55 protein-coding genes and 5 tRNA genes (1 of these 60 cut by a window edge) are annotated in these 53,619 nt (G+C 71.6%); 25 read left to right on the top strand and 35 right to left on the bottom strand.

Translation table 11 applies throughout. The features are described from left to right. Positions 1-136 precede the first annotated feature (136 nt). On the top strand, positions 137-697 hold the full coding sequence (locus tag ACZ7L4_RS33980; protein WP_472108619.1) for a CGNR zinc finger domain-containing protein: 561 nt from the start codon (positions 137-139) through the stop codon (positions 695-697). A gap of 18 nt (positions 698-715) precedes the next feature. Here the strand turns inward: ACZ7L4_RS33980 and ACZ7L4_RS33975 are convergent, their stop codons facing one another. Both ACZ7L4_RS33975 and ACZ7L4_RS33970 read right to left on the bottom strand, forming a co-directional pair. Next, positions 716-961 (bottom strand): hypothetical protein, encoded by a 246-nt coding sequence (locus ACZ7L4_RS33975; RefSeq protein ID WP_472108618.1) that lies wholly within the window; start codon positions 959-961, stop codon positions 716-718. Positions 962-1,068: 107 nt separating this feature from the next. Next, positions 1,069-1,494, bottom strand: coding sequence for a hypothetical protein (locus tag ACZ7L4_RS33970; protein WP_472108616.1), 426 nt, complete (start codon positions 1,492-1,494; stop codon positions 1,069-1,071). Between the two features lie 188 nt (positions 1,495-1,682). Here ACZ7L4_RS33970 and ACZ7L4_RS33965 point away from each other — a divergent pair, with 188 nt between their 5' ends. After that, positions 1,683-2,192, top strand: coding sequence for a DsbA family protein (locus ACZ7L4_RS33965; RefSeq protein ID WP_472108614.1), 510 nt, complete (start codon positions 1,683-1,685; stop codon positions 2,190-2,192). A gap of 3 nt (positions 2,193-2,195) precedes the next feature. Here ACZ7L4_RS33965 and ACZ7L4_RS33960 read toward each other — a convergent pair whose 3' ends face one another. Genes ACZ7L4_RS33960 through ACZ7L4_RS33950 form a run of 3 tightly spaced genes read right to left on the bottom strand, consistent with a single transcriptional unit; the run spans position 2,196 to position 4,936 of the window. Beyond that, the gene (locus ACZ7L4_RS33960; protein ID WP_472108612.1) at positions 2,196-3,020 is read right to left on the bottom strand and encodes a GNAT family N-acetyltransferase; all 825 of its coding nucleotides are present in this window, start codon (positions 3,018-3,020) and stop codon (positions 2,196-2,198) included. 43 nt (positions 3,021-3,063) lie between these two features. Next, the gene (locus ACZ7L4_RS33955) at positions 3,064-3,885 is read right to left on the bottom strand and encodes an aminotransferase class IV (protein ID WP_472108610.1); all 822 of its coding nucleotides are present in this window, start codon (positions 3,883-3,885) and stop codon (positions 3,064-3,066) included. Positions 3,886-3,898: 13 nt separating this feature from the next. Beyond that, on the bottom strand, positions 3,899-4,936 hold the full coding sequence (locus ACZ7L4_RS33950; protein ID WP_472108608.1) for a chorismate-binding protein: 1,038 nt from the start codon (positions 4,934-4,936) through the stop codon (positions 3,899-3,901). 155 nt (positions 4,937-5,091) lie between these two features. Here ACZ7L4_RS33950 and ACZ7L4_RS33945 point away from each other — a divergent pair. The 5 genes from ACZ7L4_RS33945 (at position 5,092) to ACZ7L4_RS33925 (ending at position 5,536) form a co-directional block, all read left to right on the top strand. Beyond that, positions 5,092-5,164: transfer RNA gene (locus ACZ7L4_RS33945), tRNA-Gly, on the top strand. A 37-nt stretch (positions 5,165-5,201) separates the two neighbouring features. Beyond that, positions 5,202-5,275 (top strand) — tRNA-Cys (locus ACZ7L4_RS33940). 1 nt (position 5,276) lies between these two features. Beyond that, positions 5,277-5,348: transfer RNA gene (locus ACZ7L4_RS33935), tRNA-Val, on the top strand. 24 nt (positions 5,349-5,372) lie between these two features. Next, a tRNA-Val gene (locus ACZ7L4_RS33930) sits at positions 5,373-5,444 on the top strand. Positions 5,445-5,464: 20 nt separating this feature from the next. After that, positions 5,465-5,536 (top strand) — tRNA-Val (locus ACZ7L4_RS33925). 98 nt (positions 5,537-5,634) lie between these two features. On the opposite strand, the gene ACZ7L4_RS33920 is transcribed toward ACZ7L4_RS33925, so the two are convergent. From ACZ7L4_RS33920 to ACZ7L4_RS33905, 4 genes are all read right to left on the bottom strand, one after another. After that, positions 5,635-5,919, bottom strand: a complete 285-nt coding sequence (locus tag ACZ7L4_RS33920) for a TFIIB-type zinc ribbon-containing protein (RefSeq protein WP_399231110.1) — start codon at positions 5,917-5,919, stop codon at positions 5,635-5,637. Between the two features lie 69 nt (positions 5,920-5,988). After that, on the bottom strand, positions 5,989-6,939 hold the full coding sequence (locus ACZ7L4_RS33915) for a phosphotransferase family protein (RefSeq protein WP_472108606.1): 951 nt from the start codon (positions 6,937-6,939) through the stop codon (positions 5,989-5,991). Between the two features lie 180 nt (positions 6,940-7,119). Further along, a complete protein-coding gene (locus ACZ7L4_RS33910; protein ID WP_385762950.1) occupies positions 7,120-7,326 on the bottom strand; it encodes a hypothetical protein in 207 nt (68 codons plus the stop codon). Between the two features lie 223 nt (positions 7,327-7,549). Continuing rightward, positions 7,550-7,825, bottom strand: a complete 276-nt coding sequence (locus tag ACZ7L4_RS33905) for a hypothetical protein (protein ID WP_327664265.1) — start codon at positions 7,823-7,825, stop codon at positions 7,550-7,552. Between the two features lie 199 nt (positions 7,826-8,024). On the opposite strand from ACZ7L4_RS33905, the gene ACZ7L4_RS33900 reads away from it, so the two are divergent. Beyond that, positions 8,025-9,221 (top strand): serine/threonine-protein kinase, encoded by a 1,197-nt coding sequence (locus tag ACZ7L4_RS33900; protein ID WP_450816532.1) that lies wholly within the window; start codon positions 8,025-8,027, stop codon positions 9,219-9,221. A gap of 46 nt (positions 9,222-9,267) precedes the next feature. Here the strand turns inward: ACZ7L4_RS33900 and ACZ7L4_RS33895 are convergent, their stop codons facing one another. The 3 genes from ACZ7L4_RS33895 to cobT all read right to left on the bottom strand — a co-directional run bounded on the left by ACZ7L4_RS33895 (position 9,268) and on the right by cobT (position 14,081). Then, positions 9,268-10,101, bottom strand: coding sequence for a TrmH family RNA methyltransferase (locus ACZ7L4_RS33895; protein WP_472108603.1), 834 nt, complete (start codon positions 10,099-10,101; stop codon positions 9,268-9,270). Between the two features lie 64 nt (positions 10,102-10,165). Beyond that, on the bottom strand, positions 10,166-11,401 hold the full coding sequence (gene cobA, locus ACZ7L4_RS33890) for a uroporphyrinogen-III C-methyltransferase (protein WP_472108601.1): 1,236 nt from the start codon (positions 11,399-11,401) through the stop codon (positions 10,166-10,168). Between the two features lie 199 nt (positions 11,402-11,600). Continuing rightward, positions 11,601-14,081 (bottom strand): nicotinate-nucleotide--dimethylbenzimidazole phosphoribosyltransferase, encoded by a 2,481-nt coding sequence (cobT, locus tag ACZ7L4_RS33885; protein ID WP_472108600.1) that lies wholly within the window; start codon positions 14,079-14,081, stop codon positions 11,601-11,603. On the opposite strand from cobT, the gene ACZ7L4_RS33880 reads away from it, so the two are divergent. Beyond that, positions 13,962-15,749 carry a hypothetical protein gene (locus tag ACZ7L4_RS33880; protein ID WP_472108599.1) on the top strand — a complete coding sequence of 596 codons (1,788 nt, stop codon included), beginning with the start codon at positions 13,962-13,964 and terminating at the stop codon, positions 15,747-15,749. The two genes, cobT and ACZ7L4_RS33880, sit on opposite strands and share 120 nt — an antisense overlap. Positions 15,750-16,099: 350 nt before the next feature. Here ACZ7L4_RS33880 and cbiE read toward each other — a convergent pair whose 3' ends face one another. The 7 genes from cbiE to ACZ7L4_RS33845 form a co-directional block, all read right to left on the bottom strand. Beyond that, complete coding sequence (gene cbiE, locus ACZ7L4_RS33875) at positions 16,100-17,314, bottom strand: precorrin-6y C5,15-methyltransferase (decarboxylating) subunit CbiE (RefSeq protein ID WP_472108597.1); 1,215 nt, start codon at positions 17,312-17,314, stop codon at positions 16,100-16,102. A 121-nt stretch (positions 17,315-17,435) separates the two neighbouring features. Beyond that, positions 17,436-18,074 carry a GNAT family N-acetyltransferase gene (locus tag ACZ7L4_RS33870; RefSeq protein WP_472108595.1) on the bottom strand — a complete coding sequence of 213 codons (639 nt, stop codon included), beginning with the start codon at positions 18,072-18,074 and terminating at the stop codon, positions 17,436-17,438. A gap of 148 nt (positions 18,075-18,222) precedes the next feature. Further along, entirely contained in the window at positions 18,223-19,041 is an 819-nt protein-coding gene (locus ACZ7L4_RS33865; RefSeq protein ID WP_472108594.1) for a MetQ/NlpA family ABC transporter substrate-binding protein, read from the bottom strand. Further along, positions 19,041-19,871: a MetQ/NlpA family ABC transporter substrate-binding protein gene (locus tag ACZ7L4_RS33860; protein WP_472108593.1), complete on the bottom strand. Its 831-nt coding sequence runs from the start codon at positions 19,869-19,871 to the stop codon at positions 19,041-19,043. Before ACZ7L4_RS33860 ends, ACZ7L4_RS33865 begins: the two co-directional genes overlap by 1 nt. Before the next feature lie 66 nt (positions 19,872-19,937). Then, positions 19,938-20,669, bottom strand: a complete 732-nt coding sequence (locus ACZ7L4_RS33855) for a methionine ABC transporter permease (RefSeq protein WP_472108591.1) — start codon at positions 20,667-20,669, stop codon at positions 19,938-19,940. Next, positions 20,666-21,706 (bottom strand): methionine ABC transporter ATP-binding protein, encoded by a 1,041-nt coding sequence (locus tag ACZ7L4_RS33850; protein WP_472108589.1) that lies wholly within the window; start codon positions 21,704-21,706, stop codon positions 20,666-20,668. The genes ACZ7L4_RS33855 and ACZ7L4_RS33850 overlap by 4 nt, the downstream gene beginning before the upstream one ends. A 418-nt stretch (positions 21,707-22,124) precedes the next feature. Beyond that, positions 22,125-22,775: an HAD-IA family hydrolase gene (locus ACZ7L4_RS33845; RefSeq protein ID WP_472108588.1), complete on the bottom strand. Its 651-nt coding sequence runs from the start codon at positions 22,773-22,775 to the stop codon at positions 22,125-22,127. A gap of 71 nt (positions 22,776-22,846) precedes the next feature. On the opposite strand from ACZ7L4_RS33845, the gene ACZ7L4_RS33840 reads away from it, so the two are divergent. Together ACZ7L4_RS33840 and ACZ7L4_RS33835 are read left to right on the top strand one after the other, a co-directional pair. Further along, entirely contained in the window at positions 22,847-23,206 is a 360-nt protein-coding gene (locus tag ACZ7L4_RS33840) for a hypothetical protein (RefSeq protein ID WP_266721663.1), read from the top strand. An 88-nt stretch (positions 23,207-23,294) separates the two neighbouring features. Next, on the top strand, positions 23,295-23,675 hold the full coding sequence (locus ACZ7L4_RS33835) for a hypothetical protein (protein ID WP_385759879.1): 381 nt from the start codon (positions 23,295-23,297) through the stop codon (positions 23,673-23,675). A gap of 13 nt (positions 23,676-23,688) precedes the next feature. Here the strand turns inward: ACZ7L4_RS33835 and ACZ7L4_RS33830 are convergent, their stop codons facing one another. The 3 genes from ACZ7L4_RS33830 to ACZ7L4_RS33820 form a co-directional block, all read right to left on the bottom strand. Next, positions 23,689-24,207, bottom strand: coding sequence for a GNAT family N-acetyltransferase (locus ACZ7L4_RS33830; RefSeq protein WP_472108586.1), 519 nt, complete (start codon positions 24,205-24,207; stop codon positions 23,689-23,691). Between the two features lie 39 nt (positions 24,208-24,246). Beyond that, the gene (locus ACZ7L4_RS33825) at positions 24,247-24,765 is read right to left on the bottom strand and encodes a sigma-70 family RNA polymerase sigma factor (protein ID WP_472108584.1); all 519 of its coding nucleotides are present in this window, start codon (positions 24,763-24,765) and stop codon (positions 24,247-24,249) included. 74 nt (positions 24,766-24,839) lie between these two features. Continuing rightward, positions 24,840-25,991 (bottom strand): glycerophosphodiester phosphodiesterase, encoded by a 1,152-nt coding sequence (locus ACZ7L4_RS33820; protein WP_472108826.1) that lies wholly within the window; start codon positions 25,989-25,991, stop codon positions 24,840-24,842. Between the two features lie 333 nt (positions 25,992-26,324). Here ACZ7L4_RS33820 and ACZ7L4_RS33815 point away from each other — a divergent pair, with 333 nt between their 5' ends. Continuing rightward, positions 26,325-27,014 (top strand): lysophospholipid acyltransferase family protein, encoded by a 690-nt coding sequence (locus ACZ7L4_RS33815; RefSeq protein ID WP_327664252.1) that lies wholly within the window; start codon positions 26,325-26,327, stop codon positions 27,012-27,014. Positions 27,015-27,237: 223 nt separating this feature from the next. Here ACZ7L4_RS33815 and ACZ7L4_RS33810 read toward each other — a convergent pair whose 3' ends face one another. Both ACZ7L4_RS33810 and ACZ7L4_RS33805 read right to left on the bottom strand, forming a co-directional pair. Continuing rightward, the gene (locus tag ACZ7L4_RS33810) at positions 27,238-28,770 is read right to left on the bottom strand and encodes an MFS transporter (protein ID WP_472108583.1); all 1,533 of its coding nucleotides are present in this window, start codon (positions 28,768-28,770) and stop codon (positions 27,238-27,240) included. Then, a complete protein-coding gene (locus ACZ7L4_RS33805; RefSeq protein ID WP_472108582.1) occupies positions 28,767-29,318 on the bottom strand; it encodes a TetR/AcrR family transcriptional regulator in 552 nt (183 codons plus the stop codon). The genes ACZ7L4_RS33810 and ACZ7L4_RS33805 overlap by 4 nt, the downstream gene beginning before the upstream one ends. 121 nt (positions 29,319-29,439) lie before the next feature. On the opposite strand from ACZ7L4_RS33805, the gene ACZ7L4_RS33800 reads away from it, so the two are divergent. Beyond that, positions 29,440-29,709, top strand: coding sequence for a hypothetical protein (locus ACZ7L4_RS33800; RefSeq protein ID WP_399231150.1), 270 nt, complete (start codon positions 29,440-29,442; stop codon positions 29,707-29,709). A gap of 86 nt (positions 29,710-29,795) precedes the next feature. Here the strand turns inward: ACZ7L4_RS33800 and argH are convergent, their stop codons facing one another. Next, positions 29,796-31,223 carry an argininosuccinate lyase gene (argH, locus tag ACZ7L4_RS33795; RefSeq protein ID WP_472108580.1) on the bottom strand — a complete coding sequence of 476 codons (1,428 nt, stop codon included), beginning with the start codon at positions 31,221-31,223 and terminating at the stop codon, positions 29,796-29,798. Between the two features lie 191 nt (positions 31,224-31,414). Here argH and ACZ7L4_RS33790 point away from each other — a divergent pair, with 191 nt between their 5' ends. The 8 genes from ACZ7L4_RS33790 to ACZ7L4_RS33755 all read left to right on the top strand — a co-directional run bounded on the left by ACZ7L4_RS33790 (position 31,415) and on the right by ACZ7L4_RS33755 (position 39,094). Further along, a complete protein-coding gene (locus ACZ7L4_RS33790; RefSeq protein ID WP_472108579.1) occupies positions 31,415-32,311 on the top strand; it encodes a DMT family transporter in 897 nt (298 codons plus the stop codon). 18 nt (positions 32,312-32,329) lie between these two features. After that, entirely contained in the window at positions 32,330-32,917 is a 588-nt protein-coding gene (locus ACZ7L4_RS33785; protein ID WP_450816010.1) for a pyridoxamine 5'-phosphate oxidase family protein, read from the top strand. Between the two features lie 3 nt (positions 32,918-32,920). Then, the gene (locus ACZ7L4_RS33780) at positions 32,921-33,631 is read left to right on the top strand and encodes a L,D-transpeptidase family protein (protein ID WP_472108577.1); all 711 of its coding nucleotides are present in this window, start codon (positions 32,921-32,923) and stop codon (positions 33,629-33,631) included. Positions 33,632-33,735: 104 nt separating this feature from the next. Beyond that, the gene (locus tag ACZ7L4_RS33775) at positions 33,736-34,767 is read left to right on the top strand and encodes a bile acid:sodium symporter family protein (protein WP_472108576.1); all 1,032 of its coding nucleotides are present in this window, start codon (positions 33,736-33,738) and stop codon (positions 34,765-34,767) included. 109 nt (positions 34,768-34,876) lie between these two features. Further along, the gene (locus tag ACZ7L4_RS33770) at positions 34,877-35,596 is read left to right on the top strand and encodes a GntR family transcriptional regulator (protein WP_472108575.1); all 720 of its coding nucleotides are present in this window, start codon (positions 34,877-34,879) and stop codon (positions 35,594-35,596) included. After that, positions 35,593-36,603 (top strand): ADP-ribosylglycohydrolase family protein, encoded by a 1,011-nt coding sequence (locus ACZ7L4_RS33765; RefSeq protein ID WP_472108574.1) that lies wholly within the window; start codon positions 35,593-35,595, stop codon positions 36,601-36,603. The genes ACZ7L4_RS33770 and ACZ7L4_RS33765 overlap by 4 nt, the downstream gene beginning before the upstream one ends. Before the next feature lie 35 nt (positions 36,604-36,638). After that, a complete protein-coding gene (locus ACZ7L4_RS33760; protein ID WP_472108572.1) occupies positions 36,639-38,135 on the top strand; it encodes a purine-cytosine permease family protein in 1,497 nt (498 codons plus the stop codon). Next, entirely contained in the window at positions 38,132-39,094 is a 963-nt protein-coding gene (locus ACZ7L4_RS33755) for a PfkB family carbohydrate kinase (protein WP_472108570.1), read from the top strand. The genes ACZ7L4_RS33760 and ACZ7L4_RS33755 overlap by 4 nt, the downstream gene beginning before the upstream one ends. A gap of 119 nt (positions 39,095-39,213) precedes the next feature. Here ACZ7L4_RS33755 and ACZ7L4_RS33750 read toward each other — a convergent pair whose 3' ends face one another. The 6 genes from ACZ7L4_RS33750 to ACZ7L4_RS33725 form a co-directional block, all read right to left on the bottom strand. Further along, positions 39,214-39,777, bottom strand: coding sequence for an arginine repressor (locus ACZ7L4_RS33750; protein ID WP_385759794.1), 564 nt, complete (start codon positions 39,775-39,777; stop codon positions 39,214-39,216). A 17-nt stretch (positions 39,778-39,794) separates the two neighbouring features. After that, entirely contained in the window at positions 39,795-40,991 is a 1,197-nt protein-coding gene (locus ACZ7L4_RS33745; RefSeq protein WP_472108568.1) for an acetylornithine transaminase, read from the bottom strand. Beyond that, positions 40,988-41,914, bottom strand: coding sequence for an acetylglutamate kinase (gene argB, locus ACZ7L4_RS33740; RefSeq protein ID WP_472108567.1), 927 nt, complete (start codon positions 41,912-41,914; stop codon positions 40,988-40,990). Before argB ends, ACZ7L4_RS33745 begins: the two co-directional genes overlap by 4 nt. Further along, positions 41,911-43,062 (bottom strand): bifunctional glutamate N-acetyltransferase/amino-acid acetyltransferase ArgJ, encoded by a 1,152-nt coding sequence (gene argJ / locus ACZ7L4_RS33735; RefSeq protein ID WP_472108565.1) that lies wholly within the window; start codon positions 43,060-43,062, stop codon positions 41,911-41,913. Before argJ ends, argB begins: the two co-directional genes overlap by 4 nt. After that, complete coding sequence (gene argC / locus ACZ7L4_RS33730) at positions 43,059-44,099, bottom strand: N-acetyl-gamma-glutamyl-phosphate reductase (RefSeq protein WP_472108563.1); 1,041 nt, start codon at positions 44,097-44,099, stop codon at positions 43,059-43,061. The genes argJ and argC overlap by 4 nt, the downstream gene beginning before the upstream one ends. A gap of 102 nt (positions 44,100-44,201) precedes the next feature. After that, a complete protein-coding gene (locus ACZ7L4_RS33725) occupies positions 44,202-45,407 on the bottom strand; it encodes a hypothetical protein (protein WP_472108561.1) in 1,206 nt (401 codons plus the stop codon). A gap of 142 nt (positions 45,408-45,549) precedes the next feature. On the opposite strand from ACZ7L4_RS33725, the gene ACZ7L4_RS33720 reads away from it, so the two are divergent. After that, the gene (locus ACZ7L4_RS33720) at positions 45,550-46,542 is read left to right on the top strand and encodes an aldo/keto reductase (protein WP_472108560.1); all 993 of its coding nucleotides are present in this window, start codon (positions 45,550-45,552) and stop codon (positions 46,540-46,542) included. 13 nt (positions 46,543-46,555) lie between these two features. On the opposite strand, the gene ACZ7L4_RS33715 is transcribed toward ACZ7L4_RS33720, so the two are convergent. Beyond that, positions 46,556-49,042 carry an alpha-L-arabinofuranosidase C-terminal domain-containing protein gene (locus ACZ7L4_RS33715; RefSeq protein ID WP_472108558.1) on the bottom strand — a complete coding sequence of 829 codons (2,487 nt, stop codon included), beginning with the start codon at positions 49,040-49,042 and terminating at the stop codon, positions 46,556-46,558. A 115-nt stretch (positions 49,043-49,157) separates the two neighbouring features. Between ACZ7L4_RS33715 and ACZ7L4_RS33710 the strand changes: the two genes are divergently transcribed. Beyond that, on the top strand, positions 49,158-49,604 hold the full coding sequence (locus ACZ7L4_RS33710; protein WP_472108557.1) for a DUF6314 family protein: 447 nt from the start codon (positions 49,158-49,160) through the stop codon (positions 49,602-49,604). A 12-nt stretch (positions 49,605-49,616) separates the two neighbouring features. On the opposite strand, the gene ACZ7L4_RS33705 is transcribed toward ACZ7L4_RS33710, so the two are convergent. Continuing rightward, positions 49,617-50,048, bottom strand: coding sequence for a GNAT family N-acetyltransferase (locus tag ACZ7L4_RS33705; protein WP_472108555.1), 432 nt, complete (start codon positions 50,046-50,048; stop codon positions 49,617-49,619). Between the two features lie 10 nt (positions 50,049-50,058). Continuing rightward, positions 50,059-51,528, bottom strand: a complete 1,470-nt coding sequence (locus ACZ7L4_RS33700) for an aminotransferase-like domain-containing protein (RefSeq protein ID WP_472108554.1) — start codon at positions 51,526-51,528, stop codon at positions 50,059-50,061. On the opposite strand from ACZ7L4_RS33700, the gene ACZ7L4_RS33695 reads away from it, so the two are divergent. Then, a complete protein-coding gene (locus ACZ7L4_RS33695; RefSeq protein WP_472108553.1) occupies positions 51,527-52,492 on the top strand; it encodes a DMT family transporter in 966 nt (321 codons plus the stop codon). The two genes, ACZ7L4_RS33700 and ACZ7L4_RS33695, sit on opposite strands and share 2 nt — an antisense overlap. A gap of 80 nt (positions 52,493-52,572) precedes the next feature. Beyond that, positions 52,573-52,770 (top strand): DUF1918 domain-containing protein, encoded by a 198-nt coding sequence (locus tag ACZ7L4_RS33690; RefSeq protein WP_472108551.1) that lies wholly within the window; start codon positions 52,573-52,575, stop codon positions 52,768-52,770. A gap of 9 nt (positions 52,771-52,779) precedes the next feature. Here the strand turns inward: ACZ7L4_RS33690 and ACZ7L4_RS33685 are convergent, their stop codons facing one another. Beyond that, positions 52,780-53,619, bottom strand: the 3' portion of a protein-coding gene (locus ACZ7L4_RS33685; RefSeq protein ID WP_472108824.1) for a glycoside hydrolase family 10-like protein. 360 nt of this gene lie beyond the right edge of the window; 840 of the gene's 1,200 nt are visible here — the last part of the coding sequence; its start codon lies beyond the right edge, outside the window; its stop codon occupies positions 52,780-52,782.

Genomic DNA, 53,619 nt, shown 5'->3' with positions numbered 1-53,619 from the left:
GCATACGGCATACACCGGCGCCGTCGCCGTGGGAGTTTCCACGGTGGCGGCGCAGGTGCGTGTCCGGAGGCCCGCAGGTACTAGGCTCGTGCGGCATCGGCGGGCGGGAGCCCTACCCCAGGCCAGGGAGCGAATCGTGCTGATCACCCACGACACCCGGTGCGCGCTCGACACCGTGGTCGATCTGGTGAACACGACACCGGACGGCGACTCGAAGGCGGACGGGCTCGAGAGTCTGGCCGCGCTGACGGATTTCGTACGAAGGAACGATGTCAGCGATGTCGGCGTGATCACCGAAGACGATCTCCACTCGGTGCGTACGGTGCGTGACCGCTTCGCGGCCGTGTTCGCGGCGAGTGACCAGCGGGCGGCGGCGACGGTGATCAACGAACTGGTCGCCGAGGCGGGCACCACTCCCCGCCTCACGGATCACGACGGCTACGACTGGCACATGCACTACTTCGCGCCCGGTGCCTCCGTCGCCGACCACCTGGCGGCCGACTGCGGGATGGCCCTCGCGTTCTTCGTCGTCGCCGGGGAGCAGGAGCGGCTGCGGCGCTGCGAGGCGCCCGACTGCCGGTTCGCGTTCGTCGATCTGTCCCGCAACCGTTCGCGCCGCTACTGCGACAGCCGTACGTGCGGGAACCGGCTGCACGTCGCGGCCTACCGGGCGCGGCGCAAGGAAGCCACCGGCTGAGCGACGGGCTGAATCCGTTCACAGCAGCAGGAGATCGTGCAGCGCCGCCATCAGGAGCAGGCCGCCGATCACCCCCAGGAAGATCATCAGCGGGGGTTGGGAGAGCGCGAAGAGGCAGCCGCGTGGACTCTGCTCGGTCCTTGGCTCGGTCCTGTGCTCGGTTCGCTTCTCGGTTCGTACGGGCACGGGCGGCGCGGGCTCGCTGAGGGGCGCCTGCCCCGGGTCGGCGTCCAGCTGCTCGGGCAGCTGCGGTGTGTCCAGCATCTCGCCGCGATGATGACGCACTTACCGGGCGACGGGGGCTCAACCCACCACTTTCGAGGGGTAGTTCGCACCGACCCGTGACAGCGGGCCAGGAGCGTCCGTTGACGTCAGATGCCGTGCTTCTTGAGGATCGCCTCGATGTCGCTGAAGTCCTCGGCGGGCTCAGGCTTCGACTGCTTCGGCTGCGCCGCGGGCGTGGGGCGCCGGCTCTCGCCGAGCGAGGGCGCCGAGGCCGCGGGGGCGACGGCGGCCTTGCCCTCCTTGGCGGGGCGGCCGGAGCGGCGCCGCTCGACGGCCCGCGTCCCCATGAACATCAGCCAGGCGACGCCGAGGACGCCGAAGCCGGCCCAGGCGGTCGGACTGAACGCCGTGTCCACGACCCACTCCACCGCGCCCGTCATCACCAGGCCCAGCGGCACGAGGGCGTAGGCGGCGGTGCGGGCGGCCTTCATGAAGCGCTTGCGGAAGGCGAGAACCCCGGCGATGCCCAGGCCCGCCACGGCAACGGCGGAACACACGGTCTCGGCAATCATCCGGTCCTCCCGAGTTCGGACATCAAAGGGCGATCAGGGGCGCTTCGCCCCTTCCATCCTGCACCGTCCGGGGGCCCGCGGGCCACGCCCAGGGCCCGCATCGGCCACATCTGGGGGACATCTCGGGGTCGCGGCTCCTCCGCAGGTCCAGGTTGGGGCCTGCCGTCGCTCCTGGGAGACTGGCCCCCATGAACGCCCCGAACCCGATCCTTGACGTGTGGTGCGAGCTGCAGTGCCCCGACTGCCGCTCGGCCCTGGACGACCTCCGCGCGCTGCGCGAGCGCTACGGCGACCGCGTCGAGCTGCGCCTGCGGCACTTCCCGCTCGAGAAGCACAAGCACTCCTTCGCCGGTGCGCAGGCCGCCGAGGAGGCGTTCGCGCAGGGCAAGGGGTGGCCGTACGTGGAGGCCGTGCTCGGCCGCGTCGAGGAGTTCGACCGCAAGGGCGAGCAGTTCCTCGTCCAGGTGGCGGGCGAACTCGGCCTGGACGCCGAGGAGTTCGACACCGCGCTCGTCGACGGCCGGCACATCCTGATCGTCGACGCCGACCAGGCCGAGGGCAAGGTCATCGGCGTGACCGGCACGCCCACGTACGAGATCGGCGGGGAGCTGCTGCACGGCGGCAAGAGCCAGGAGGGGCTGCGGGAGCGGATCGAGGAGATCGCCGACCGGCTGCTCGCCGAGGCCGGGCAGGACTGACGCTCAGAGCAGCTGTTTGTAGAGGTGGTACGTGGTCGGCTCGTAGCCGAGCGATGCGTACAGGCTCAGCGCGGCCGTGTTGTGCGCGAAGACGTTGAGGCCGATCCGGGTGGCGTCCGCCGCGATCGAGTCGGCCTCGGCCAGCAGCATCAGCGAGCGCCCGTGGCCGCGTCCCCGGTGCTCGGCCGCCACCTCGACGTCGAAGACGAACGCCCCTTCGGGCCGCTGGGCCAGCCAGAGCGTTCCGACCCGCTCCCCCGCGTGCTCCAGGACGCTGAGCAGGACGTCCGGGGTGGCGACGCCCTCCGGGAGCAGCGCGGCGTGATCGCGCTCCGCCTTGCGCCGCGCCTCGTCCTCGGTGGCGCCGCGCTCGACCCAGGTGCGCGCGTACGCGGCCTTGGTGTGCGCGAGCCACGGCCCGTACTCGGCCTCCGTCATGCGCCGCCCGACGCTGCCTTCGGGGAGGGCGGGCGGCTGTCCGGGCAGGGCCTTCGCCATGTTCCGGTTGCGTTCCACGTAGCCGAGGGCGCCCGCGAGGCGGAGCATGCCCTGCGCGTCGGCGGGGACGGCCACCTCGACGCGGCGGCAGTTCCAGGAGCGGGCGACCTCCTCGGCGGCGAGCGCCGCGACGGTGCCGCGGCCGCGCCCCCGGTCCTTCTCGTCGACGCTCAGTTCGCGTATCTGGGCGACGGAGGGGCCGAAGACCGGGTGCGTGGTGAGGTGCAGGGTGCCGACGGGGCGGCTGTTCACGCACACCGCGTAGTGACGCGAGCGCGAGCCGTCGGGGGTGCGCTGGAGCGGCTCGGTCGGCCGCAGGGTCGTGGTCATCACGGGAGTTGTACCCGCCCGCACCCCCGACGCGACAAGGGATTTACGGGTCGAGGCGGTCTGCTGCCCGCTCGTCCCAGACGCGCATCGCCTTCGCGGTGACGGGGCCCGGCGCGTCGTCGAGGTTCCGGTCGTCGACGCGGTGCACGGCCTGGATGTCGCGCAGCGTCGACGTCAGGAACACCTCGTCGGCCTCCGCGAGCACGGAGAGCGGCAGGTCGGTCTCCTTGGCGCCGGTCCACTCGACGGCGAGGGCGCGCGTGATACCGGCGAGCGGGCCCGCGGTCAGCGGCGGCGTGTGGATCTCGCCGTCGAGGACGACGAAGACGTTGGAGCCGGTGCCCTCGCACAGCTGCCCCACCGTGTTCGCGAACAGGGCCTCGGTCGCGCCGTGTTCGTGGGCGCGGGCCAGGGCGACGACGTTCTCCGCGTACGAGGTGGTCTTCAGGCCCGCGAGGGCGCCGCGCTCGTTGCGGGTCCAGGGGACGGTGATCGCGGCGGTGGTGTCGGGGCGCCGCTTGGTCTCACCGAGGGCGACGACGAGCGTGGCGCCGTGGTCGCCGCGGTCGGAGCCGAGCGGCGAGAGGCCGCCGGTGTAGGTGATGCGCAGGCGGCCGAGGGCCATCGGGTTCGCCTCGAGGACGGCGTCGCAGGCGCGGCGGACCTCGTCGAGGTCGGGCTCGGGCAGCCCGAGCCCGCGGGCCGAGCGGGCGAGCCGGTCGAGGTGACGGGTGAGCGCGAACGGCTTGCCCTCGACGGCCTTCACCGTCTCGAAGATGCCGTCTCCCACGGTGAGCCCGTGGTCGAAGACGGAGACGCGCGCCGCCTCGGTGTCCTGCAGCCGGCCATCCAGCCAGATCTTCACGGGTTCTTGCCTCTCACTGTTCGAGTGCGTACGTTCCCGACGCTACCTCCAGGAGCCGCGCCGCCTTCAGCTCGGTCTCCCGCCATTCCCGCTCCGGGTCCGAGCCCCAGGTGATGCCGGCGCCGGTGCCGAAGCGCAGGACGTCGCCGTGGGCGCCGCGGTCGATCCAGAAGGTACGGATCCCGACGGCCAGTTCCCCGCTCCCCCGGTCCGCGTCCACCCAGCCGATGCCGCCGCAGTAGGGGCCGCGCGGCGCGGTCTCGAGCTCGTCGATGATCCGCAGGGCGCTGGACTTCGGGGCGCCGGTGACGGAGCCGGGCGGGAACGCGGCGTCGAGCAGCTCGGGCCAGCCGGCCGCCTCGGGCAGCTCGCCGCGCACGGTGGAGACGAGGTGGACGAGGCCCGGGTGCTTCTCGACCACGCACAGTTCGGGGACGGTCACGCTGCCGGTGGCGCAGACGACGCCCAGGTCGTTGCGGACCAGGTCGACGATCATCACGTTCTCGGCGTGGTCCTTTTCGAGGAGGTCGTCCTCGGTGCGCCCGGTCCCCTTGATCGGCCCGGACTCGACGACCCGGCCGTCCCTGCGCAGGAACAGCTCGGGCGAGGCCGTGGCGACCTCCACGCCGTGCCGCGGCAGCCGGATCGTTCCTGCGTACGGCGCCGGGTTCCCGCGCGCGAGGAGGGCGGTGAGGGCGTCCACGTCGGCGTCGGCGGGGACCGGCGCGGAGAGCACGCGGCAGAGGTTCGCCTGGTAGACCTCGCCGGTCGCGATGCGCGCGCGAATGCTCCGCACGCCGTCCGTGTACGCGGTGTGGTCGAGCGACGACGTCCAGTCCGTCGGCGCGGGCCCGTGCCAGGCGCCGGGGCGCGGGGCGGGCACCGGTTCCTCGCGGACGTCGCCGAAGCGGGCGCAGGTCAGGCGGCCCTCGAAGTCGGCGCAGACGGCCCAGAAGCCGCTGGAGTCGAGGGCCGCGGGATCGCTGGTGACGTCGCGCAGATCGGTCGCGACGAGCCCGCCGAAGCGGGCCAGAGCAGGGAGGTCGTGCACGCCTTCGAGTCTATGGCCGATGACGATGGGCCCACCTGAGCAGGACCTTCGTCGGTCGCACCGCAGCACGCTGCGCAAACGCGTTTTGGACCTCCCCCAGGAATCCGCTAGAGTTCAACACGTCGCCGGGACGCGCAAGCGGACCGGAAAGACACGCGAACGTAGCTCAGTTGGTAGAGCGCAACCTTGCCAAGGTTGAGGTCGCCGGTTCGAACCCGGTCGTTCGCTCAGGATGTGGGGGATCTTCCCGAACCCCTACGCTCCTGGTGGAGTGGCCGAGAGGCGAGGCAACGGCCTGCAAAGCCGTCTACACGGGTTCAAATCCCGTCTCCACCTCCAAGCGCGATTAGCTCAGCGGGAGAGCGCTTCCCTGACACGGAAGAGGTCACTGGTTCAATCCCAGTATCGCGCACTGGAGCCGCAAGGCTTCCATCCCGGACGATTAGCTCAGCGGGAGAGCGCTTCCCTGACACGGAAGAGGTCACTGGTTCAATCCCAGTATCGTCCACTGGTCCGCAAGGATCCCCCGCGCGATTAGCTCAGCGGGAGAGCGCTTCCCTGACACGGAAGAGGTCACTGGTTCAATCCCAGTATCGCGCACAAGCAAGAAGCCCCCGGTCCTCGTGACCGGGGGCTTCTTCCGTTCCGGACGGCCCGGGGTGCCGGGCGGCTCTTCGGGAGAAGAGCCGCTCAGCGCCTCAGGAGGAGAACAGCATCCGGCCGAAGCCACGGTTGTGGTGACCGTGGTGGCCGTGATGACCGCCGTGGTGCGGGGCTCCCCAGGCCGGGGCCGCGGGGGCCGGGTAGCCCTGCGGGGCGGGCGGGGGCGGCGGGGCCTGCTGCTGCCACTGCGACTCCAGGCGGGTCAGCGACTCCAGCTCGCCGTAGTCCAGGAATATCCCGCGGCAACCGCTGCACTGCTCGATCTGGACGCCATTGCGGTTGTACGTGTGCATCGGTGCGTGACACTTCGGACACTGCATGCTCGGCTCAACTCCTCGCCGTTCGGTGCTGCTTCGCCGGAACACTTCCCGGCTTCCGTCCCCCGCACCCTACTTGGCCGGTTCGTCCTCGAACTGCGGTGGCGTCGATGCCATTCGGGCGCAGGCGTCGACGACCGCGTCCTCCACCTCGTCGAGCGCGCGGCCCGCGTCGGTGGCCTTCGCGACGGCGAGCGCGGCGGTCTGCACGGTCAGGGCGCGGGCCGGGGCGTCCAGGGCGGGCCAGGGGTCGGGGACGCTCAGCTCCTTGGCGCCACCTGTGCGTTGGTACGCGCCGAGGAAGCGGGTCCAGTCATCGGGCGACAGCAGTCCGCAGGCGAACCAGGCGGCGGGGCGGGCCAAGTCCCAGGCGGGGTCGCCGATTCCGAGGTCGTCGACGTCGATCAGCGTCCACGCGTCCGACCGCGCGGGGTGGCGGACCAGCTGGCCGAGGTGGAGATCGCCGTGGCACAGGGCGCTCGCGTGCGCGTACGGGGCTTCCGCGCGGGCCCAGGGCGGCAGGGTGCCCCAGGCGTCGAGGATCGGGCGCGCGGCCGGGTGGCCGGGGGCCGCGGCTCGGAGGCGGGCCACTGCGGCGGCCGCCTTGAGCGGGCCCCGCATGGGCGGAAGCGCGGGCGGGAGTTCGTGCGCCGGCGTGCAGTGCAGGCGGGCGAGGAGGGCGCCCACGGCCTCCCAGGGGGCGTGCTCCGGGTGGTCCGGGTCCACGGGAGTGCCGTGCGGCCAGAACGTGACGAGCCGGTCGTCCAGGGCCGCCGCCGTCGGACGCAGCGGGCGCAGCAGGACGCCGGCCAGGGACGGGTGGGTGGCCACGGCGAGGCGCAGGTTCAGCTCGGCGGGGTCGGTGCCGGGGGCGTGCGCCTTGGCGACGGTGTCGCCGTGCCGGACCACGGTGGCGTCGGGGCGGTCGGCGAGGGTCGTGGCGCCGCAGACGCAGACGATCCCCGACGGGTGGGCCGCGCCCCGGGCCTCGGCCCTGAGCGCGGGAACGATGAGCGTGGTCACGGCCGCAGCCTAGGGCCTGTCCGGCGGCAGGGGCCTACGGGGCCGAGGGCACAAAATAATGCTGCGCGCAGCTCCCCAGCTGCGCGCAGCATTTGTGCCGTCCGCCGCACCCCCGTCCCCACGGGGTTTCATGGCCGGATGTCCCCGCCCGGACCGCTCTTCCGGGCCTGGGAGCGCCGCTCAGCGCCCCAGCATCACGCCCACGGACGACGCCTGTGTGACCACCGCGTCCCAGCCGCCGAACACGACGACGAGAAGGGCCGCGAGAGGGAGAACCATGGCCGCGGCCACCAGCGGATGCCGGCGGTCGGTCGCGGGGCCACCGAAAAGGCCCGCCCTGCGGGCCACTGTGCGGAACGCTGTCGTCCGCGGTGCCGTGTCCGCCATGGTCCTCTCCCGGTCGAAATCTTGAGTTCTTGCGTCTTTGTGAGTTGTCGCGTCCTGGCAAGCGGCGGGTACCTGACCTCGGGGGACGAGTGCCGTACCCGCCGCTTGACCTCAAATCTATGAGTGGCGGGCGTCCGAGACGTCATGCCCTCGTACCGATTGCCGGGCCTCCCCGAGGATGACCACCTCCGCCCGATGTACTCCCCTGGGTGGAGACGAGGTCCTAGGCCTCGGGGTCATCCCCGAGGGGGCGCCCGACGCGGGCCTCCCGCTCGGCCGGCTCCTCGCGCGGGACGGGGTGCTCTACCAGCGCCAGGACCCTCGTGGCCATGAAGCGCGCGGTGCGCACCACGGATCCGGATCGGGTGACTTCGCTCACTTCCACCACCCCTCTGCGCACCGCCGTCTCCACCCTCCGGCCCGCCCGGCCCGCCGTCACCTCGTACGTACGCGTCGTGTCCCCGGCATCCACGACTATCTCGACCCGGTCACCCTTCATGGGTCCAAACCCCCTCCAAGGCCGCCCTGTTGGCCCGCGGGCGCCGGACAAGCCGCCCCGCTCCCGCGCTCCCTGACCACCCTTCAAGTTTCCCACCGGGCACTGACAATCGAATCGGCCGCGAGGGCGCGGCCTTTGCGCGCCGCCGTGCGCGAAAACGTAAGCTGTGGCTCGTCAGACGGACCGGGCAGCAGCGGGGATGAACATGGCGATGATGCGCCTGAGGCGCGAGGACCCGCGCGTCGTCGGCTCGTTCAGGCTTCACAGACGCCTCGGGGCCGGCGGGATGGGCGTGGTCTACCTCGGGTCCGACCGGCGCGGCCAGCGGGTCGCGCTCAAGGTGATCAGGCCTGATCTGGCGGAGGACCAGGAGTTCCGGTCGCGGTTCGCGCGCGAGGTGTCCGCCGCCCGGCGGATCAGGGGCGGCTGCACCGCCCGGCTCGTCGCCGCCGACCTGGAGGCGGAGCGGCCGTGGTTCGCGACGCAGTACGTGCCGGGTCCCTCGCTGCACGACAAGGTCGCCGAGGAGGGCCCGCTGGCCGCTTCGGACGTGGCGGCCGTGGGGGCCGCGCTGTCCGAGGGGCTCGTCGCCGTCCATGAGGCCGGGGTCGTGCACCGCGACCTCAAGCCGTCCAACATCCTGCTGTCCCCGAAGGGGCCGCGGATCATCGACTTCGGCATCGCGTGGGCGACCGGCGCCTCGACGCTGACCCATGTGGGCACCGCCGTCGGCTCCCCCGGCTTCCTCGCGCCCGAACAGGTGCGCGGCGCCGCCGTGACGCCCGCGACCGACGTGTTCGCCCTGGGGGCCACGCTCGCGTACTCCGCGATGGGCGACTCGCCGTTCGGGCACGGCAGTTCCGAGGTCATGCTCTACCGGGTCGTGCACGAGGAGGCCCAGCTGGCCGGGGTGCCGGACGCGCTCGCGCCGCTGCTGCGCGCGTGCCTGGCGAAGGACCCGGAGGAGCGGCCCAGCACGCTGCAACTGTCGCTGCGGCTCAAGGAGATCGCGGCCCGCGAGGCTCAGGGCATCGCCGCGGAGCCGCGCCCGCCCGCGCCGCGCACCGCCGAGCAGGACCGGCCGACCGGACGACTGGCCGACACCTACGAGGGGCAGCGCACCCAGCGGCGTACGCAGCCGGGAACTCCCACGTCGCGGCCCAGCAACGGCAGGAGCAACGGTTCGGCGCCCGCGCGGAACACGAACAGCCGTTCAAGCAACGGCCGGACCGGACCGCGCAGTGGTGCGGGGCGCCCGGCGCCGCGGACGAACGGCACGGGCAGCGGCAAGAAGCTGCGGCCCGCGAACCCGCGCCTGCTGCGCCAGCGGCTCTTCGTGTTCGTCGTCGTGACGCTGCTCGTGGCGCTCGCGATCGCGGCGGCGCAGAGCCTGTGACCGCGCCCGCGCTCCCCGCCCGCAGTGCGGGCGGGGTTCCGGAGCGTCAGAGTTCGGGTCGGCCCGTCGCCACCGCGTAGAACGCGACGGCGGCCGCCGCGCCCACGTTGAGCGAGTCGACTCCGTGGGCCATCGGGATGCGGACCCACTCGTCCGCCGCCATCAGGGCCTTGGTCGACAGCCCTTCGCCCTCCGCGCCGAGCATCAGCGCGACGCGGTCCATGCGGTGCGGCGCCACCTCGTCGAGGGACTTCGCCTGCTCGGCCGGGGTCAGCGCGAGGAGTTCGAAGCCGGCGTCGCGGACCGTCTCCAGGGACTTCGGCCAGGCCTCCAGACGCGCGTACGGCACGGAGAAGACCGCGCCCATCGAGACCTTCACTGAGCGGCGGTAGAGCGGGTCCGCGCAGTCGGGCGAGAGCAGGACCGCGTCCATGCCGAGCGCGGCGGCGCTGCGGAAGATCGCACCGATGTTCGTGTGGTCGTTGACCGACTCCATGACGACCACGCGGCGGGCCGTGGTGAGGAGTTCGTCCGCGGTCGGGAGCGGCTTGCGCTGCATGGAGGCGAGGGCGCCGCGGTGCACGTGGTAGCCGGTGACCTGTTCGGCCAGGTCGGGGGCGACCGCGTAGACCGGGGCGGGGACCTCGTCGATGACGTCGCGCATGACGTCGACCCACTTCGCGGACAGCAGCATCGAGCGCATCTCGTACCCGGCGAGCTTGGCCCGCCGGATGACCTTCTCGCCCTCGGCGATGAACAGGCCCTCGGCCGGTTCGCGTTTGCGACGCAGTTCTACGTCGGTCAGGCCCGTGTAGTCGGACAGGCGCGGGTCGTCGGGGTCATCGATGGTGATGATCCCTCGATGTTCAGCTTCAGCCACGGGTCGATACTGCCTTGTTCTGGGTGTGGTGCCAACGGCTCGGAACGAGTTGCGTTACCGCTGGTTACTTCTGGTGCTTGTGCGGGTTCTCGTTCACCACGTCGCCGATCACGATGACCGCCGGGGGCCTGACCCCTTCGGCGACGACCGTGGCGCCGACCGTCGCGAGGGTGGCGTCGACGCGGCGCTGGGCGGCCGTCGTGCCTTCCTGGACGAGGGCGACGGGGGTCTCGGGGGCCTTGCCGTGCGAGACGAGGGCCGCGGCGATCTTTGCGATCTTGTCGACTCCCATGAGGATCACGAGGGTGCCGGTCAGCTTCGCCATCGCCTCCCAGTCGACCAGGGAGCGCTCGTCGTCCGGCGCCACGTGGCCGCTGACGACGGTGAACTCGTGGGCGACGCCGCGGTGGGTGACCGGGATGCCGGCCGCGCCGGGCACGGAGATCGAGCTGGAGATGCCGGGGACGACCGTGACCGGGATGCCCTCGGCGGCGAGCGCCTGGGCCTCCTCCATGCCGCGGCCGAAGACGAACGGGTCGCCGCCCTTGAGGCGGACCACGGCCCTGCCCTGCTTGGCGTGGTCGATCAGGGCGTCGTTGATGGCCTCCTGGACCATCTGACGGCCGTACGGGATCTTCGCCGCGTCGATCACCTCGACGTGCGGCGGGAGCTCGTCGAGGAGGTCGCGCGGGCCGAGCCGGTCGGCGATCACGACGTCGGCCTCGGCGAGGAGGCGGCGGCCGCGCACGGTGATCAGGTCCGGGTCGCCGGGGCCGCCGCCGACGAGCGCGACGCCGGGCTTGTGGGTGCGCTGGACGGTGACCGTGCCGTCGTGGAGGGCCTCGACGATCGCGTCGCGGACGGCGGCTGTGCGGCGGGGGTCGCGGTCCGCGGCCGAGGTCGTCAGGACGGCGACGGTCACGCCGTCGGCGCGGCCCGTGGCCGGGGTCCAGGCGGTCGCCTCGTCGGCGTCGTCGGAGCGGACGCACCAGACGCGGCCCGCCTCGGCCTCGGCGGATGCCGCGTCGTTCGCCTGCGCGTCGCTGGTGGCGACGAGGGCGTACCAGGTCTCGGCGAGGTCGCCCGGCTCGTAGCGGCGCTTGGTCCAGGTCAGCTCGCCGGCCGTCGCCATCGCCTCGACGGAGGGGGTGGCGGAGGGGGAGATCAGCGTGATGTCCGCGCCCGCGGCGATCAGGGCGGGGAGCCTGCGCTGGGCTACCTGGCCGCCGCCCAGGACGACGACTCGGCGGCCGGTCAGGCGGAGCCCTACGGGGTAGGCGGGGTGGTCGGCGGCGGGCATGAGGTGTCCTCTGGCGTGCGGGTGCTTGTGGGTGGAGCGTACGTCGTGGGCGTGACGGGGAGGTTTCGAAGTCCCCCACCCCGCCCCTTCCCGAAACCGGGGCTCCGCCCCGGACCCCGCTCCTCAATCGCCGGAGGGGCTGGAAAACCAGCCCCTCCGGCGATTGAGGAGACTTTCGGGAAGGGGCGGGGTGGGGGGGTTACTTCTCTGTGACGCCCGCCGAGTCGAACGTGGCGACCTCGTGCATCGCCCGCGCCGCGCTCTGCACGATCGGCAAAGCCAGAAGCGCGCCCGTGCCCTCGCCGAGGCGGAGGTCCAGGTCGACGAGCGGGCGCAGGCCCAGCTTGTTGAGCGCGGCGACGTGGCCGGGCTCGGCGCTGCGGTGGCCCGCGATGCAGGCCGCGAGGACCTCGGGGGCGATGGCGCGGGCGACCAGGGCGGCCGCACCGGCGCTGACACCGTCGAGGATCACCGGCGTGCGCAGCGAGGCGCCGCCGAGGAGCAGGCCGACCATCGCCGCGTGCTCCAGGCCGCCGACCGCGGAGAGGACGCCGATCGGGTCGGCCGGGTCGGGCTTGTGCAGGTCGAGGGCGCGGCGCACGACCTCGACCTTGCGGGAGTGCGTCTCGTCGTTGATGCCCGTGCCGCGGCCGGTGACCTCGGCCGGGTCGACCTCGGTGTAGACCGAGATGAGGGCCGCGGACGCGGTGGTGTTCGCGATGCCCATCTCGCCCGTGAGCAGCGCCTTGTTGCCCGCCGCCACGAGGTCGCGGGCGGTCTCGATGCCGACCTCGATGGCCTCCTTGACCTCTTCGCGGGTCAGGGCGGGGCCCGTCGTCATGTCGGCGGTGCCGGCGCGGACCTTGCGGGGCAGCAGGCCGGGCGTGGCCGGGAGCTCGCCCGCCACACCGACGTCGACGACGCAGACCTCGGCGCCGACCTGGCTCGCGAACGCGTTGCAGACCGCGCCGCCGCCCAGGAAGTTGGCGACCATCTGGCCGGTGACCTCCTGCGGCCAGGGGGTGACGCCCTGGGCGTGCACACCGTGGTCACCGGCGAAGATCGCGACGGCCGCGGGCTCCGGGATCGGCGGCGGGCACACCCGGGACAGGCCGGACAGCTGGGCGGAGATGATCTCCAGCATGCCGAGCGCGCCCGCGGGCTTCGTCATCCGCTTCTGCCGCTCCCACGCCTCGCCGAGCGCCTTGGCGTCCAGCGGGCGGATGTTGGAGACGGTCTCCGCGAGCAGGTCGTGCGGGTCCTCGCCGGGCAGGGCGCGGCGGCCGTACGTCTCCTCGTGGACGACCCACGACAGCGGGCGGCGCTTGGACCAGCCGGCCTGCATCAGCTCCGGCTCCTCCGGGAACTCGTCGACGTAGCCGACGCAGAGGTACGCGACGACCTCCAGGTGCTCCGGGAGGCCGAGCGAGCGGACCATCTCGCGCTCGTCGAAGAAGCTGACCCAGCCGACGCCGAGGCCCTCGGCGCGGGCCGCGAGCCACAGGTTCTCGACCGCGAGGGCGGACGAGTACGGGGCCATCTGCGGCTGCGTGTGGCGGCCCAGGGTGTGGCGGCCGCCGCGGGTCGGGTCGGCGGTGACGACGATGTTCACCGGGGTGTCGAGGATGGCCTCGATCTTCAGTTCCTTGAACTGCTTGGCCCGGCCCTTGGGGAGCGACTTGGCGTACGCGTCCTTCTGGCGCATGGCCAGTTCGTGCATCGCGCGGCGGGTGTCGGCGGAGCGGATGACCACGAAGTCCCAGGGCTGCGAGTGGCCCACGGACGGCGCGGTGTGGGCCGCCTCCAGGACGCGCAGCAGCACCTCGTGCGGGATCGGGTCGCTGCGGAAGCCGTTGCGGATGTCGCGGCGCTCGCGCATCACGCGCAGGACGGCCTCGCGCTCGGTGTCGTCGTACGCGGGGGCAGCCGGGTGCGCCTCGGGATCCGGCGTCAGGTGCTCCGGTTCGCCGGTCAGCTCGGCCGGGGCGACGGTCTGCTCCGCCGGGTCCTCGGACTCGGGCAACGGGATCGCGCCGGAGTCGCCCTCGCGCGGGCCGGGAACGCTCGCGGACTCCTCCGGGGAGGCGGCTCCCTGCGGGGGGATCCCGGCGGAGTCGGGGCCCTGGGTGTCCCACTCCGCGACGTTCTCGGGCGCGACCGACGCGTCGCCCACGGGCGCCTGCTCGGCGGACTGCTGGTTGGCCATGGCGTGCGGGTCCTGCGGGTTGGTGACGGGCTGGGGGGCGCCGGCGGTCTGCGGATCGGCGGCGGCCGGCTGGTCGGCGACGGCCTGCGGCCCGGCCGCGGCCTGCTGGTCGGCAAGCGCCGCGTCGCCTGCGGGCCGCTGGTCGGCCACGGGTGCGGGGGCGCCCACGGTGTGCTGGTTGGCGGCGGACGACTGGTCGTCAGCGGACTGCTGGTCCGCCGCGGCCGTGTGCTCGGCCATGGCGTGCTGGTCGGCCGGGGCCTGCGGACCACCGATGGCGGACTGCTCGGCCGGGGCGTGTTGGCCGTCAACGGCCTGCGGTCCCGCAGCGGACTGCTCGTCGGAGAGCGCCGCGTGGTCGCCCACGACGTGCTGGGCGGCGGCAGCGTGCTGGTCGCCGGCGGACTGCTGGTCGGTCAGGGCCTGCTGCCCGCCCATGGACTGCTGCTCGGCCACGGCCTGCTGCTCAGCCACGGCTGCGGGATCGGCCGCGCCCTGCTGGTCGGCCGGAACCTGCTGACCGGCGACGGCCACCTGCCCGGCCGGCACCTGCTGCCCGGCCGGCACCTGCTCGACGCCAACGGCCTGCGGCCCGGCGGCAGCCTGCTGCTCGGCGAGCGCCGCGTCACCGACGACCGACTGATCGGCCGCGGCCACGTGGTCGCCCACCGCCTGCTGGGCCTCGGCAACCTGCTGGTCACCAGCGGTCAGCTGGTCCGCCAGGACCTGCTGACCCGCAACGGACTGCTGCTCCGCCACGGCACCGGCATCGCCCGCGACGTGCTGTTCACCCGGAACCGGCTGGCCACCAACGGCCATCTGCTCGGCCACGTCCGCGGGATCGGCCAAGCCCTGCTGATCGCCCGGAACCTGCTGACCGCCAACAGCCGCCTGCTCGCCCGCGGCCTGCTGCTCCGCCACCACCGCGGGACCGGCCACACCCTGCTGATCGCCCAGAACCTGCTGACCGCCAACAGCCATCTGCTCGGCCGCCGCCTGCTGCTCCGCCACCGCCGCGGGATCGGCCAAGCCCTGCTGGTCGGCCGGAACCTGCTGACCGCCAACAGCCGCCTGCTCGCCCGCGGCCTGCTGACCGGCCGGCACCTGCTCGACGCCGGCGGCCTGCTGCTCGGCCACAGCCTGCTGCCCCACAACCGCCTGCTGGTCAGCCGGGCCCCGCTGCCCCGCACCCGCCTGCTCGTCGGCCGCGCCTCGCGCGTCGCCGACGACATGCTGGTCGGCCGCGCCCGGCGTGCCGGAAGCAGCCTGGTCCGCGCCGGTCCACTCAGCGGCGGCGCCTGCCTGACCGGCGCCGGACTGCCCGGATCCGTCCTGCTGCCCGGGAACACCCGGCTGCTCGGCGGTGTCCTGCTGCTGCTCCTCCGGGAGCGGGGGCACGACCATCGCCTGCGGCGGCGTCGGGGCCAGGTGCGGGGTCGTGGGGACGATGCCGTCCACCGGGACGAACTGGCCGAGCGTCTGGTCCGCGGCGGGCTGCTGGGCGTAGCCGTGCTGCGCGTAGTCGTACTCGTAGCCGCCATGGCCCTGCTCGTGCGCGCCGTACGGGGCCTGGCCCGCGTACGCGCCGACCGGCATCGGCTCGGCGCCGACCTGGGCGAACTCCTGGGCATGCGCGGGCGTTTCGGGCTGCTCGTACTGCGGAGCGACCGTTTCTGCGGGGGCCTGGGGCTGCTGTGCCTGGGCGGGCTGCCACGGGGCGGCGCCCTGCGGCGGGATGTCCAGGTATTCCGGTCCTGTGGTGGGCGGGCCCGACTGGCGGGTCGGCATCGGGTTCTGCTGGGCGGGGCCGCGGTCGGCGAGCGAGCGGACGGGGCTGCCGTTGGTGTCGGGAACGGCCGGGCCCATGTGCAGCGGACGACGGGGCTGGGCCGGGGTCTGGGCCGGGGCGTACTGCTGGCCCTGCCCCTGGCTGTGGTCCGTGGTCTGCTGCCCCCAGGCGCCCTGCGCTCCGGGCATCAGGAGGATCTCGTCGTCCTCGGCCGTGGCGTCGGCGGGGTCGAGGTAGGTGTACGCGCCGGGTGCGGGAACGCCCGGCGGCTCCGCCGTGCCTGCGTCCTCCGGCAGCCCTTCGCCCGGAACCTGACCGGTGTCGGTCATGCCTACCCCTCGCCCATCGAATGAGAACTTCCTGGCCGCCCCCGGCCGTCCGCCGGAACTGCGAGCACCTTCATGCATCACTGTTTCGCTGTCCGGGGCGACGCGTCGACCGCCCGTCAACAACAACGAGCGCGCGCGCCGCGCGGCACGAACCGCTCCGGACAACAGGCATTGTCCCGGTCGGACCGCGGCCACGGAACGTAGTTCGACCATGGCCTTCTGTGGACTGCGCCACGTTGCGCGTCCTCCGGTCGCTGCCGTACCACACGCACCTCAAAAGTGGTGCGTTTTCGGGACATTGGCGTACGAAGAGCCGAACGTCCCGGTGCGGTACAACGATCGGCCAGCCTACCGCGCGCGGCGCGCCGCCAGGGTCACGGGTGGCGTACGGGAAGGCGCCCGGAGAGGAGGAACCCGACGGTCCGCTCCTTCTCCGTCCAGGCGCGAGTGTCCAGTTCGACGGATTGCAGGAGGGCGCATTCGACGTCGTATCCGTGCTCCGTCAGGTCCCTGCCGATGAGTTCGGCGTCGTCGCGTGTCGCGGCGTGCGTGACGATGCGGGCGGGCCGCCGGTCCGCGACGGCCGAGACGACGGCCGCTCCCCCGCCCCCGACGCGTACGACGTCGGGCTCCGGGAGGTCTTCGAGGGCGTGCGGCGCCGTGCCGTTCACGATCTGGACCTGGACGCCGAAGCGGCGTGCGACGGCGAGGGTGCGGGCACAGGCGTCGGCGTCCCGGTCGACGGCGATGACGGCGGCTCCGAACCGTCCGGCCTCCGTCGTGAACGCTCCGCTGCCGCAGCCGATGTCCCACACCAGGTCGCCCGCGCGGGGCCCGAGGCGGGCGAGTTGGGCGGCGCGCAGCTGTTCGGTCTCGCCCTCGCCGAACGGGCCCGCGTACTCCTCGGCGGGCAGCGCCCAGCCGCGGGGTGCTGCGTCGGGGTCGCCGCCGGCCAGCCAGTTGCCGTTCTCGGGGGCGCCGGTGACCGGTCCCCCGATGACGATGACGACGTTGGGGTCGCGCCAGGTGTGGTCGGCGGCCTTGTCGGAGGTGACGACGGTGACCTGTTCGCGGTCGGTGCCGAGCTCCTCGCAGATGACGAAGGTGCGGTGGACGCCGTCCATCAGCAGGCCCAGTTCGGCGGGCCCGGCGCCGGGTGACGTGAGGACGGCGACCTTGGTGTGGGCGCGGCACACATTCACCGCGCGTCGCAGGGTGCGGCTGTGTGCGACGACCACCTGTGCGTCGTCCCAGGGCATGCCCGCGCGGGCGAACGCCTGGGCGACGGAGGACACGGCGGGCACGACCTCGACCTCGAGGCCGTACTGGGGCGCCCGCAGGGTGCGGACGACGCCGAAGAAGCCGGGGTCGCCGTCGGCGAGCACCACGGCCGTGCCGCGGTGGCCCGCGATGCGGCGGGCGGCGAGGGCCACACTGCCGAGCCGGACGCGCTCGGCGCGCTCGGGGACCTCGGGCAGCGCCAGGTGGTGCGCGGCGCCCGCCACGAGCGTGGCCGCGCCGAGTGCTGAGCGGGCCGCGTCCGTCAGCGGCGAACCGTCCCAGCCGATCACCGTGACCCGGTCGGCCATCGTCGTCAGTCTCCTGGGTGTGCTCGGGTACGTACGTGCCCATACGGCACGGAGGTCAAGGGTGCCGCCGGAACCGGGGCACCGTGAGCGTACCTGCCCGCCCCATCGACTGCCCGTGAGGTCAGTTCCAGTCCGAGAAGGCGGTGAAACCCCCGGCCTCCGCCAATTGCTCGGTGACACCCTCCAGGTCCTCCGGCAGCAGGCTCCACACGATGAAGTCCGTGCGGGCCTCGGCCAGGCCGCCGTCCTCGGTGCGGGTACGCGCTATGCAGGCGTTGCGGAGCACGCCCTCGCTGATGCAGCCGATCTTCTGGGCGACCTGCTGGGAGGCGGTGTTGTCGGCGGCCGTGCGCAGCTCGATGCGCTCGAGGCGCTGGTCGCGGAAGAGCCACTGGGCCGTGGCGAGCGCGGCCTCGGAGGCGTAGCCCTCGCCGCGCGCCCAGGGGGCGACGATGTAGGAGAGCTCGGTGGACCGCACGTGCCAGTTCGTCTTGGACAGCTGGATGACGCCGACGAGCCGCTGCGTGAGGAACTCGGCGACGGCGAGGGTGAGTCCGGCGCCGGACTCCCGCTCCTTCGGCGCGTCCTCGAAGATCCAGGTGCGGGCGCCCTCCTCGGTGAACGGCTGCGGCACCGCGGTCCAGGCGGCGACCAGCTCGTCGTTCATCATCTCCGCGAGCGAGGGCACGTCGTCCTCGTCGAGCGGGCGCAGCACCAGGCGCTCCGTACTGATGGAGATCTCCGGGAAGGTGTTCGTCATGCGCCGCTCTCCGTAACCTTCGTCGGCCTTCTACCTTCGCGTCGGCCTCGTGAACTGCCCAGCATGCAGCATGAAGGCACGTAACTGCACATGGGGGCCGCCCCTGTTGCCAGGTGCGGCCCCCATGGGAGCGCGTCGGACGGGTCCCTCAGACGGGGAGCACCGAACCCTTGTACTTGGTCTCGATGAACTTCTTGACCTCGGGCGAAGTCAGCAGTTTCGCCAGCTTCTTGACCCGGGGGTCGCCCTCCTCGCCCTTCTTGACGGCGAGGATGTTGTTGTACGGGTTGTCCTTGACGGACTCCAGAAGGATGGCGTCCTTCTCGGGGTTGAGTCCCGCGTCCATCGCGAAGTTGTTGTTGACGGCGGCCACGTCGACGTCGTCCAACGAGCGCGGCAGCTGGGCCGCTTCGAGCTCCTTGAACTTGAGCCCCTTCGGGTTCTTCGCGACGTCCTTGGGCGTCGCGTTCAGACCGGCGCCCTTCTTGAGGCCGATCACGCCCTGGGAGGCGAGGAGTTCGAGCGCCCTGCCCTCGTCGGTGATGTCGTTCGGCAGCGCGACGGTGGCTCCGTCGCGCAGCTCGCGGACGTCCTTCGTCTTCTTCGAGTAGAAGCCGAGCGGCGGCAGGTAGACCTGCGTGACCGGCGCGAGCGTCGTGCCCTTGGACTTGTTGAAGTCCTTCAGGTACGGCGTGTGCTGGAACAGGTTGGCGTCGAGGTCGCCCTGCTGGAGCGCGGTGTTCGGCAGGACGTAGTCCGTGAACTCCTTGATCTCCAGGTCGAGTCCGGCCTTCTTCGCCAGGTTCTTCTGTACGTACGTGAGGACTTCGCCGGCCGGGGTCGGGGTGGCCCCGACGACCAGCTTCCGGCTCGCGTCCGCCTTGTCGCCGCCGCACGCCGTGAGGCCGAGGACGAGTGCCCCGGCGATCACGGCGGCGGGAATCGTGGACTTCAGGGGATTCGGCATCAGAAGGAGGGGAGCACCGAGCCCTTGTACTTGTCCTCGATGAACTTCTTGACCTCGGGCGAGGTGAGGAGCTTGGCGAGCTTCTTGATGCGCGGGTCGTCCTGGTTGCCGTCCTTGATGGCGAGCACGTTGTTGTACTCGTTGTTCTTGGTGGACTCCAGGGCGAGCGCGTCCTTGGCCGGGTTGAGGTCGGCACCGATGGCGTAGTTGCCGTTGATCACCGCGGCGTCGACGTCCTTGAGGGAACGCGGCGTCTGGGCGGCCTCGACCTCCTTGAACTGGAGGTCCTTCGGGTTCTTCGCGATGTCCTGCGGGGTCGCGGCGGCCTCGGAGCCCTTCTTCAGGGTGATGAGGTCGTTCGCGGCGAGGAAGCGCAGGGCGCGGCTCTCGTTGTCGGCGTCGTTCGGGAGGGCGACGGTGCCGCCCTTCTTGAGGCCGTCGAGCTTCTTGGCCTTCTGCGAGTAGAGGCCGAGCGGCTCCAGGTGGACGGTGGCGACCGACTTGAGGTGCGTGCCGTTCTTCTTGTTGAAGTCTTCCAGGTAGGGCGTGGTCTGGAAGTAGTTGGCGTCGACCGAACCGTCCTCGGTCGCGTTGTTCGGCGTGACGTAGTCGGTGAACTCCTTGACCTCGAGCTTGAGGCCTTCCTTCTTCGCGAGGTCCTTCTTGATGAAGTTGAGGATCTCGGCGTGCGGGACGGGAGTCGCGGCGACGACCAGCGGGTCGGAGGCCTTGGCCTTGGTGTCGGCCTTGTCGGAGCCGCAGGCGGTCAGACCCAGGGTGAGGGCGCCGGTGGCGAGGACAGCTGCGGTGATCTTGGTGGTGTTACGCACGAAAAGTGCCTTTCCATCAGTGGTGCAACCCGCCGGGTGGGACGGGGAGAACGGGGAGAACGGGATTCAGCCGGACTTGGTGGCGGTGACCGCCGCCCGGCCGGCGAAGAGGTTGAAGCGGAGCGGATCGCCGCCCTTGCCGGCGCGGCGGTGCAGGACGCGTGCGCCGCTGTCGCCCGCGAACTGGATGAGCGAGATGACGACGGCGAGGATCGCCACCGTGATCCACATCAGGTTCGCCTCGAAACGCTGGTAGCCATAGCGGATCGCGATGTCGCCGAGGCCGCCCGCGCCGACCGTGCCGGCCATGGCGGAGTAGCCGATGAGCGCGACGATCGTCGTGGTGGTCGCCGAGATCAGCGAGGGCAGCGACTCGGGCACGAGGACCTTGCGCACGACGGTCCAGGTGTTGCCGCCCATCGACTGCACGGCCTCGATCAGGCCGCCGTCGACCTCGCGCACCGAGGTCTCGACGAGGCGCGCGAAGAACGGGATCGCGCCGATGGCGAGCGGCACGATGGCGGCCTCGCGGCCAATGGTGGTGCCGACGATCGCTCGCGTGAAGCCCATGAGGGCGACCATCAGGATGATGAAGGGCATCGAGCGGACGATGTTCACGATCTGCCCGATGACCTTGTTCACGAAGGCGTTCTGCAGCAGCCCGCCGCGGTCCGTGAGGACCAGCAGCACACCGAGCGGCAGTCCGAAGACGATCGCGATCAGCGTCGACCAGCCGACCATGTAGAGGGTGTCCCAACACGCCTGGGACAGCAGCGGCTGCATCTCCGACCAGGTCACTTGGTGACACCTTCCTTCTGCAGAACGGAGGGCTGCGCGCCCTGGATGTCGACCTGGAGGCCCTGCTCGCGCAGGAAGCCGATGGGCACGACGTTGTCGTCGTAGCGGCCGGGCAGTTCGATGCGCATGCGGCCGACCTGCTTGCCCGCGACGGTGTCCATCGCGGCGCCGAGGATCGAGATGTCGACGTTGTAGGTGCGGGAGAGCTGCGAGATGACCGGCTGGGTCGTCGACTCGCCGTGGAAGGTGACGTCGATGACGGTGCGGTCGTCGCCGGAGGCCTCGCCGCTGACCGGGAAGAGCGCGGAGGCGAGCTCGGAGCCGGGCGTCGCGAGCAGTTCGCTGACGGTGCCGGACTCGACGATCTGCCCGCGCTCCATGAGGGCCGCGGAGTCGCAGACGGTCTTGACGACGTCCATCTCGTGCGTGATGAGCAGGACGGTCAGGCCGAGCTGGCGGTTGAGGTCGCGAAGCAGCTGGAGGATCGAGCGGGTGGTCTCCGGGTCGAGGGCGGACGTCGCCTCGTCGGAGAGCAGCACCTTCGGGTCGCCTGCGAGCGCGCGGGCGATGCCGACGCGCTGCTTCTGGCCGCCGGAGAGCTGGGCCGGGTAGGACTTGGCCTTGTCGGCGAGGCCGACCAGGTCGAGCAGTTCCAGCGCCTTGGTGGAACGTTCCTTCCCCGACTTGCCGAGGATTTCGAGCGGCAGCTCGATGTTGTCCTGCACGGTGCGCGAGGACAGCAGGTTGAAGTGCTGGAAGACCATGCCGATACGGCTGCGCGCCTCGCGCAGCTCCTTGCCCGCGCGCGAGCCGCGGCCGGCGAGGGCGGTGAGGTCCTGTCCTGCGACGGTCACGGTGCCGGAGGTCGGACGCTCCAGCAGGTTCACGCAGCGGATCAGCGAGGACTTGCCGGCGCCTGACTGGCCGATGACGCCGTACACCTCGCCTTCGCGCACGTGCAGATCGACGCCGTCGAGGGCGGTGACCTCGCGGCCGCGCGAGCGGTAGACCTTGGTGAGGCCCTTGGTGGTGATCACGTGGGTTTCCGTAGCTGTCGAGTGCGCGGCGCGGGTGGCACCGGGCACGGGGCATTCGTTCGGGAACTTGGCTTGAGTTTCCGGGCGCGCGACAGGTCTCGCAGAGGCGGATGAACCCGTGAGGAGAAGCTGTGCGCGGGGCAGGCCCGGTCACGTAGGCGGACTGTTTCTCCCTGCGGAGTCACTCCCTACGGACAGGGCGCGCGGGTCTCGCTTCGGGGCGCGAGAACAGGCGGTGTGGGGGCCCTCAGAAGGCGCACATTCGACACATACAAGCAGCACCGGGCGTCATGGTCGCCTCGGTCGCAAGGGTGCGGCTGCTCGTCGTGGTCATGTCGGCAAGTAAAGCAGACGTGAGGACGCGGGCGGCCCCCGCTGTCCGCTATTCGGACAGCGGGGGCCGGGGCTCCACTTGGCCTCAGGGGGCGGTCGTGATCTCCACGCCCGAGTCCGTGACCTGCGCGGACACCGCGGAGAGGTCCTTCACGACGACGTCGGCGGAGAGCTCGTGCGCCTCGTGCGTTGTGGTCAACGCCACGGTCTTCATGCCGCCGACGCGGCCCGCGGTGAGACCGGCCGGGGCGTCCTCGAAGACGACGCAGCGCTCCGGGTCCACGCCCAGCTTCCCGGCGGCGAGCAGGAACGGCTCGGGGTTCGGCTTGCCGTGCGTGATGTCGTCCGCGGCGATCAGCAGCGGCGTCTTGATGCCGACGGCGGCGAGCCGGGCCTCGGCGAGCCGGCGGGTGGCGGAGGTGACGACGGCCCAGTTCTCGTCGGGCAGCGAGGTGAGCAGGTCGAGGGTGCCGGGCAGGACGTGGGTGCCGCCGTTGGGCACGTCCTCGACCTCCAGCTCCTCGATGCGCTTGACGGCGTCGGCGACCTTCTCGGCGGGGAGCAGGTCGGCGGCGATCTCGGCGGCGGGGCGGCCGTGCAGTTCGACGGCGGCGAAGGCCTCGGCGGTGATCCCGTACTCCTCGGCCCAGCGGGTCCAGCAGCGGTACACCGACTCCATCGACGAGAGCAGGGTTCCGTCGTTGTCGAACAGCAGGGCGTCAGCGGTGATCTTCATGTGTCCCGAGGGTACGGGTCACCTTGGGGTCGAGCGCATCGGGTCTTTTGGCCCGTAATAGGCTCACGGCCATGCTTGATGTCCTGACCCTGGTGACGGGTCTCGCCGCGCTGGCGCTCGCGGCCTGGTGCGGTTTCGCCGCGTATCGCGACCAGCCGACCAAGGACTGGCACTTCATCGGGATGGCTGTGGTGTCGGTGCTGGCGCTGGTGCAGCTGGTGGTCGGGATCGTGCAGCTCGCGCGGGGCGAGAAGCCGGACCAGGGCACGACGATCTTCGTCGCGTATCTGATCGGGGCGTTCGCCTGTGTGCCGGCGGCGGGCTTCATGTCGCTCGCCGAGCGCACCCGCTGGGGTTCGGTGACGGTCGCCGCGGGCGGCGTGGTGCTGGCCGTGCTCGAAGTGCGGCTCTTCGACATCTGGGGAGGCTGAGGTGGCTGTGACCGCTGAAGACAAGGACACCTCGAAGGCCGCTGCGAAGGCCGAGAAGAAGAAGCGCCGCCTCATCAGCGGGCCCGGCATGCTGCTGGTGTGGCTGTACGGCGTGATGGTCGTCGGCGCCGTGTCGCGGTCGGCCGTGCAGATCTCCACCGAGTTCGACAAGGCGCCGCTGGCGTACTCGCTGTCGGCGGTGGCGGGACTCGTGTACGCCTTCATCACGTACTCGCTGGTGCGCGGCGGGGACACGGCGCGGCGGGCCGCGTTCGTGTGCTGCGCCCTGGAGCTCGCGGGCGTCCTGATCGTCGGTACGTGGACGCTGGTGGAGCCGTCCGCGTTCCCGGACGCGACCGTGTGGTCGGACTTCGGGGTCGGCTATCTGTTCATCCCCGTACTGCTGCCGCTGAGCGCGATGTACTGGCTGCGCAAGGGTGTGCTGCAGCGGCAGCAGCCGGGGAACTGACCGCCGAGCCCCTCTAGGCGCTCGCCGCGAAGGCGTTCGCCGCGGCTTCCTTGACCTCGGCCGCCTTCGCGAGCGTCACCACGGTGAGCCGCTCGTCGACGCGCTCGGTCGACACCGGCTCGTAGCCGTGCTGGCGGTACAGGCGCAGGTTGTGGTCGCTGCGGTGGCCGGTGAACAGCTGGAAGCTCTTGGCCGTGCCCGCCGCGCCCAGCTCGGTCTCCACGGCGGAGAGCAGCCGGCCGCCCAGGCCGTGGCGCTGCATGCGCGGGTGGACGATCAGCTTGTTGATGTGCGCCGTGCCGTCGGCGTCGACCGTGCCGCGCACGGAAGCCACCACCTCGTCGCCGAGGCGTGCCACGAGCACGGTGCCGCTGGTGAGTTCGGCCCTCACGGAGTCCAGGGACTGTGTGAGCGGCTCGATCGAGTAGTCCCCGTAGAGCTGCGCCTCGCTCTGGTAGCAGAGGTACTGGAGCTTCAGAATCTGCTCGGCATCCGCTTCGGTCGCCGCAGAGATGGTCACGCTCATGCCCATGTGTGCATGCCTCCCGCTCACCTGTTCGCCGGTTGTCCTTCACCCTTTTCCCCGGCGGGCCGTGAGCGCAACCTCGGAGGGCAGGATTCTGCGCAGGCAACCCAGACATCTGGAACGTTCCGGCCCAAGGCTGCCCTGTGAGATACCCAACTCGCCCGCGATCTCACGGTAAGTGAGGTCCTGCGGGGACAGCAGGGCGCCGATCAGGCGCGGGCAGCGTCCCGGCAGCCGGCTCACCGCACGGCGCAGCGCCCGGTCGCGTTCGTGGGTGAGCGCGCGGCGCTCCGGGTCCACCGCCGCGGGATCGGCGGCGGCCGTTAGCCCGTACGGCTGTTCGCGCAGCGCCGTGCGCCGCTGGAGGCGGGCCTCGGCGCCGACCGCCTCGCGGAGCCAGGCGGCAGGGTCCGCGGGCGGGCCCTGGGTGTCGAGGCGTTCCAGGAGGCGGACCCAGACGGCCTGTTCGAGGTCGCCGGGGTCGACGGCGGCGCTCGACAGCTCGGCGCGGACCTCGGCGGCGAGGAGCGGGCGCAGGGACGCGATCACGGTGTCGTACGTCATGCCCTGCGCGACGAGGCCGCCCCTGCGGCCGGTTGCCGGGGCGGCCTCGTCTCACTCCAACCGGCGTGCCGGGGTCACCCGTTGACGAAGTCCTCGCGGGCGAGGAGCGCCGTGTCGCAGTTGTCCGAGAAGATGCCGTCGATGCCGGTCTCGTAGTACGCCTTGAAGGCGCCGAACGCGTCGCCGTACGCGTTCGGGTCCGTGCCCTTCTTGAAGTCGGCCGGCAGGAAGGTGTTCTCGTTGCGCATCGTGTACGGGTGCAGGACGAGGCCCGCCTTGTGCGCGTCCCTGACCAGCGTGGTGGGCTGGGTCAGCTTGCCGTTCGCGTCCTTCGGGATGATCAGGTCGAGCGTCGGGCCGATGCCGTTCGCGTACGAGGCGATCTCCGCGAGGCCCTTCGGCGTGATCAGGTCGGCGACGGTGCGCGGGTCGCCGCTGTCCACGAAGTCGTACGGCCGGGACTTCGCCGTGGACAGGAGGACCGCGAGCGGGTTGTCGACCAGCTTGTTCATGCGCTGGATGCTCGTCGGCTCGAAGGACTGGATGATGACGGGCGAGTTCTTCCGGTGCAGTCCGTGGGCGCGCAGCACCTTGGCGAGGCGCTCCTCCAGGGCGAGGTTCTGCTTGCGGAAGTAGGTGGGGTGCTTGAGCTCCGGGTAGATCCAGACCTCGCGGCCGAGCTTCTTGCTCTGCTGGGCGCGCCAGCGAAGGACCTCCTCGAAGGTGGGGATCTCCCAGCGGCCGTCGTAGATCGTGTTGTGCTGGCGGGTGCCCGGGATGCGCTCCTTGGCGCGCAGCGTCTTCAGCTCGGCGAGCGTGAAGTCCTCGGTGAACCAGCCGGTGGTGGCCACCCCGTCGAGGCTCTTCGTCTTCTTGCGGTCGGCGAACTCGGGGTGCTCGGACACATTGGTCGTGCCGCCGATTTCCGGTTCGTGACGGCATACGAGATGCCCGTCCTTGGTCGGGCAGAGGTCGCCGGCCTCGATGATGTGCGCGCCCATGTCGAGCGCCAGCTGGTACGAGCCGAGGGTGTGCTCCGGCCGGTAGCCGCTGGTGCCGCGGTGCGCGATGACCGTGGGCACAGGGAGGCCCGCGAGGCCCTTGTTCATGTTATTCGCGCCACTTTCTCTGTCGGCGGCTCTCGCCGTTCCGGCCGCCCCCAGTGCCGTCGCGCTCGCGCCGAGGACCGCCGCGCCGAGCAGTGTGCGGCGGCCGAGCGCCGCCATGCCGTGTGGCTGCCGCGCCCCCTGTGCGGCCTGCGACTTCTCGTTCCCCTTGTTCCCCATGAAGAACTCCTCCCACCAAGTACTGCCTTGCACCTGTCAAAGCGAGACCGATCGTAGGGGTGGGGAAGTGACGAGTGGGAGACCTCGGACGGAACGTCAGGGTGTTGCGGCATGGCGTCCGGGCGTTGCACACGCATCAACGGGGCGCAAACTTCGGTCAACTCCGCGTATCCACTCGGTGAACCCGATGTGCAACGGGTACTCGTGCGCGAGTATCGTCCTCACCTGCACAGACTCCTCAGTCCAAACCAGGTACCCATCCCTGCTCATTCCTTGACATCGGAGGGCTCGTTGTCCCGCTTCGCGCTCATCAAGGCAGTGCTCGGCCCGATCATGCGCCTGATGTTCCGCCTGCGTGTGGAAGGCGCAGAGAAGATTCCGGGGAACGGTCCCGTCATTCTGGCGGGCAACCACCTGACGTTCATCGACTCGATGCTGCTGCCGCTCGTCTGTGACCGGCAGGTCTTCTTCATCGGCAAGGACGAGTACGTCACCGGGAAGTCCCTCAAGGGCCGCCTCATGGCGTGGTTCTTCACCGGGGTCGGCATGATTCCGGTCGACCGCGACGGGGCGAACGGTGGTGTGGCCGCGCTGATGACCGGCCGCCGCATCCTGGAGGAGGGCAACATCTTCGGGATCTACCCGGAGGGCACGCGCTCCCCCGACGGCCGCCTGTACCGCGGGCGGACCGGTATCGCCCGGCTGACGCTGATGACGGGTGCGCCCGTCGTCCCCTTCGCCATGATCGGCACGGACAAGCTGCAGCCCGGGGGTGCGGGGATTCCGCGTCCTGGCAAGGTGACCGTGCGGTTCGGTGAGCCGATGGAGTTCTCCCGCTACGACGGGATGGGGCGTGACCGGTACGTGCTGCGGGCCGTGACGGACTCGGTCATGACGGAGGTCATGCGGCTCTCGGGTCAGGAGTACGTGGACATGTACGCCTCGAAGGCGAAGGCGGCGTAGCCGCTCTTACGGGTGCGTGGGCCCGGTCGACCGGATCTTCCCGGTCGACCGGGTTTTTTGCTGCGCCGGGGCGGGGCCCCACGTCCCTGTTGCGCGGCACCGTGCGCCGCCTTGCCCACCCTGCCGCCCAAGGCGGCAGATTGCCCAAGGCGAGGTCAGATCAAGCCCCTGCGGCGATTGAGCAGCGGGGTCCGGGGCGGAGCCCCGGGGCCGGTGGAACGGGTCACTGTTCCAGGCGCTGGCCGCGCAGGAGGAACCACGCCGCCACCGATGTCGCCAGCAGCACCACCGCTCCGACGCCCGCCGCGACCTGGAGGCCGTCCACGAAGGCCGACTGCGCCCCGGCGAGGAGCGCGTCCGCCTGCCCGGCCGGCAGGCCGCCCGCCGCCTCGACCGCGCCGCCGAGCGAGTCGTGCGCAGCCACCGCGACATCCTCCGGCGTCCCCGAGGGAACCGTGAACCCGGAGTACACCCCGGTCACGATCGAGCCGAGCAGCGCGATACCCAGCGCCGTACCGAGCTCGTACGCCGTCTCGGACACCGCCGACGCCGCACCCGCCTGCTCCTTGGGCACGCTGGAGAGGATCACGTCGGCCGTCACCGTGAACGAGAAGCCCGCACCGACACCGACGACGAGCAGCACCGTGCCGAGCAGCGGGTACCCGGTCGACTGGCTCAGCGTGGTGAGCGCGGCGAGCGCCAGGCCCACCGCCGCGAGCCCGCCCGCGACCACGGAACGCACCGAGAAGCGCCGCGCCACCGTACCGGCGACCAGGCCCGCCGCCACCGCGCCGATGGCTGCCGGGAGTTCGGCGAGCCCCGCCTCGAACGGCGCCCGCCCCTGCACCAGTTGCAGGAACTGGGAGAGGAAGAAGACCAGACCGGCCAGGCCCAGAATCGTCAGGAGGTCCGCCAGGACCGCGCCCGAGAAGCCGCGGTTGTGGAACAGCCGCATGTCCAACAGGGGCGCTTCGAGCGAGAGTTGGCGCCGCACGAACCACACGAGCGCCGCCGCACCGAGCACCGCCGACGCCGCCACACCGGCACCGAAGCCGTGCGCCGCCGCCTCCTTCACCGCGTAGACGACACCGATCATGCCGACGAGGGACAGCACCACGCTCAGCAGGTCCCAGGGCCCCGGCACCGGGTTCTTCGACTCGGGGATGAGCTTCGCGCCGACGACCACCAGGATCGCCATCACGGGCAGGTTGATGAGGAAGACCGAGCCCCACCAGAAGTGTTCGAGCAGGAACCCGCCGACGACCGGACCGACCGCCGCGCCAGCCGAGGCCATGGCACCCCAGATGCCGATGGCAAGGGAGCGCTCGCGCGGGTCGTGGAAGATGTTCCGGATCAGCGCCAGCGTCGACGGCATCAGGGTCGCGCCCGCGACACCCAGCAGGGCGCGCGCCAGGATCATCAGCTCGGGCGTCGTCGCGTACGCGTTGAGGACGGAGACCGCGCCGAAGGCGACCGCGCCGATCAGGAGCAGCTTCTTGCGGCCGATGCGGTCACCGAGGCTGCCCATCGAGACGAGCAGTCCGGCGATGACGAACGAGTAGACGTCACCGATCCAGAGCAGCTGCGTGCCGGAGGGCTTCAGGTCCTCACTGATGTACGGGGTCGCGAGGCCGAGGACGGTCGCGTCGACGGCGACGAGCAGCACGGCCAGCACGAGGACGGAGAGGGCGAGCCACCGCGCGGGACGGGACTGCACCACCTCCGCCGCAGGGGTGCGCTGTGGTGTGCTGGTCATGGTTCCACTCTCCGTAGTGCGCCGCCGAGCAGCAGCTCGACGATCATGAATTGGAAGTCCTTGGCCGCGACGCGGCCGTCCTGCACCGCCCAGGCGCCGCTGCCGATGAGGCCGTAGAGCGCCTCGGTCAGCCACGCGGGCGTCAGGTCGATCCGGAACTCGCCCGTCTCCTGGCCGCGCCGGAACAGCGCTTCGATGCGGGAGTCGAGGCGGGCCCAGCCCTCGTTCTGCTGCTCGCCCTCGAACAGCTGGTTCTCCGTGACGAGGAAGGCGAGCAGCGGCGCCGCGGGCTCGAGCTCGCGGATGAGGGTGCGCAGCGCGTCCGCGGCCGGCCCCTCGTCGAGCCCGGACCGGTCGAGCGCCGATTCGCACTCGGCGATGCCGAGCTCCTCCAGCGCGCGGACCAGCGCGTCCCGGCCCGCGAACTGGCGGTGCAGGGTCGCGCGGCTGATGCCGGCGGCCCGCGCCACCTCGTCCATGGTGGCCGTGGATTTACGGGTCAGCAGGGCGGCGGCGCTGTGCAGCACGTGGGCGCGATCGACTGGCATGAGACGAGAGTACATCAAGTGAGACATGAATGTCTCACGCGAGGCGTGGACGTCTCCAGTGGTCGCCCTTCTCACGCGGTGCTACGACTGTCGGGACGTCCGACTCTCGGGAGGTACCGGCATGGGGTGCTGCATCTTCGCGGCGATGGCCGCCATCGGGCCGCGCGTGGCGCTGGTGATCACGTGGCTGTTCACCAACCTTGTGGACCGCGCCTTCAACGGCGTCCTGCTGCCGCTCATCGGCCTGATCCTGCTGCCCTGGACGACCCTGGGCTACGTCATCGCGTACGCGCCCGTGGTCGGTGTCCGCGGGATCGGCTGGGTCGTGATCATCTTCGGCCTGCTGCTCGACCTGTCGAGCTACGGAGGCGGGGCCCGGGCTCGCCGCTGACCCGCTCGCTCCCACGCCGATGGGCCCGGCCCGTCCACGGATGGACGAACCGGGCCCTGTTCGGTACCTACCGGGTACCTACGGGGTCACTTCTTCGCGTCGGCCCAGGTGCGCTGCACCGACAGGTCCTGCTTGACCTCGGCGAGCTGGACGGCGACCGCGCTCGGCGCCGTGCCACCGCGGCCCGAGCGGGAGGCCAGGGCGCCCGGGACGTTCAGCACCGTGCGGACCTCGGGCTTCAGGTGCTCGGAGATCTTGGCGAACTGCTCGTCGGTGAGGTCGTCGAGCTCCTTGCCCTCGGACTCCGCGACCTTGACGCACTCGCCCGCGACATCGTGCGCGACACGGAACGGCACGCCCTGCTTGACGAGCCACTCGGCGATGTCCGTGGCGAGCGAGAAGCCGGCCGGGGCCAGCTCCTCCATGCGCTCCCGGTTGACCGTGAGCGTCGCCATCATTCCGGTGAACGCCGGGAGCAGCAGCCGCAGCTGGTCGCAGGAGTCGAAGACCGGCTCCTTGTCCTCCTGGAGGTCACGGTTGTACGCGAGCGGAAGCGCCTTGAGCGTCGCCATCAGGCCCGTGAGGTTGCCGATGAGGCGGCCCGACTTGCCGCGCGCCAGCTCCGCGATGTCCGGGTTCTTCTTCTGCGGCATGATCGAGGAGCCGGTGGAGAAGGCGTCGTGGAGCGTGACGAAGGAGAACTCCTTCGTGTTCCACAGGATGATCTCCTCGGCGATCCGCGAGATGTTCACGCCGATCATCGCGGTGATGAAGGTGAACTCGGCGACGAAGTCGCGCGAGGCCGTGCCGTCGATGGAGTTGGCGGAGCTGCCGTGCTCGAAGCCGAGGTCCCGCGCCACCGCCTCCGGGTCGAGGCCGAGGCTGCTGCCGGCCAGGGCGCCGGAGCCGTACGGCGAGACGGCCGTCCGCTCGTCCCACTGCCGCAGCCGCTCCGCGTCCCGGGACAGGGACTGGACGTGCGCCAGGACGTGGTGGGCGAAGAGCACGGGCTGGGCGTGCTGGAGGTGCGTACGACCCGGCATCGCGACGTCCGGGTGCGCCTCGGCGAGGCCGACGAGGGCCTCCTGGAGGTCGGCGATCAGGCCGCCGATGACCCGGGACTCGTCCCGCAGGTACATCCGGAAGAGCGTCGCCACCTGGTCGTTCCGCGAGCGGCCCGCGCGCAGCTTGCCGCCGAGGTCCGGGCCGAGGCGCTCGAGGAGGCCACGCTCGAGGGCCGTGTGCACGTCCTCGTCGGCGATCGTGCCGACGAAGGAGCCGTCCTCGACGTCCTTCTCCAGCTGGTCGAGGCCGGCGATCATGCGGGTCAGCTCGTCCTCGGTGAGCAGGCCCGCCTTGTTGAGCACGCGCGCGTGGGCGCGGGAACCCGCGATGTCGTACGGGGCGAGGCGCCAGTCGAAGTGGACGGAGGCGGAGAGTTTCGCCAGGGCCTCGGCCGGGCCGTCGGCGAACCGGCCGCCCCAGAGGCGGACATCGCCGGTGTTGCTGCTCACGTGCTCTGCTCCTCGGGCCGGTGGATCTGATTGCCGGTGCGTTGTGCCGGTCGTTTCAAGCTGTGCATGATTATGCAGGGTCCTGCATGTTTCGTCAATCGTGCTCCGGGTCGCCCGTTCGGGTCCGCCGCACCGGACGGACGCCCGGACGCCGCGCATGACCGTACGGACGCGGGGTACCCGGCGGTGTCATGATCACGCGGCCCGCTGTCCCGACGCGCACCCGCGCCCTCATCGGCATGGGCGTCGGCGGACTCTCGCTCTCCCTCGCCCCGGTCCTCATCGACCTCTCCGGCACCTCGCCGGGCACGGCCTCGTATCTGCGCTGTGCGCTGGCCCTGCCACTGCTCGCGCTGCTGTGCGCGCCGGAGCGGCGCAGGGAGGGGACGCCGGGCGCCCGCCATCTCGCGCTCGCGGCGCTGGCGGGAGCGCTGTTCGCGGGCGACATGCTGCTGTGGACGGCGGCCATCGGGGAGGTCGGGGCCGGCCTGTCCACGGTCCTGGTCAATGTCCAGGTGGTGCTCGTGCCGCTGCTGGCGTGGCTGGTGGACGGCGAGCGGGTCACGCGCCGCTTCCTGTTGTGGCTGCCGCCGCTCGTCGTCGGCGTCGCCCTGACCGGCGGCGTGTTCTCCGACGCGGTCGGCGCCGAACCGCTCCTGGGCACCGTGCACGCGCTGCTCGCCGCGCTCTGCTACTCGGGGTTCCTGTTCCTGCTGCGACGCGGTGGGCTCGCGGGGCAGGTACGGCAGACGTATCTGGTCGTCACCGCGTCCGCGGCCGTCGTCTCGCTGGGGGCCGGGGCCCTGTGGTCCGGCGTCGAGTTCGCGCCGGGGTGGGCCGCCGTCGGGTGGCTGGCCGGGGCCTCGCTGACCAGCGGCGTGATTGGGTGGCTGCTCGTCGCGGTGCACTCCCCGCACCTGGCGAGCCATGTCGGCGCCGTGCTGCTCCTGCTCACCCCGGTCGGCGCGCTCGTCTGCGGGGCCGTCGTCCTCGGCGAGCGCCCCGCGCCGCTCCAACTGGCGGGCTGTGTCCTCCTGTTGGCCGCCGGCTATTTCGCCGTACGGAATCCCACCGCGAAGGATGCGTGAACGGGGCATGATCCCGGTATGGGAAAAAGTCATGAACGCATAGAGGGCCGCCTGCGCACGTTCATCGAGGATCAGCCGGTCTTCTTCACCGCCACCGCCCCGCTCTCCGACGACGGGACGGTCAACCTCTCCCCCAAGGGCCTCAAGGGCTCCTTCGCCGTCCTCGACGAACGGACCGTCGCCTACCTGGACTTCGCCGGTTCCAACGCGGAGACCATCGCCCACCTGCGCGAGAACGGCCGGATCACGCTGATGTGGTGCGCGTTCCAGGGCCCGCCGAACATCGTCCGGGTGCACGGCCGCGGCGAGCCCGTGTTCCGCGACGACCCGCGCTTCGCCGAGCTGGTCGGCCGCTTCCCCGACATCGACCCGACCCGCAACGGCCTGCGGGCGGTCATCGTCGTGCACGCCGAACACATCCGCGACACCTGCGGCTACGCCGTGCCCTTCATGACGTACGACGAGGACCGCGACCTGCACGGCAGGCGCTTCGAGCGCGAGGACGACGCGGGGCTCGACGCGTACTTCCAGAAGAAGGAGCACATCGCGAAGAGCCTGGACGGCCTGCCCGGGCTGCCGTTGCCGCTGCCGCCCGCTACGTTCTGACGCATGCGTCCCTTTCGAGCAGGTATCGCCACCGCCGTCGCCGCCTGCGCCGCCCTCGCGGCGGCCCCCTCCGCCTCCGCCGCCGAACCGCTGCCCGCCCGGATGGCGGACACCGGCGGCGGCCGTCAGCTGATCACCGCCGAGGCGCCCCGTACGTCCTCGACCACCGGCACCGTCACCTGGTGGGACCGGGGCACGGACGGCCGCTGGGCGAAGGCCGGTTCGGCGCCCGCGCGCTTCGGGGCGAAGGGGCTCGTGGCGGGGAGCAAGCGCAAGCAGAGCACCAACACGACACCGGCCGGCCTCTACGACCTGCCCTTCGCGTTCGGCGTCAAGGCGGCGCCCGAGGGGACCACGACGACGTACCGGCGCGTGCACCGCGACTCCTGGTGGTGCCAGGACAACGCCTCCCGCTCGTACAACCGCTGGACCGAGCCCCGCCCCCGCGACTGCCGCGCCGCCGAGTCCGAGCACCTCGCCGACTACGCGACGCAGTACGCGCACGCGCTCGTGGTCGGCTTCAACTACCACCGCCCCGTGCGCGGCCGCGGAGCCGGCATCTTCCTGCACGTCAACGGGCGCGGGGCCACGGCCGGTTGCGTGTCCGTGCCGAAGGACGCGATGCGCCGGATCCTGGCCTGGGTGCGCCCCGAGCGGTCCCCGCACATCGCGATCGGAACGGCGGGCGGCGCGACGGACCTCACCCGGTACTGATACGTATACGGACATCGTCACGTATACGGCCACCGACTCCCGTGTAGGGACCACATAACGAGACGGGGTTGCGGGGATTCGCCGCCGAGGCGTTGCATCGCCCGGTGCGAAGCGAATCCGAACAGACGTCCCCCGCCTCCCCCGCGACGGAGCCCGCCGCCGACGCGGCCACGGAGAACGGGTCCACCGACCGCGCCGCCCGGCTCGCGGTCACGGTCTTCCCCGTCCTCGTCCTCGTCGCGGGCGCCTGGGGTCTCGCGTCCCCCGGCACCTTCGCCGGCTGGGGCACGAACGTGCCGTACCTGCTGGGCGTCGTGATGTTCTGCATGGGCCTCACCATGACCCTCACGGACTTCAAGGGTGTCGCGCAGCGGCCCTGGGCCGTGGGGCTCGGGCTCGTCGCGCACTACGTGATCATGCCGGGGCTCGGCTGGGCCATCGCCCACGCGCTGGGCCTGTCCCCGCAGTTGGCGGCCGGTGTCATCCTCGTGGGCTGCGCGCCCAGCGGCACCGCGTCCAACGTCGTGACCTATCTGGCGCGCGGCGACGTCGCCCTGTCGGTGTCCGTGGCGACCGTCTCCACGGTGCTCGCCCCGCTCATCACGCCGCCGCTGACGCTGCTGCTCGCCGGCGCGTACCTGCCGGTGGACGCCGGGTCGATGATGACGGACATCCTGAAGACCGTGCTGCTCCCGGTGATCGCGGGCCTCGTCGTGCGTCTGGTGCTCGGCCGGTACGTGGACCGGCTGCTCACCGTGCTTCCGTGGCTGTCCGCGCTGACCATCGCCGTCATCGTGGCCGTGGTGGTGGCGGGCAGCGCCGACGCCATCAAGTCGGCCGCCGCCCTCGTCGTGGTCGCGGTGGTGCTGCACAACGGTCTCGGCCTCGCGCTCGGCTACGGCGCCGGAAAGCTCGGCCGGCTCGGCAAGCCCGCGTCGCGCGCCATGGCCTTCGAGGTCGGCATGCAGAACTCGGGCCTCGCGGCGTCCCTGGCCACGGCCCACTTCAGCCCGCTGGCCGCGCTGCCCGCCGCGGTGTTCTCCGTGTGGCACAACGTGTCGGGGGCGCTGGTCGCGGCGTGGATGTCGCACCGGGCGCGGAAGGCCGAGAAGGCCGAAATGGCCGAGAAGGCCTAGACCCGCCGCACAAGCACGCGAGCGCGCTCGATCGAGAACTCGAGAAGCCGACCGGGTCGACACTGGACAGGTGTAGACAGGTCGGCTTCTTCGTGTCTACCTTCTAGACATGCCTGGACAGGTTCACAAGCATCACCGCGTCGCCCACGTCCTCGCCGAGGAGATCCGCACGGGCGTGCACGCCGACGGCAGCAAACTCCCCGGCGAGCACGCCCTGCGGGAGCGGTTCGGAGTCAGCCGTACGACGGTGCGGCAGGCCCTGGGACTCCTCGGCGAGCAGGGCCTCATCGAGACGCACGCCGGGATCGGCTCGATCGTCACCTTCGACGGCACGCCGCTCGACCAGCAGCTCGGCTGGACCCGGGCCCTCGCCGCGCAGGGCACGGAGCTGACCACCGAGACTTTGCGCCTCGCACGGATCACGGACGACGAACTGGCGGGTGAACTCGGCCTGGAGTGCGGCGAGTTCACCGCCCTCGACCGTGTGCGCCGACTGCCGGACGGCCAGGGTGTCTCGCTGGAGTTCAGCCGCGTGCCGGCCGTCGGCGCGCTCGCCGACCTCGCCGAGCGCGGGCTCGACGGCGGTTCGCTCAGCCGCACCCTTGCCGCCGCCGGGCGCGTTCCCGACTCCGGTGACGCCCATATCGCCGTCGTCGGCCTCGACGCCCGCGACGCCGACCGGCTGCACCGCTCCCCCGGCGAGTCCTTCCTCCGGGTCGCCCAGGTGTTCCGCGCGGCCGACGGCAGCGTGGTCGAGCAGGTCACCAGCCTGCTGGACCCCGCCCGGTTCCAACTGCACGTACGTACCGGCCGAGGAGGCCACCAGTGACCGAGACCCCCCAGTTCGACCGCGCCCTCGGCGCCTTCTACGGGCTCGCGCTCGGTGACGCGCTCGGTATGCCGACGCAGGTCATGTCCCGCGCGGACGTCGTCCGCGTGTACGGCACCCTGACCGGCTTCGAACCGGCACGCGCCGACAACCCGGTGAGCGCCGGGATGCCGGCCGGTTCCGTCACCGACGACACCGATCAGGCGGTCATCGTGGCGCGGCTGCTCGTCGAGGGCGGCGGGCACGTCGACCCGCTGCGGTTCGCCGAGGAACTCCTGTCCTGGGAGAAGGAGATGAAGGCCAAGGGCTCCTTCGATCTCCTCGGCCCCTCGACCAAGGCGGCGCTCGACGCCGTCGCGCGCGGGACGGACCCCAAGGAGGCCGGCAAGCACGGCACCACGAACGGCGCCGCCATGCGCGTCACCCCCGTCGGCATCGCCTTCTCCTACGCGCCCGGGGACACGGACACCTTCCTCGACCGGGTCGTCGAGTCCTGCCAGGTCACGCACGACACGACCATCGGCATCGCGGGCGCGGCGGCCGTCGCCGCTGCCGTCTCCACCGGGGTCGCGGGCGGCACCCTGGACGAGGTCTTCGAGGCGGCGGTCGCCGCGTCGGCGGCCGGTTCGCGGCGCGGCCACTGGATCGCGGGCGCCTCCGTCTCGACACGGATCGCCGCCGTACGGGACCTGGTCGCGGGGCTCGACGAGGCGGCGGCCCTGGACCGGATCGACGCCCTGATCGGCACGAGCGTCGCCAGCCAGGAGTCCGTCCCGGCCGCCTTCGCGGTGCTGGCGCTGACCGGCGGCGACCCGTGGCGATCCGCGCTGCTCGCCGCGAACCTCGGCGGCGACTCCGACACCATCGCGGCGATCGCGGGGGCGATCGCCGGTTCCGTGCACGGCCTGAGCGGTCTTCCCGCCGATGCCGTACGCACCCTGCGCGACGTCAACGGCCTCGAACTGGAGCCGCTGACCCGCCAGTTGCTCACCCACCGCACTGCCTGACCCCCTGCCCTTCCCCGCACCAAGGAGGTTCCGCGATGGCCGCTTCAACGGAGAACGTCCGCGTCGGCACCGTGGAGACCCGAGGGATCGAACCGGTCCCCGACAACGAGCGGCACGGCCACGCGAGCCAGATGTTCTGGACGTGGTTCGCCGCCAACATCTCGATCCTCGGGCTGCCGCTCGGCGCGACGCTCGTCGCCTTCCGCGGCCTGAACATCTGGCAGGCCGTGCTCGTCGCGGCCGTCGGCTCGGTGGGCTCGTTCGCCCTGGTCGGCGCGCTCAGCCTCGCCGGCCGCAAGGGCGGGGCGCCGGCCCTGACCCTGTCGCGCGCCGTCTTCGGACAGCGCGGCAACCACGGCCCCACACTGATCAGCTGGCTCAGCCGGGTCGGCTGGGAGACGATCACGACGACCACGGCGGCGTACGCGCTGCTCGCCCTGCTCAAGACGGTGTTCGGGGCGGACCGGGGCACCGTGCTCACCCTGCTCTGTCTCCTGGTGTTCATCGCCTGCACGCTGCTGATCAGCGGGCTCGGGCACGCCACGATCATGTGGATCAACAAGTGGGCGACGGTCGTCTTCGGCGTCCTGAACCTCGTCGTGATGGGCTTCCTCGTCGCCACCGTCGACTGGTCGAAGGTGCTCGACGCCCCGGCGGGGCCGGTCTCGGGCGTCGTCGCGGGCATCGGGTTCATCGCCTCGGGCACCGGCATCGGCTGGGCCAACGCGGGTGCGGACTACGCCCGTTACCTGCCGAAGAAGATCCCGGGCGGGCGGCTCGTGCGGGCCTCCGCGTTCGGGGCGGGCATTCCGCTGGTGCTGCTGATCTCGCTCGGCTCGCTGCTCACGGCGGGCGACCCGACGCTCGCGACGTCCTCCGACCCGGTCGCGGCGATCAACGCGATGCTGCCTTCGTGGATGGCGGTGCCGTATCTGATCGCGGCGTTCGGCGGCCTGCTGATGTCCAACCATCTGTCCACGTACTCGGCCGGGTTGACGATGATCACGCTCGGACTGCGGGTGCCGCGGGCCTGGGCGGTGTGCCTCGATGTCGTGCTGATGTTCCTCGGCGGCGTGTACTTCATGCTGATCGCCGACGACTTCTACGGCCCGTTCAGCACGTTCCTCACGCTGCTAGCCGTGCCGATCTCGGCGTGGATCGGCATCATCGCCGTCGACATGCTGCGCGGGCGCGAGTACGACCCGGAAGCGCTGATGAACACCGGTCCTGGCGGCCGGTACTGGTACCGGGGCGGCTTCCAGCTGTCCGCCGTCCTCGCGTGGCTGGCGGCGATCGTGGCCGGGCTGCTGTTCACGAAGGCCGCGACGAGCGCGGACGACGTGTGGTTCGAGGGGCCGCTGGCCGACTCGTGGTTCGGTGTGAACGGGCTCGGGTGGCTGGTCGCCATCGTCGTGGGCGGCGCGGTGTACGGGGTGCTGGGGCGCAGGTCCTCGGTGACCCTCGGCGAGCCGGGTGCGGTGGACTCCGCCGACGGTTCCGGTTCCGGTGTCGACAAGGAGGCCGCGCGATGAGCGAGGCTCGTGTGGTCCTCGCGGGGAACGTCATCGCCGATCTCGTCATCGACGTGCCGGCCCTGCCCGAACGCGGCGGCGACGTCATCGGCACCCGCACCGAGCTGTACGCGGGCGGCGGCTTCAACACGCTCACCGCGGCCCGCAGGCTCGGCGCCGACGCGGTCTACGCGGGCGTCCACGGGACCGGGCCCTACGGCGAGTTGGTGCGTTCCGCGCTCGCGGCGGAGGGCATCGACACGGTCCTTCCGGTGCGGGCGGACGGCGACAGCGGGTTCTGCGTGGCGCTGGTCGACGGGGGCGGCGAGCGGACGTTCGTGACGAGTTTCGGCGTCGACGCGCGGATGACGGAGGACGAGGCCGCCGCGGTGGGCTCGGCCGTGCGCCGTGGCGACATCGTTCAGATCTCGGGCTACGGCCTCGTGATGGAGGTCAACGGGCCGCTGCTCGCCGGTCTTGTCGCGGGGCTGCCGGACGACGTACGGGTGTGTCTCGATCCGGCGCCGCTCGTGGCGGACATCCCGGCGGCCGTGCTGGAGCCGGTGCTCGGCCGGGCGGACTGGCTGAGCTGCAATGCGCGGGAGGCGTTCCTCATGACCGGGGTGGCGGGGCCCCGGGAGGCGGCGGAGGCGCTGCGCTCGCGGCTGCGGGACGGGGGTGGGGTCGTGCTGCGGGCGGACAAGGACGGCTGCTGGGTGGCTCCGCCCGGTGCGGGTGACGTGGTGCACGTACCCGGGTTCCCGGTGGATGCCGTGGACAGCAATGGGGCCGGGGACGCGCATGTGGGGGCGTTCCTGGCGTTGCTGGGGCGGGGAGTTCCGCCGGTCGATGCCGCGCGTGGCGCGAATGCGGCGGCGGCGCTGGCCGTCACCCGGCGGGGGCCCGCCACCGCGCCCACCGTGGGTGAGCTGGTGGCGTTCCTCGGGGCCGATGGGGCGCGGGCGGTGGGGCTGGGCTGAGGGAATCTTCTCCCCCAACCCGCCCCTTCCCGAAACCGGGGCTCCGCCCCGGACCCCGCTCCTCAAGCGCCGGAGGGGCTGGCTTGTGCACAGTTGGGCTGGATGGGCCCGGACGGGCTTCAGTGCTCGTTCTGCGCCAAGCGGAGCATGTGGTCCGCCAGGGACTGGCCGCCCGCCGGGTCGCGGCTGATGAGCATGACCGTGTCGTCGCCCGCGATCGTGCCGAGGATGACGTGCAGTTCGGCCTGGTCGATCGCCGAGGCGAGGAACTGGGCCGCGCCCGGGGGCGTGCGCAGCACCACCAGGTTCGCCGAGGCCTCCGCCGAGATGAGCAGCTCGCCGGCCAGGCGGCGCATCCGCTCCTCCTTGGCCGATTCGCCGAGCGGGGCCTGCGGGGTGCGGAAGCCACCCTCGCTGGGCACGGCGTAGATCAGCTCACCACCGGTGTTGCGGATCTTGACCGCGCCCAGCTCGTCCAGGTCGCGGGAGAGCGTCGCCTGCGTGACCGTGAGCCCGTCGTCGGACAGCAGCTTCGCCAACTGGCTCTGGGAGCGCACCGGTTGACGGTTGAGGATGTCCACTATCCGGCGGTGCCGCGCGGCGCGGGTCTGCGGCACCGCGGCCGCCGCCGCGTGTGCGAGGTTCGTCGCCGCGGCTACGTCTCTCTCCGCTTTGCTGCTCATCGTCGTCGTCCCATTCCTCAGGCTCGTCCTTCGTCCTCGGCTGCCGTGTCCAGTACGGCGGGCAGCGCCGCGAGGAACGCGTCCGCCTCGGCGTCGCTCAGGTTCAGCGGCGGCATGAGCCGGACGACGTCGGGTGCGGGCGCGTTCACCAGGAGGCCCGCGTCCTGGGCCGCCTGCTGCACCTGCGGTGCGCGAGGCCCGGTGAGCACGATACCCAGCAGCAGGCCCTCGCCCCGGACGTGGCTGATCAACGGGTGGCCGAGACCCTCGACGCCGGACTTGATGCGCTCGCCGATCGCCTTGGTGTTCTCCAGGAGCCCCTCGCCCGCGATGGTGTCGAGGACGGCGAGGCCCGCGGCGCACGCGACCGGGTTCCCGCCGAACGTCGTGCCGTGCTGGCCGGGCTTGAGGAGCTTCGCCGTCTCGCCGAAGGCGATCGTCGCGCCGAGCGGAAGCCCGCCGCCGAGCCCCTTGGCAAGCGTGACGACATCGGGCTCGATTCCCTCCTCCGCCTGGTACGCGAACCAGTGCCCGGTCCTGCCGACGCCGGTCTGCACCTCGTCGAGCACGAGCAGGGTGCCGGTGGCGCGGGTGATCTCGCGGGCCGCCTTGAGGTATCCGGCCGGGGGCACCACCACGCCGTTCTCACCCTGGATGGGCTCGATGATGACGAAGGCCGTCTCCTCGGTCACCGCCGCCCTGAGCGCGTCCACATCCCCGTACGGGACGTGCGTGACGTCGCCGGGCATCGGCGTGAAGCCGTCCTGCTTTCCGGGCTGGCCGGTCAGTGCGAGGGAGCCCATGGTGCGGCCGTGGAAGCCGCCGGTCGTGGCGACCATGTGCGTCCGGCCCGTGAGCCGGCCGATCTTGAACGCGCCCTCGTTGGCCTCGGCGCCCGAGTTGCAGAAGAAGACCGCACCGTCCCGGCCGAAGAGCTGCAGGAGCCGCTCGGCGAGCGCGACGGGCGGTTCGGCGACGAAGAGGTTCGAGACGTGGCCGAGGGAGGCGATCTGCGCGGAGACGGCCTCGACGATCGCCGGGTGGGCGTGTCCGAGCGCGTTCACCGCGATGCCGCCGACGAAGTCCAGGTACTCCTTGCCGTCGGCGTCCCACAGCTTGGCGCCCGCGCCCTTGACCAGCGGCAGCCTCGGCGTGCCGTAGTTGTTCATCAGGGCGCCCTGCCAGCGCTCCGTCAGCTCCTGGTTGCCAGTCATGCGTTGCCCTCCCCCTCTTGGTCGCCCTCTTTGTCGGCCATGACCATCGTGCCGATGCCTTCGTCGGTGAAGATCTCCAGCAGGATCGAGTGCTGGACCCGCCCGTCGATGACGCGGGCCGTGTGCACGCCGTTGCGCACGGCGTGCAGGCAGCCCTCCATCTTCGGGACCATGCCGCTCGCCAGCTCCGGGAGCAGCTTCTCGAGTTCGGTGGCGGTGAGCCGGCTGATGACCTCGTCGGAGTTGGGCCAGTCCTCGTAGAGGCCCTCGACGTCGGTCAGCACCATCAGCGTCTCGGCGTCCAGCGCAGCAGCGAGTGCCGCAGCCGCCGTATCAGCATTGACGTTGTAGACATGCGAGTCGTCCTGGGAACGGGCGATCGAGGAGACGACCGGGATCCGGCCGTCGGCGAGCAGGGCCTCGATGGCGCCGGTGTCGATCTCGGTGATCTCGCCGACGCGGCCGATGTCGACCAGCTCGCCCTCGATGCGGGGCTGGTGCTTGGTGGCGGTGATGGTGTGCGCGTCCTCGCCGGTGATGCCGACGGCGAGCGGCCCGTGCTGGTTGAGCAGGCCGACCAGCTCGCGCTGGACCTGTCCTGCGAGCACCATCCGTACGACGTCCATGGCGTCCTCGGTGGTGACCCGCAGGCCCGCCTTGAACTCGCTGACGATGCCGTGCCGGTCGAGCGCCTTGCTGATCTGCGGGCCGCCGCCGTGCACCACGACGGGCTTGAGCCCCGCGTGGTGCAGGAAGACGACGTCCTGCGCGAAGGCGGCCTTCAGGTCCTCGTCGATCATGGCGTTGCCGCCGAACTTGATGACGACCGTCTTGCCGTTGTGCCGGGTCAGCCAGGGCAGCGCCTCGATGAGCGTCTGGGCCTTCGGGAGCGCGGTGTGCTTCCGCGCGCTGGGCTGGCTCATGACGAGTACGCGCTGTTCTCGTGGACGTAGTCGGCGGTCAGGTCGTTCGTCCAGATCGTCGCGCTCTCCGTGCCCGCGGCCAGGTCGGCGGTGACGACGACCTCCCGGTAGCGCATGTCGACCTTGTCGCGGTCCTCGCCCACGCCGCCGTTCTTGCAGACCCACACGCCGTTGATCGCGACGTTCAGCTCGTCCGGCTCGAAGGTCGCCTTCGTGGTGCCGATGGCGGACAGGACGCGGCCCCAGTTGGGGTCCTCGCCGTGGATGGCGCACTTGAGGAGGTTGTTCCGCGCGATGGAGCGGCCCACCTCGACGGCCTCGTCCTCGCTCGCGGCGTTGATCACCTCGACCTTGATGTCCTTGCTGGCGCCCTCGGCGTCGCCGATGAGCTGCCGGCCGAGGTCGTCGCAGACGAGGCGTACGGCGTTCGCGAACTCCTCGTACTCCGGGGTGACTTCGGCGGCGCCGGAGGCGAGCAGCAGCACCGTGTCGTTCGTGGACATGCAGCCGTCGGAGTCGACCCGGTCGAACGTGACGCGGGTGGCGTCGCGCAGCGCCTTGTCCAGGACCTCGCTGTCGAGGTCGGCGTCCGTGGTGAGGACGACCAGCATCGTGGCGAGGCCGGGGGCCAGCATGCCGGCGCCCTTCGCCATGCCGCCGACGGTCCAGCCCTCGCCCTGGTGCACCGCCGTCTTGTGCACGCTGTCGGTGGTCTTGATGGCGATGGCGGCCTTCTCGCCGCCGTGCTCGGAGAGCTGGGCGGCGACCTTGTCCACGCCCGGCAGCACCTTGTCCATGGGCAGCAGCTCGCCGATGAGGCCGGTCGACGCGACGGCGACCTCCCCGGCGTTCACCTCGAGGACCTCGGCGACCTTCTCGGCCGTCGCGTGCGTGTCCTGGAAGCCCTTGGGTCCGGTGCAGGCGTTGGCACCACCGGAGTTGAGGACGACGGCGGAGACGGTGCCGCCCTTGAGGACCTGCTCGGACCAGAGGACCGGGGCCGCCTTGACGCGGTTGGAGGTGAACACGCCCGCGGCCGCCTGGCGGGGGCCGCGGTTGACCACGAGGGCCAGGTCCGGGTTCCCGCTGTCCTTGATTCCGGCGGCGATGCCCGCGGCCTGGAATCCCTTGGCTGCCGTCACACTCACGGCGCGACTCCGATCGTCGAGAGGCCCGTGGTCTCGTCGAGACCGAGGGCGATGTTCATGGACTGGATGGCACCGCCGGCGGTGCCCTTGGTCAGGTTGTCGATCGCGCTGATGACGATGACGCGGCCCGCGGCTTCGTCGTACGCGACCTGGATCTGCGCCGCGTTCGACCCGTAGACCGCCGCCGTCTGCGGCCACTGGCCCTCGGGCAGCAGGTTCACGAACGGCTCGTCGCCGTACGCCTTCTCGTACGCGGCCCGCACCTGCTCGGCGGTGACGCCGGGCTTCGCCTTCGCGCTGCACGTGGCGAGGATGCCGCGGGGCATCGGCGCGAGCGTCGGCGTGAAGGAGACGGAGACCCGCTCCCCCGCCGCCGCGCTGAAGTTCTGGATCATCTCGGGGGTGTGCCGGTGGCCGCCGCCCACCCCGTACGGCGACATGTTCCCCATGACCTCGCTGCCGAGCAGGTGCGGCTTGGCCGCCTTGCCCGCGCCGGAGGTGCCGGAGGAGGCGACGATCACGGCCTCGCTCTCCACGAGCCCCGCGGCGTACGCGGGGACGAGGGCGAGCGAGACGGCCGTCGGGTAGCACCCGGGCACCGCGATGCGCTTGGAGCCCTCAAGGGCGGCGCGGCCGCCCGGCAGCTCGGGCAGGCCGTACGGCCACGTACCGGCGTGCGGCGAGCCGTAGAACGTCTCCCAGTCGCCCGCGTCCTTCAGCCGGAAGTCGGCCCCCATGTCGACCACGAGGACGTCCGGGCCGAGCTGCTCGGCGACGGCGGCGGACTGCCCGTGCGGCAGCGCCAGGAAGACCACATCATGCCGTCGGCCCTGCCCCGCGAGCACCTCCGTCGTGGTCTCCTGGAGGACTCGGTCGGCGAGCGGGAAGAGGTGGGGCTGGAGCGCGCCCAGGCGCTGCCCCGCGTTCGAGTTGCCCGTCAGGGCGCCGATCTCCACCTCGGGGTGCGAGAGCAGCAGACGCAGCACTTCGCCGCCCGCGTATCCACTCGCTCCCGCCACTGCTGCGCGTACCGCCATGGAACCCTCCTCTTGGATGGCATGACTATACGTCGCCGTGCACGTTTATGCAACGAGTGGCGTGAGCGGTGCGGGAGAGCCGCGGGAGGCGGCGCACACGGTTCAGCGGCGCTCCAGGCGGACGACGACGGGCGCGCCGAACGGGTCGCCGCTCTGCATGACCTCCACCTTTCCGGCGCCGATCCATGCGTCGGTGCCGGGCACCCGGTGGATCTCCTTCAGCCACAGCTGCTGGTTCGAGGCCTTGCGGGCGCCGGTCGACCGGGGCAGCCGGTGGCGTTGGATCTTCACGCAGCGGTCGTCGTCGGTCAGGTACCAGTTGCCGTCGAGGAAGAGGCCGCCCTTGTCCTGGCCGATCGGGATCCGCTGCTCGCACTGGCCGGGGGCCGGGTCCTGGTCGGCCCACTTCGTGCCGTCCCGGCGCAGCCGGATGTACTGGTCCTGCGGTTCGGGCTCGACCTCGCCGTGGTTGAAGGAGTTCATGCCGTAGGCCCGCACCTCTCCGCCTTCGAGGGCGACGACCCGGGTCAGGCCCGCGCCGGGCTCGGGCGGGACCGGCTCCTCGAAGCGGGCCTGGGGCGTGTCGACCGGCTTCCAGGACGTGCCGTCCCAGTGCGCGGAGGCGGGCTGGGCGTACGCCTCGCCGTGCACGGTCTCGGTGCCGGGCCCCGTGGAGCGGGAGCCGACCGCCCACACGTCGTCGGGCCCGGCGACGGCCAGGTCGGCCACCTTGTACGGGATCCGGGTCGTGGCCCACCGCGTGCCGTCGAAGTGGGCGGCGGTCTGCTCGCCCGTGAGCGTCCAGATGTCGTCGGGGGACGCGGCGTCGAGGTCGGCGGCCGCTCCGGGCGGCGGGTTCGGCACCGGGGACCAGCGGGTGCCGTCCCACTGGGCCCACTTGACCGCCCCTCCCCCGGTGATCCCCTGGCGCGGCCTCGACCGCATCCACAGGGTCTTGTCGCCGACCTCCTCCAGGCTCGGCGGGTAGCCCTCGTCGTCGCCGAGCGCGTCGGGCAGTGGCTCGCGGCTCCATCGTTCGCCGTCGTAGTGCAGGAGCAGGGGCGAGTAGGTGCCGTCGTTCTCGGCTCCGGCCGCCCAGATGTCGTCCTCGGCGAGGACCGCGACGTCGGTCAGCTCGCCGTTGAAGTCGGCGATGTGCTCGAACTTCCAGGAGAGTTCCGCCTTGGGGGCCTTCGACGCGGTGGCGCCCTCGGCCGAGCGGCCGTCCGTGCCGCACCCCGCGAGAGCGAGCACGCAGGCCGCCGCGCAGGCCGCCACCCCTCTGAACCCGGTCCGCTTCGCCCGCATGCCCGCTCCCCCTCGTCGCGCTCCGGCCCGCCCGGAGCGCGGGAAGCGTACCCGGGGGTTCGGCCGCTTGCCCTGGAGTGCGCTCCAAGCCATACGGTCGGGCACGTACGGCACCGGCACCACCCACAGGAGGCAGCACCCCATGTCGAACCTTCCCACTCGCCGCCTGGGCGCGCTCACCGTCTCCGCGCAGGGTCTCGGCTGCATGGGCATGAGCCACGGCTTCGGGCCGTCCGACGACGAGCAGTCGATCGGCACGATCCACCGCGCCCTCGACCTCGGTGTCACCCTGCTCGACACCTCGGACTTCTACGGAACCGGGCACAACGAAGAGCTGATCGGCCGCGCCCTCGCCGCGCCGGGCCGCCGTGAACAGGCCGTCATCGCCACGAAGTTCGGCTTCGCCAACAAGCTCGGCGAGCCGGTCGAGATCCGCGGCGACGCCGCCTATGTGCGCCAGGCCTGCGAGGCCTCACTGCGCCGGCTCGGCGTCGACCACATCGACCTGTACTACCTGCACCGCGTCGACCGGGACGTGCCCATCGAGGAGACCGTGGGCGCCATGGCGGAGCTGGTGAAGGAGGGCAAGGTGCGCCACCTCGGCCTCTCGGAGGCGGGCGCGGACACGCTGCGCAAGGCGTACGCGACGCATCCGATCGCGGCGCTGCAGAGCGAGTTCTCGCTGTGGACGCGCGACCTGGAGGCGGAGATCCTGCCGGTGTGCCGGGATCTTGGCATCGGGCTCGTGCCGTTCTCGCCGCTGGGGCGCGGTTTCCTCACCGGCGCGTACAAGTCGACGGAGCAGTTCAAGGAGGGCGACCTGCGCCGCCACCAGCCGCGCTTCACGGACGGCAACCTGGAGCGCAACCTCGCGATCGTCGCCCGCTTGGAGGAGCTGGCCGCCCAGAAGGGCGTCACGGCGGGCCAGTTGGCGCTCGCCTGGGTGCAGCACCAGGGCGACGACGTGGTCCCGATCCCCGGCACCCGCCGCCAGAAGTACCTGGAGGAGAACGTGGCGGCGGCGACCCTGGAGCTGTCGGCGGACGACCTCGCCGCGATCGACGCGGCGGCCCCCGCCACCGAGGTGGCCGGGGACCGCTACGACGCGAACAGCATGCGGTTCGTCAACGGCTGAGCGGTGCCCGGGCTCAGCCCTTCTTGATCCTCAGGAACGTCACCGAGTTGCCCGGGAACGTGTACGTGAACCGGTCGGCGACGCCGTCGAACGTCGACGTCACCGGCTTCACGGGCCGCTCGGTGGCCGTGTTCTCGGCGTCGGGCGCCGCGGTCAGCGTCGTCACCGCCGCCGAGTCCGCGACGTCGGCTCCGCCGAGGTCGACCTTCGTACGGGCCGCGGAGTCCTGCGCGTTGACGACCTTGACGATCAGGTCGCCGGTCTTCTTGTCCTCGGTGACGACCTGGCGGAACGGCTCGGCCGGCTTGTCGTCCTTGAAGGAGCCCCATTCCTGGCCGTCGAGGTAGAGCGTCACCTGGCGGCCGCGCACCTTGATGTCGACGTCGTAGGCGCGGCCCGTCTCGATCGAGCCCGCCTTGGAGATCAGAGTCGACTTGCCGCCGTTCACGGCCTGTTCGACGGCGGACTGGGTGTTGTTCCAGCCGCCGAGGTTCCACCAGTAGTGGTTGCCGGTGTCCTTGACGCCGAAGGCGACGAGGAAGCCCTCCTTGCCGGACTTCTTGGTGGCCTTCACATGCAGGTCGTAGTTCTGCCAGCTCGGGTCGCCCGCCGTGACCAGGGTGTTCTCGGCGGCCTCGTCGGACTGCACGTACTGGCCGTCCTGGACGGCCCACGTCCCCTTGCCGCTGCCGGTCCACTGCCCGGCGTCACCGCTGAAGTCGTCGCTCAGCAGCGTCTTCCCGTCGGCGTCCGTCACCTTCACGTCGTCGTACGCGGCACTGGTCGCCCAGGTCGAGAGGCCCACGGCGCCGGTGATCGGCTCCAGGGTGGCGGGGGTTGCGGTGGCCTTCGAGGGGACGACGCGGTCGCCGACGTTGCGCATGAAGAGCTTCTGCACCTCGTAGTCGGCCGAGCCCCACGACTTCTGGTCGTCGAACCAGATCATGTCGGGCTTCCACTGCACGGTGTCGGTGCGGGCGAACAGCGGTGCGTAGGAGGCGAGTTTGACGACATCCGCGTTGCGTTCGAGGCCCGTCATATAGGCCGCCTCGGACATGGCGTTGGTCCACTGATTGCCGAGCGAGGCGTACTCGCCGAGGAAGACCTTGGGGCCCTGCCGGTCGTAGGAGTCGTAGCGCTCGTTGTTCTGGAGGAACCACTGCGGGCTGTTGTAGTAGTGCTCGTCGACCATGTCGACCTTGGCGTCCTTGTTGAGCTTCCAGGCCGTGTCGAAGGTCGAACCGCTGTCGTCGGGACCGGAGTTGGAGATGACGGTGACGTCCGGGTACTTGACCTCGATGGCGGCGCGGAACTGCTTGAAGCGCGCCATGTACTCGTTCGGCAGGTTCTCCTCGTTGCCGACCGCGAGGTGCGTGAGGTGGAAGGGCTTCGGGTGGCCCATGTCCGCGCGGAGCTTGCCCCACTTGCTGCTCGTCGGGCCGTTGGCGAACTCGATGAGGTCGAGGGTGTCCTGGATGTGCCGCTTCAGGAGCGCGTCGTCGTCGGTGGCCCTGTTCTGGCCGCAGCCGGTGACGAGGGCGGGGACGACGGGCAGCGGCATCGCGCCGATGTCCTCGGAGAACTGGAAGTACTCGTAGTAGCCGAGGCCGTAACTCTGGTTGTAGCCCCAGAAGTTGGCGTTGGTGGCGCGCTGCTCGACCGGCCCGACCGTGTCCTTCCACTGGTATGCGCGCTTGCGCTCGTAGCCGGAGGCCTCGTCGTACCCCTTCATGGAGCCGGTGTTCACCAGGCAGCCGCCGGGGAAGCGGACGAAGCCGGGCTTCAGGTCGGCGACCTTCTGCGCCAGGTCCTTGCGCAGGCCGTTCTTGTGACCCTTGTAGGTGTCGCGCGGGAACAGCGACACCATGTCGAGCGCGGCGTCCTTCGTGGAGGCGACGGCGAGGCGGCCCGTGGTGGTGTCCTGCCGCGGGGTGAACGTCGCCCTGTACTGGGCCCAGCCGCCGCGCGCCCGGATCTTGCGGGGCGCGGCGAGGGCGCCGTCGGCGTCGCCGAGGGTCACGGTCAGCTCGGAGTCGCCGCGCGCCCAGAGGGAGAAGTCGTAGGTGGCGCCCTTCTTGAGGGTGTAGCCGGTCCCGTAGCCGGAGTTGGTGGCGCTCGCGCCGGCGGCCAGGGAGAGGTAGTTCCGGTTGCGGGCGTTCAGCCTGCCGTCGTCGTCCACGACCTTTGCGGTGCCGCTGGTCTTCCACGCGGTGAGCGGGGTGTAGGCGCTGTTGTCGGCGGTCGAGTACTCGAAGGACCGGTTCTGTACGAGTTCGGCGTAGAGCCCGCCGTCGGCGGCCCGGTTGATGTCCTCGAAGAAGACGCCGTACATCGTGTCGTCGATGGCCGCGCCCGAGCGGGTCGGGTCGACGGTGACGGAGTAGTCGGTGACGTCGGCCTCCGCCGCCGACGTCGGCAGTACGGCGGCGCCGACCAGCAGGGAGCCCACCGCGGCCCCGAGCCCGAATCTCCAGCGCCTGCGTCGTCCATACGTCGTCATACGCACTCCCGGTTTGTTCGATATCCCGTACGGCGTCCTAAACTGCGAACGGCAAGATAGAAAGCGTCGGTACGCGCGTCAACGGTTCGCGCAGAGGTGAGCGGGAGTGATGTCCGTGGCGGACGAAGTCTGGCCGGTTTCCGACGTGTTGGCGTTCCTGGCGGGGCGCTGGCGGGTCGAGCGGACGGTGCGGGACCTCGCGGCGGACGCGACGGGTACGTTCACCGGGACGACCGGCTTCACGGCCGAGGCGGACGGGCTGCTGCACTTCGAGTCGGGGACGTTCGAGTGGCACGGCGTCGCCCGGCCCGCCGAGCGCACGCTCCGCTATCTGCCGTCCCCGGAGCTCCCCGGCACCGCCGTCGTGCACTTCGCCGACGGCCGCTTCTTCCACGACCTGGACCTGCGCTCAGGGCACCACGTCGCCGACCACCCGTGCTCGGCCGACCTCTACCGGGGCGAGTTCACCGCGTACGACGCGGACCGGTGGCGGACCGTGTGGCGGGTCAAGGGGCCCGCCAAGGACCTGCTGCTGACGACGGACTACCGCCGCGCCGAGTAGCCGTACGCGCGACTACCGGAAGTACAGGGCCATCCACTGGTCCGGGTGTTCGAGCGGCTTGAAGCCCACCTCTTCGTAGACGCCGTGCGCGTCCTTGGTGGCGAGCAGGATGCGGCGGATGCCCAGGGTCTCCAGGTGGTCGCGGACCGCCGTCACCATCGCCCTGCCGATGCCCTTGCCGCGCACGGCACGGTCCACGTAGACGTCGCAGAGCCAGGCGAACTCGGCCTCGTCCGTCACCACGCGCGCGTAGGCGACCTGTTCGCCCGAAGCGGTGTCGTACACACCGAAGTTGAGGGATCCGGCGACCGCCTTGTCCTGCCGGGCGCGCGGGCGGTCGAGCGCCCAGTACGCGTCCTCGGACAGCCATGTGTGGACGCGGCCCGCGTCGATGCGGGCGGGGTCGGTCGATATCGCGTAGCCGTCGGGCAGGGAGCTGGTCATACGGGGATCCTCACAGGTCGGACGCGGGCACGTCGAGCGAATTCGGGGCCAGTACCTCCGCGCAGGCCGCCTTCAGACGGCGTACGCCCTCGGTGATCTCCGCGGTCGCCGCGACGCCCACGAAGCTCAGCCGGATGTGCGGTGCCGGGGGTTCGGCCGAGAAGTACGGGCGGCCGGGGGCGACGGCGACGCCCGCACGCAGGGCGCCCGCGACCAGCGCCGCCTCGTCGCTGCCCTCGGGCATCCGCAGCCACAGGTGGTAGCCGCCCGCCGGGATGTGGGTGAGGTCGAGCGCGGGCAGTTCCGTGGTGACCGCGGCCGCCAGGATGTCGCGGCGGGACCTCAACTCCCCGGCCAGCGTGCGCAGATGGCGCGGCCAGGCCGGGGAGCCGACCAGTTCGAGCGTGGCTTCCTGGAGGGGGCGCGGCACGAAGAGGTGGTCGACGACCTGGATCGCGCGCAGCCGCTCCAGGACGGGGCCGCGGGCGGCGAGGCAGCCGATGCGCAGGCTCGGCGACGTCGCCTTGGTGAGCGAGCAGACGTGCACCACCACGCCGTCCGGGTCGTCGCTCGCGAGCGGCCTCGGCAGCGGTCCCGCGTCCTCGTGGACGAGTCGGCGCACGAAGTCGTCCTCGACGATGAACGCCCCGGCCTCCCGCGCGATCCGCAGCACCTCGGGGCGCCGGTCGGCGGAGAGCACCGCGCCCGTCGGGTTCTGGAACAGCGGCTGGCAGACGAAGAGCTTGGCGCCGGTCGCCCTGAAGGCCTGCGCGAGGAGTTCGGGGCGCACACCGTCCCGGTCCACCGGCACCGGCACGGGCCGCAGCCCGGCCGCCCGCGCGATCGCCAGCATGCCGGGATACGTGGGCGATTCGACGAGGACGGGGGCGCCCGGCGGCGCGAGCGCGCGCAGCGCCGTGGTCAGCGCGGACTGCCCGCCGAACGTGATCAGCACGTCGGACGCGGAGACCGCCCCGCCGATGCCGCGCGCGAACCACTCGCGCAGTTCGGGAAGGCCGTCGACGGGCGGTTTGGCCCAGGCGCCGGGGCGTCGCCCGGCGCGCGCGAGGGCGGCGGACATGGCGGCGCCGGGCTGAAGGACCGGGTGCAGATAGCCGGTGTTGAGCTCGATGACACCGGGAGGCGGCGGCGAGAGGGTCACCAGGACGCCCGCCGCGTCGACCGCGCGCGGCACGACCTCCGTCGCGGCGTCGGCGCTCAGCGCGAGCTCCTGCCAGGAGGTGTCGCCGACGGGCCCTGCCGAGGCCCGCTCCTCGGCCCGGTAGGCGCCGGCTCCGGGGCGGGTGACGACGAGGCCCTCGGCGGTGAGCTGGGCGAGCGCGCGGGAGACCGTCACCGGGCTCACCTTGAAGCGGTCGACGAGGGAACGGCTCGACGGCAGCTTTTCACCCGGCGAGTAGCGGTTCAGCTCGGATCTGAGCTGTTTCGCCAGTTCGGCCACGCTGCTACTGTGTTGCATGAGAGCACAGAATAGCGCTATCGCGTCGAACCGGGTAGCAGTTCGGGCAGCGGCTCCCGAGCGTCCGGACCTCGCGGCCGCCCCGCTCGCGCCTCCGGAGCGTCCGGGCAGGCTCGCCGGAACGCTGCTCGCCGCCGTCGGCGTCACGTCCTTCTCGCTCACCTTCCCCGCCACCGCCTGGGGCCTCGAGGGCTTCGGCCCCTACTCCCTGATCAGCGTGCGCTGCGTCCTGGCCGCGCTCGTCGCGGGTGCCTGTCTGCTGGCCCTGCGCGTGCGCGTGCCCGAGCGGCGGCACTGGGCCGGCCTCGCCGTCGTCGCTGCCGGAGTGGTCGTCGGCTTCCCGCTGCTCACCACGCTCGCCCTGGAGACGGCGACGACCGCGCACTCCGCGGTGGTGGTCGGCCTGCTGCCGCTGACCACGGCCGTCCTCTCGTCGATACGCACCGGCTCCCGCCCCTCGCGCACGTTCTGGATCGCCGCGTGCGTCGGCGCGGCCGCGGTCATCGCGTTCACGGTGCAGCAGAGCGGCGGCGCCCTCACCCGCGCCGACCTGTACCTGTTCGGGGCGCTGCTGATCTGCGCGGCGGGCTACACCGAGGGCGGCCGGCTCGCGTCCGTGCTGCCGGGCTGGCAGGTCATCGCGTGGGCGCTCGTACTGTGCCTGCCCCTCGCCGTGGCGGGCGCCGCGATCTCCCTGCCGTACGAGCCCGTGCACCTGACCGGGCACGCCGTGGCCGGGCTGCTGTGGGTGGCGGTCGGCTCGCAGTTCCTCGGCCTGGTCGTCTGGTACAAGGGCATGGCGCTGATCGGCATCCCGAAGGCGAGCCAACTCCAGCTCGCCCAGCCGCTGTTGACCCTCGTGTGGTCGGTCGCCCTGCTCGGCGAGGCGCTGCCGGTCGCGGCGCCGCTCACCGCGGTGGCGGTCCTGCTGTGCATCGCGGCCACCCAGCGCGCGCGTGGCTGAGGAGGGTCCCAAGCCCCGCGTACCGCCGTACACTTGCCGCAATTGCACGGTACGTACAGCCGTCGAGGAGGTCACTCCTGATGCGCGCAACCGTAGGCGACCAGCTCCTGGTGCACGGCCGGATCGTCGGGCAGCACGACCGCCTCGCACAGATCATCGAAGTGCTCGGCGCGGACGGCGATCCGCCCTTCCGTGTGCGGTTCGAGGACGGCCACGAGGCGATCATGTCGCCGGGCCCGGACGCGGTGGTCCGGCACCCGGCCACGAGGAAACCCTGACCCGGCCGGTCAGCTGTAGTGGTCCGCCACCACGCGGGCCATCGCCCCGTTCCGGTCCTGCCCGACCTCCTTGGCCGAGAAGAAGACGTGCCCGCGCACCTCGGGGAATTGCTCCGCGAACGTGAGGTGCCGGGACAGCTCGGCGGGGTCCTGCCAGGCGGTGGGCTGCGCCGGATCGCCCGCCTTGTAGAGCGCCTCGCCGATGTAGAGGCGCACGCCCGTGCCCCGTACGACCTTGGCCCACCACGGCACGAGCTTCGCGTAGTCGGCCGCCGCGAAGCCGATGTTCCAGTACACCTGCGGGCAGACGTAGTCGATCCACCGCTCCCGCACCCACTTGCGGGTGTCCGCGTGCAGGTCGTCGTACGTCTGCACCCCTGCCGTCGTGTCGGAGCCCTGCGGGTCGGTCGCCTTGTTGCGCCACACGCCGAAGGGGCTGATGCCGAACCGGGTCCTGGGTCTCGTCTTCTTGATCCGCGCCGCCATCTCCCGGATCAGCCGGTCGATGTTGTCGCGCCGCCAGGCCGCCCGGTCCGGGAAGCCGTCGCCGTACTCGGCGTAGGCCGCGTCGTCGTCGAAGGTCTGGCCCGCGACGGGATACGGGTAGAAGTAGTCGTCGAAGTGCACGGCGTCGACGGGGTACTTCTCGACCGCGTCCAGCATCGCGTCCACCACGAACCGGCGGACCTCCGGGAGGCCGGGGTTGTAGTAGAGCTTGCCGCCGTAGGTGACGACCCACTCGGGGTGCAGCCGCGCCGGGTGGGTGGGGATCAGCCGGCCCTGGTCGGTGTGGTTGGCGATCCGGTAGGGGTTGCACCAGGCGTGCAGCTCCAGGCCGCGCGCGTGCGC

This window comes from Streptomyces sp. NPDC107575, from assembly GCF_055657265.1.
Note: the sequence above shows the minus strand (reverse complement) of the source record. Positions and strands in the feature narration are given on the sequence as shown.

What these genes read in the sequence shown, in the direction of transcription:
- ACZ7L4_RS33975 (WP_472108618.1), bottom strand. Translation starts at nt 961, where the DNA reads ATGCTGGACACACCGCAGCTGCCCGAGCAGCTGGACGCCGACCCGGGG.
- ACZ7L4_RS33970 (WP_472108616.1), bottom strand. Translation starts at nt 1,494, where the DNA reads ATGATTGCCGAGACCGTGTGTTCCGCCGTTGCCGTGGCGGGCCTGGGC.
- ACZ7L4_RS33965 (WP_472108614.1), top strand. Translation starts at nt 1,683, where the DNA reads ATGAACGCCCCGAACCCGATCCTTGACGTGTGGTGCGAGCTGCAGTGC.
- ACZ7L4_RS33960 (WP_472108612.1), bottom strand. Translation starts at nt 3,020, where the DNA reads ATGACCACGACCCTGCGGCCGACCGAGCCGCTCCAGCGCACCCCCGAC.
- ACZ7L4_RS33920 (WP_399231110.1), bottom strand. Translation starts at nt 5,919, where the DNA reads ATGCAGTGTCCGAAGTGTCACGCACCGATGCACACGTACAACCGCAAT.
- ACZ7L4_RS33910 (WP_385762950.1), bottom strand. Translation starts at nt 7,326, where the DNA reads ATGGCGGACACGGCACCGCGGACGACAGCGTTCCGCACAGTGGCCCGC.
- ACZ7L4_RS33905 (WP_327664265.1), bottom strand. Translation starts at nt 7,825, where the DNA reads ATGAAGGGTGACCGGGTCGAGATAGTCGTGGATGCCGGGGACACGACG.
- ACZ7L4_RS33900 (WP_450816532.1), top strand. Translation starts at nt 8,025, where the DNA reads ATGAACATGGCGATGATGCGCCTGAGGCGCGAGGACCCGCGCGTCGTC.
- cobA (WP_472108601.1), bottom strand. Translation starts at nt 11,401, where the DNA reads ATGCCCGCCGCCGACCACCCCGCCTACCCCGTAGGGCTCCGCCTGACC.
- cbiE (WP_472108597.1), bottom strand. Translation starts at nt 17,314, where the DNA reads ATGGCCGACCGGGTCACGGTGATCGGCTGGGACGGTTCGCCGCTGACG.
- ACZ7L4_RS33870 (WP_472108595.1), bottom strand. Translation starts at nt 18,074, where the DNA reads ATGACGAACACCTTCCCGGAGATCTCCATCAGTACGGAGCGCCTGGTG.
- ACZ7L4_RS33865 (WP_472108594.1), bottom strand. Translation starts at nt 19,041, where the DNA reads ATGCCGAATCCCCTGAAGTCCACGATTCCCGCCGCCGTGATCGCCGGG.
- ACZ7L4_RS33845 (WP_472108588.1), bottom strand. Translation starts at nt 22,775, where the DNA reads ATGAAGATCACCGCTGACGCCCTGCTGTTCGACAACGACGGAACCCTG.
- ACZ7L4_RS33840 (WP_266721663.1), top strand. Translation starts at nt 22,847, where the DNA reads ATGCTTGATGTCCTGACCCTGGTGACGGGTCTCGCCGCGCTGGCGCTC.
- ACZ7L4_RS33835 (WP_385759879.1), top strand. Translation starts at nt 23,295, where the DNA reads ATGCTGCTGGTGTGGCTGTACGGCGTGATGGTCGTCGGCGCCGTGTCG.
- ACZ7L4_RS33830 (WP_472108586.1), bottom strand. Translation starts at nt 24,207, where the DNA reads ATGGGCATGAGCGTGACCATCTCTGCGGCGACCGAAGCGGATGCCGAG.
- ACZ7L4_RS33825 (WP_472108584.1), bottom strand. Translation starts at nt 24,765, where the DNA reads ATGACGTACGACACCGTGATCGCGTCCCTGCGCCCGCTCCTCGCCGCC.
- ACZ7L4_RS33820 (WP_472108826.1), bottom strand. Translation starts at nt 25,991, where the DNA reads ATGGCGGCGCTCGGCCGCCGCACACTGCTCGGCGCGGCGGTCCTCGGC.
- ACZ7L4_RS33810 (WP_472108583.1), bottom strand. Translation starts at nt 28,770, where the DNA reads ATGACCAGCACACCACAGCGCACCCCTGCGGCGGAGGTGGTGCAGTCC.
- ACZ7L4_RS33805 (WP_472108582.1), bottom strand. Translation starts at nt 29,318, where the DNA reads ATGCCAGTCGATCGCGCCCACGTGCTGCACAGCGCCGCCGCCCTGCTG.
- ACZ7L4_RS33800 (WP_399231150.1), top strand. Translation starts at nt 29,440, where the DNA reads ATGGGGTGCTGCATCTTCGCGGCGATGGCCGCCATCGGGCCGCGCGTG.
- ACZ7L4_RS33790 (WP_472108579.1), top strand. Translation starts at nt 31,415, where the DNA reads ATGATCACGCGGCCCGCTGTCCCGACGCGCACCCGCGCCCTCATCGGC.
- ACZ7L4_RS33785 (WP_450816010.1), top strand. Translation starts at nt 32,330, where the DNA reads ATGGGAAAAAGTCATGAACGCATAGAGGGCCGCCTGCGCACGTTCATC.
- ACZ7L4_RS33780 (WP_472108577.1), top strand. Translation starts at nt 32,921, where the DNA reads ATGCGTCCCTTTCGAGCAGGTATCGCCACCGCCGTCGCCGCCTGCGCC.
- ACZ7L4_RS33770 (WP_472108575.1), top strand. Translation starts at nt 34,877, where the DNA reads ATGCCTGGACAGGTTCACAAGCATCACCGCGTCGCCCACGTCCTCGCC.
- ACZ7L4_RS33760 (WP_472108572.1), top strand. Translation starts at nt 36,639, where the DNA reads ATGGCCGCTTCAACGGAGAACGTCCGCGTCGGCACCGTGGAGACCCGA.
- ACZ7L4_RS33755 (WP_472108570.1), top strand. Translation starts at nt 38,132, where the DNA reads ATGAGCGAGGCTCGTGTGGTCCTCGCGGGGAACGTCATCGCCGATCTC.
- ACZ7L4_RS33750 (WP_385759794.1), bottom strand. Translation starts at nt 39,777, where the DNA reads ATGAGCAGCAAAGCGGAGAGAGACGTAGCCGCGGCGACGAACCTCGCA.
- ACZ7L4_RS33745 (WP_472108568.1), bottom strand. Translation starts at nt 40,991, where the DNA reads ATGACTGGCAACCAGGAGCTGACGGAGCGCTGGCAGGGCGCCCTGATG.
- argB (WP_472108567.1), bottom strand. Translation starts at nt 41,914, where the DNA reads ATGAGCCAGCCCAGCGCGCGGAAGCACACCGCGCTCCCGAAGGCCCAG.
- argC (WP_472108563.1), bottom strand. Translation starts at nt 44,099, where the DNA reads ATGGCGGTACGCGCAGCAGTGGCGGGAGCGAGTGGATACGCGGGCGGC.
- ACZ7L4_RS33725 (WP_472108561.1), bottom strand. Translation starts at nt 45,407, where the DNA reads ATGCGGGCGAAGCGGACCGGGTTCAGAGGGGTGGCGGCCTGCGCGGCG.
- ACZ7L4_RS33720 (WP_472108560.1), top strand. Translation starts at nt 45,550, where the DNA reads ATGTCGAACCTTCCCACTCGCCGCCTGGGCGCGCTCACCGTCTCCGCG.
- ACZ7L4_RS33715 (WP_472108558.1), bottom strand. Translation starts at nt 49,042, where the DNA reads ATGACGACGTATGGACGACGCAGGCGCTGGAGATTCGGGCTCGGGGCC.
- ACZ7L4_RS33705 (WP_472108555.1), bottom strand. Translation starts at nt 50,048, where the DNA reads ATGACCAGCTCCCTGCCCGACGGCTACGCGATATCGACCGACCCCGCC.
- ACZ7L4_RS33695 (WP_472108553.1), top strand. Translation starts at nt 51,527, where the DNA reads ATGAGAGCACAGAATAGCGCTATCGCGTCGAACCGGGTAGCAGTTCGG.
- ACZ7L4_RS33700 (WP_472108554.1), bottom strand. Translation starts at nt 51,528, where the DNA reads ATGCAACACAGTAGCAGCGTGGCCGAACTGGCGAAACAGCTCAGATCC.
- ACZ7L4_RS33690 (WP_472108551.1), top strand. Translation starts at nt 52,573, where the DNA reads ATGCGCGCAACCGTAGGCGACCAGCTCCTGGTGCACGGCCGGATCGTC.